The 55,873-nt window shown below is 66.1% G+C and carries 55 protein-coding genes and 1 riboswitch (2 of these 56 only partly in view); of the genes, 27 read left to right on the forward strand and 28 right to left on the reverse strand.

Features of this window, described 5'->3' with window-relative positions:
• A protein-coding gene (locus J2X98_RS07335) for a M3 family metallopeptidase (RefSeq protein ID WP_307306128.1) crosses the window boundary here: on the forward strand, positions 1-1,632 show its 3' portion. Its footprint begins 381 nt before the window's first position; 1,632 of the gene's 2,013 nt are visible here — the last part of the coding sequence; its start codon lies off the left edge, out of view; it ends in the stop codon at positions 1,630-1,632.
• A gap of 268 nt (positions 1,633-1,900) precedes the next feature.
• Here the strand turns inward: J2X98_RS07335 and pdxS are convergent, their stop codons facing one another.
• The 6 genes from pdxS to J2X98_RS07365 form a co-directional block, all read right to left on the reverse strand.
• Positions 1,901-2,827, reverse strand: a complete 927-nt coding sequence (gene pdxS / locus J2X98_RS07340) for a pyridoxal 5'-phosphate synthase lyase subunit PdxS (RefSeq protein ID WP_307306129.1) — start codon at positions 2,825-2,827, stop codon at positions 1,901-1,903.
• A 137-nt stretch (positions 2,828-2,964) separates the two neighbouring features.
• Positions 2,965-3,588 (reverse strand): phosphatidylinositol phosphate synthase, encoded by a 624-nt coding sequence (gene pgsA / locus J2X98_RS07345; protein WP_141941607.1) that lies wholly within the window; start codon positions 3,586-3,588, stop codon positions 2,965-2,967.
• Positions 3,578-4,165 (reverse strand): HIT family protein, encoded by a 588-nt coding sequence (locus J2X98_RS07350; RefSeq protein WP_141941609.1) that lies wholly within the window; start codon positions 4,163-4,165, stop codon positions 3,578-3,580. The genes pgsA and J2X98_RS07350 overlap by 11 nt, the downstream gene beginning before the upstream one ends.
• Positions 4,166-4,183: 18 nt before the next feature.
• Positions 4,184-6,193, reverse strand: a complete 2,010-nt coding sequence (gene thrS, locus J2X98_RS07355) for a threonine--tRNA ligase (protein ID WP_307306131.1) — start codon at positions 6,191-6,193, stop codon at positions 4,184-4,186.
• Positions 6,194-6,321: 128 nt separating this feature from the next.
• Entirely contained in the window at positions 6,322-9,810 is a 3,489-nt protein-coding gene (locus tag J2X98_RS07360) for a DNA polymerase III subunit alpha (protein ID WP_307306133.1), read from the reverse strand.
• A 12-nt stretch (positions 9,811-9,822) separates the two neighbouring features.
• Entirely contained in the window at positions 9,823-10,173 is a 351-nt protein-coding gene (locus J2X98_RS07365; protein ID WP_141941615.1) for a DUF6504 family protein, read from the reverse strand.
• Positions 10,174-10,303: 130 nt separating this feature from the next.
• Here J2X98_RS07365 and J2X98_RS07370 point away from each other — a divergent pair, with 130 nt between their 5' ends.
• The gene (locus tag J2X98_RS07370; protein WP_141941617.1) at positions 10,304-10,693 is read left to right on the forward strand and encodes a hypothetical protein; all 390 of its coding nucleotides are present in this window, start codon (positions 10,304-10,306) and stop codon (positions 10,691-10,693) included.
• Between the two features lie 19 nt (positions 10,694-10,712).
• Here J2X98_RS07370 and J2X98_RS07375 read toward each other — a convergent pair whose 3' ends face one another.
• Positions 10,713-11,036 (reverse strand): chorismate mutase, encoded by a 324-nt coding sequence (locus J2X98_RS07375; protein ID WP_141941618.1) that lies wholly within the window; start codon positions 11,034-11,036, stop codon positions 10,713-10,715.
• Positions 11,037-11,052: 16 nt separating this feature from the next.
• Between J2X98_RS07375 and J2X98_RS07380 the strand changes: the two genes are divergently transcribed.
• On the forward strand, positions 11,053-11,475 hold the full coding sequence (locus J2X98_RS07380) for a VOC family protein (RefSeq protein ID WP_141941620.1): 423 nt from the start codon (positions 11,053-11,055) through the stop codon (positions 11,473-11,475).
• A 154-nt stretch (positions 11,476-11,629) separates the two neighbouring features.
• Complete coding sequence (locus J2X98_RS07385; RefSeq protein WP_141941622.1) at positions 11,630-11,887, forward strand: mycoredoxin; 258 nt, start codon at positions 11,630-11,632, stop codon at positions 11,885-11,887.
• 38 nt (positions 11,888-11,925) lie between these two features.
• On the opposite strand, the gene J2X98_RS07390 is transcribed toward J2X98_RS07385, so the two are convergent.
• The 4 genes from J2X98_RS07390 to J2X98_RS07405 form a co-directional block, all read right to left on the reverse strand.
• On the reverse strand, positions 11,926-12,675 hold the full coding sequence (locus J2X98_RS07390; protein ID WP_141941624.1) for a lipoate--protein ligase family protein: 750 nt from the start codon (positions 12,673-12,675) through the stop codon (positions 11,926-11,928).
• Between the two features lie 109 nt (positions 12,676-12,784).
• Positions 12,785-14,494, reverse strand: coding sequence for an ABC1 kinase family protein (locus J2X98_RS07395; RefSeq protein ID WP_307306140.1), 1,710 nt, complete (start codon positions 14,492-14,494; stop codon positions 12,785-12,787).
• A 5-nt stretch (positions 14,495-14,499) separates the two neighbouring features.
• Positions 14,500-15,036: a PadR family transcriptional regulator gene (locus J2X98_RS07400; protein WP_307306142.1), complete on the reverse strand. Its 537-nt coding sequence runs from the start codon at positions 15,034-15,036 to the stop codon at positions 14,500-14,502.
• Between the two features lie 150 nt (positions 15,037-15,186).
• Positions 15,187-15,990 carry a thioesterase family protein gene (locus J2X98_RS07405; protein ID WP_307306144.1) on the reverse strand — a complete coding sequence of 268 codons (804 nt, stop codon included), beginning with the start codon at positions 15,988-15,990 and terminating at the stop codon, positions 15,187-15,189.
• Positions 15,991-16,147: 157 nt separating this feature from the next.
• Between J2X98_RS07405 and J2X98_RS07410 the strand changes: the two genes are divergently transcribed.
• The gene (locus J2X98_RS07410; protein ID WP_141941631.1) at positions 16,148-16,825 is read left to right on the forward strand and encodes an endonuclease/exonuclease/phosphatase family protein; all 678 of its coding nucleotides are present in this window, start codon (positions 16,148-16,150) and stop codon (positions 16,823-16,825) included.
• Here J2X98_RS07410 and J2X98_RS07415 read toward each other — a convergent pair.
• Both J2X98_RS07415 and J2X98_RS07420 read right to left on the reverse strand, forming a co-directional pair.
• Entirely contained in the window at positions 16,822-17,340 is a 519-nt protein-coding gene (locus tag J2X98_RS07415) for an NUDIX hydrolase (protein ID WP_307306147.1), read from the reverse strand. The genes J2X98_RS07410 and J2X98_RS07415 overlap by 4 nt on opposite strands.
• 32 nt (positions 17,341-17,372) lie before the next feature.
• Complete coding sequence (locus J2X98_RS07420) at positions 17,373-17,564, reverse strand: DUF1918 domain-containing protein (RefSeq protein WP_141946349.1); 192 nt, start codon at positions 17,562-17,564, stop codon at positions 17,373-17,375.
• Positions 17,565-17,637: 73 nt separating this feature from the next.
• Here J2X98_RS07420 and J2X98_RS07425 point away from each other — a divergent pair, with 73 nt between their 5' ends.
• Together J2X98_RS07425 and J2X98_RS07430 are read left to right on the forward strand one after the other, a co-directional pair.
• Positions 17,638-18,144, forward strand: a complete 507-nt coding sequence (locus J2X98_RS07425) for a metallophosphoesterase family protein (RefSeq protein WP_307306149.1) — start codon at positions 17,638-17,640, stop codon at positions 18,142-18,144.
• Positions 18,145-18,300: 156 nt separating this feature from the next.
• Positions 18,301-19,194 carry a glucose 1-dehydrogenase gene (locus tag J2X98_RS07430; RefSeq protein ID WP_307306151.1) on the forward strand — a complete coding sequence of 298 codons (894 nt, stop codon included), beginning with the start codon at positions 18,301-18,303 and terminating at the stop codon, positions 19,192-19,194.
• 37 nt (positions 19,195-19,231) lie between these two features.
• On the opposite strand, the gene J2X98_RS07435 is transcribed toward J2X98_RS07430, so the two are convergent.
• From J2X98_RS07435 to J2X98_RS07445, 3 genes are read right to left on the reverse strand one after another with little or no spacing between them, the layout of a single operon-like run.
• Positions 19,232-19,675: a DUF1810 domain-containing protein gene (locus tag J2X98_RS07435; RefSeq protein ID WP_141941638.1), complete on the reverse strand. Its 444-nt coding sequence runs from the start codon at positions 19,673-19,675 to the stop codon at positions 19,232-19,234.
• Positions 19,676-19,696: 21 nt separating this feature from the next.
• Positions 19,697-20,224 (reverse strand): DNA alkylation repair protein, encoded by a 528-nt coding sequence (locus J2X98_RS07440; protein WP_307306156.1) that lies wholly within the window; start codon positions 20,222-20,224, stop codon positions 19,697-19,699.
• Positions 20,221-20,580, reverse strand: coding sequence for a TraR/DksA family transcriptional regulator (locus tag J2X98_RS07445; RefSeq protein WP_307306158.1), 360 nt, complete (start codon positions 20,578-20,580; stop codon positions 20,221-20,223). The genes J2X98_RS07440 and J2X98_RS07445 overlap by 4 nt, the downstream gene beginning before the upstream one ends.
• 189 nt (positions 20,581-20,769) lie before the next feature.
• A riboswitch (cyclic di-AMP (ydaO/yuaA leader) is annotated at positions 20,770-20,936 on the forward strand.
• A 3-nt stretch (positions 20,937-20,939) separates the two neighbouring features.
• Here J2X98_RS07445 and J2X98_RS07450 point away from each other — a divergent pair.
• Positions 20,940-21,758, forward strand: a complete 819-nt coding sequence (locus tag J2X98_RS07450) for a C40 family peptidase (RefSeq protein ID WP_307306161.1) — start codon at positions 20,940-20,942, stop codon at positions 21,756-21,758.
• 140 nt (positions 21,759-21,898) lie between these two features.
• Here J2X98_RS07450 and J2X98_RS07455 read toward each other — a convergent pair whose 3' ends face one another.
• From J2X98_RS07455 to J2X98_RS07470, 4 genes are read right to left on the reverse strand one after another with little or no spacing between them, the layout of a single operon-like run.
• Complete coding sequence (locus J2X98_RS07455) at positions 21,899-23,368, reverse strand: protein adenylyltransferase SelO (RefSeq protein WP_307306163.1); 1,470 nt, start codon at positions 23,366-23,368, stop codon at positions 21,899-21,901.
• A complete protein-coding gene (locus J2X98_RS07460; RefSeq protein WP_307306165.1) occupies positions 23,352-24,299 on the reverse strand; it encodes a ribonuclease Z in 948 nt (315 codons plus the stop codon). The genes J2X98_RS07455 and J2X98_RS07460 overlap by 17 nt, the downstream gene beginning before the upstream one ends.
• A complete protein-coding gene (locus tag J2X98_RS07465) occupies positions 24,292-24,816 on the reverse strand; it encodes a mycothiol transferase (protein ID WP_141941650.1) in 525 nt (174 codons plus the stop codon). Before J2X98_RS07465 ends, J2X98_RS07460 begins: the two co-directional genes overlap by 8 nt.
• A gap of 57 nt (positions 24,817-24,873) precedes the next feature.
• The gene (locus J2X98_RS07470; protein ID WP_307306169.1) at positions 24,874-25,308 is read right to left on the reverse strand and encodes a hypothetical protein; all 435 of its coding nucleotides are present in this window, start codon (positions 25,306-25,308) and stop codon (positions 24,874-24,876) included.
• Positions 25,309-25,436: 128 nt separating this feature from the next.
• Here J2X98_RS07470 and J2X98_RS07475 point away from each other — a divergent pair, with 128 nt between their 5' ends.
• From J2X98_RS07475 to J2X98_RS07515, 9 genes are all read left to right on the forward strand, one after another.
• Complete coding sequence (locus tag J2X98_RS07475; RefSeq protein WP_307306171.1) at positions 25,437-26,582, forward strand: AI-2E family transporter; 1,146 nt, start codon at positions 25,437-25,439, stop codon at positions 26,580-26,582.
• A gap of 106 nt (positions 26,583-26,688) precedes the next feature.
• Positions 26,689-27,555 carry a universal stress protein gene (locus tag J2X98_RS07480; protein WP_141941652.1) on the forward strand — a complete coding sequence of 289 codons (867 nt, stop codon included), beginning with the start codon at positions 26,689-26,691 and terminating at the stop codon, positions 27,553-27,555.
• A 65-nt stretch (positions 27,556-27,620) separates the two neighbouring features.
• A complete protein-coding gene (locus J2X98_RS07485) occupies positions 27,621-29,282 on the forward strand; it encodes a DUF4389 domain-containing protein (RefSeq protein ID WP_307306173.1) in 1,662 nt (553 codons plus the stop codon).
• 75 nt (positions 29,283-29,357) lie between these two features.
• Positions 29,358-29,825, forward strand: a complete 468-nt coding sequence (locus J2X98_RS07490; RefSeq protein ID WP_141941655.1) for a universal stress protein — start codon at positions 29,358-29,360, stop codon at positions 29,823-29,825.
• Positions 29,826-29,873: 48 nt separating this feature from the next.
• Complete coding sequence (locus J2X98_RS07495) at positions 29,874-30,851, forward strand: polysaccharide deacetylase family protein (protein ID WP_307306180.1); 978 nt, start codon at positions 29,874-29,876, stop codon at positions 30,849-30,851.
• A 7-nt stretch (positions 30,852-30,858) separates the two neighbouring features.
• Complete coding sequence (locus J2X98_RS07500; protein ID WP_307306183.1) at positions 30,859-33,636, forward strand: cation-translocating P-type ATPase; 2,778 nt, start codon at positions 30,859-30,861, stop codon at positions 33,634-33,636.
• 62 nt (positions 33,637-33,698) lie between these two features.
• Positions 33,699-34,043, forward strand: coding sequence for an SHOCT domain-containing protein (locus tag J2X98_RS07505; protein ID WP_307306185.1), 345 nt, complete (start codon positions 33,699-33,701; stop codon positions 34,041-34,043).
• A 40-nt stretch (positions 34,044-34,083) separates the two neighbouring features.
• Positions 34,084-34,401 carry a DUF3040 domain-containing protein gene (locus J2X98_RS07510; RefSeq protein ID WP_141941659.1) on the forward strand — a complete coding sequence of 106 codons (318 nt, stop codon included), beginning with the start codon at positions 34,084-34,086 and terminating at the stop codon, positions 34,399-34,401.
• Complete coding sequence (locus J2X98_RS07515) at positions 34,398-34,928, forward strand: hemerythrin domain-containing protein (protein ID WP_307306189.1); 531 nt, start codon at positions 34,398-34,400, stop codon at positions 34,926-34,928. The genes J2X98_RS07510 and J2X98_RS07515 overlap by 4 nt, the downstream gene beginning before the upstream one ends.
• A gap of 97 nt (positions 34,929-35,025) precedes the next feature.
• On the opposite strand, the gene J2X98_RS07520 is transcribed toward J2X98_RS07515, so the two are convergent.
• Positions 35,026-35,505 (reverse strand): universal stress protein, encoded by a 480-nt coding sequence (locus J2X98_RS07520; RefSeq protein ID WP_307306192.1) that lies wholly within the window; start codon positions 35,503-35,505, stop codon positions 35,026-35,028.
• 277 nt (positions 35,506-35,782) lie between these two features.
• Here J2X98_RS07520 and J2X98_RS07525 point away from each other — a divergent pair, with 277 nt between their 5' ends.
• Complete coding sequence (locus J2X98_RS07525) at positions 35,783-36,463, forward strand: response regulator transcription factor (RefSeq protein ID WP_307306194.1); 681 nt, start codon at positions 35,783-35,785, stop codon at positions 36,461-36,463.
• 35 nt (positions 36,464-36,498) lie between these two features.
• On the opposite strand, the gene J2X98_RS07530 is transcribed toward J2X98_RS07525, so the two are convergent.
• Positions 36,499-38,199 (reverse strand): GAF domain-containing sensor histidine kinase, encoded by a 1,701-nt coding sequence (locus tag J2X98_RS07530; RefSeq protein ID WP_373460848.1) that lies wholly within the window; start codon positions 38,197-38,199, stop codon positions 36,499-36,501.
• A gap of 232 nt (positions 38,200-38,431) precedes the next feature.
• On the opposite strand from J2X98_RS07530, the gene J2X98_RS07535 reads away from it, so the two are divergent.
• The 4 genes from J2X98_RS07535 to J2X98_RS07550 all read left to right on the forward strand — a co-directional run bounded on the left by J2X98_RS07535 (position 38,432) and on the right by J2X98_RS07550 (position 42,806).
• Entirely contained in the window at positions 38,432-38,890 is a 459-nt protein-coding gene (locus J2X98_RS07535) for a pyridoxamine 5'-phosphate oxidase family protein (RefSeq protein ID WP_307306199.1), read from the forward strand.
• 69 nt (positions 38,891-38,959) lie between these two features.
• Positions 38,960-39,826 carry a universal stress protein gene (locus tag J2X98_RS07540; RefSeq protein WP_307306201.1) on the forward strand — a complete coding sequence of 289 codons (867 nt, stop codon included), beginning with the start codon at positions 38,960-38,962 and terminating at the stop codon, positions 39,824-39,826.
• Positions 39,827-39,850: 24 nt separating this feature from the next.
• Entirely contained in the window at positions 39,851-42,370 is a 2,520-nt protein-coding gene (locus J2X98_RS07545) for an HAD-IC family P-type ATPase (protein ID WP_307306203.1), read from the forward strand.
• Between the two features lie 13 nt (positions 42,371-42,383).
• A complete protein-coding gene (locus tag J2X98_RS07550) occupies positions 42,384-42,806 on the forward strand; it encodes an Hsp20/alpha crystallin family protein (protein ID WP_307306205.1) in 423 nt (140 codons plus the stop codon).
• Positions 42,807-42,889: 83 nt separating this feature from the next.
• Here the strand turns inward: J2X98_RS07550 and ppsA are convergent, their stop codons facing one another.
• The 4 genes from ppsA to J2X98_RS07570 all read right to left on the reverse strand — a co-directional run bounded on the left by ppsA (position 42,890) and on the right by J2X98_RS07570 (position 50,413).
• Positions 42,890-45,322, reverse strand: coding sequence for a phosphoenolpyruvate synthase (ppsA, locus tag J2X98_RS07555; protein ID WP_307306208.1), 2,433 nt, complete (start codon positions 45,320-45,322; stop codon positions 42,890-42,892).
• 75 nt (positions 45,323-45,397) lie between these two features.
• Entirely contained in the window at positions 45,398-47,953 is a 2,556-nt protein-coding gene (locus J2X98_RS07560; protein WP_307306212.1) for a cation-translocating P-type ATPase, read from the reverse strand.
• Positions 47,950-48,411, reverse strand: a complete 462-nt coding sequence (locus tag J2X98_RS07565; RefSeq protein WP_307306214.1) for a universal stress protein — start codon at positions 48,409-48,411, stop codon at positions 47,950-47,952. Before J2X98_RS07565 ends, J2X98_RS07560 begins: the two co-directional genes overlap by 4 nt.
• A gap of 46 nt (positions 48,412-48,457) precedes the next feature.
• A complete protein-coding gene (locus J2X98_RS07570) occupies positions 48,458-50,413 on the reverse strand; it encodes a heavy metal translocating P-type ATPase (protein ID WP_307306216.1) in 1,956 nt (651 codons plus the stop codon).
• Positions 50,414-50,612: 199 nt separating this feature from the next.
• Here J2X98_RS07570 and J2X98_RS07575 point away from each other — a divergent pair, with 199 nt between their 5' ends.
• Together J2X98_RS07575 and J2X98_RS07580 are read left to right on the forward strand one after the other, a co-directional pair.
• A complete protein-coding gene (locus tag J2X98_RS07575; RefSeq protein WP_141941690.1) occupies positions 50,613-51,065 on the forward strand; it encodes a flavodoxin family protein in 453 nt (150 codons plus the stop codon).
• 174 nt (positions 51,066-51,239) lie between these two features.
• Positions 51,240-51,707, forward strand: coding sequence for a GyrI-like domain-containing protein (locus J2X98_RS07580; protein ID WP_307306472.1), 468 nt, complete (start codon positions 51,240-51,242; stop codon positions 51,705-51,707).
• 42 nt (positions 51,708-51,749) lie between these two features.
• Here the strand turns inward: J2X98_RS07580 and J2X98_RS07585 are convergent, their stop codons facing one another.
• Entirely contained in the window at positions 51,750-52,103 is a 354-nt protein-coding gene (locus J2X98_RS07585; protein WP_307306219.1) for a hypothetical protein, read from the reverse strand.
• A 386-nt stretch (positions 52,104-52,489) separates the two neighbouring features.
• Between J2X98_RS07585 and J2X98_RS07590 the strand changes: the two genes are divergently transcribed.
• On the forward strand, positions 52,490-52,762 hold the full coding sequence (locus tag J2X98_RS07590) for a YegP family protein (RefSeq protein ID WP_141941698.1): 273 nt from the start codon (positions 52,490-52,492) through the stop codon (positions 52,760-52,762).
• Positions 52,763-52,783: 21 nt separating this feature from the next.
• Here the strand turns inward: J2X98_RS07590 and J2X98_RS07595 are convergent, their stop codons facing one another.
• On the reverse strand, positions 52,784-54,241 hold the full coding sequence (locus J2X98_RS07595; protein WP_307306225.1) for a DUF5129 domain-containing protein: 1,458 nt from the start codon (positions 54,239-54,241) through the stop codon (positions 52,784-52,786).
• 103 nt (positions 54,242-54,344) lie between these two features.
• Here J2X98_RS07595 and J2X98_RS07600 point away from each other — a divergent pair, with 103 nt between their 5' ends.
• The gene (locus J2X98_RS07600) at positions 54,345-55,196 is read left to right on the forward strand and encodes a universal stress protein (RefSeq protein WP_307306229.1); all 852 of its coding nucleotides are present in this window, start codon (positions 54,345-54,347) and stop codon (positions 55,194-55,196) included.
• Between the two features lie 164 nt (positions 55,197-55,360).
• Positions 55,361-55,873, forward strand: the 5' portion of a protein-coding gene (locus J2X98_RS07605) for an HNH endonuclease (RefSeq protein ID WP_141941708.1). It continues 357 nt past the right edge of the window; 513 of the gene's 870 nt are visible here — the first part of the coding sequence; the start codon lies at positions 55,361-55,363; its stop codon lies beyond the right edge, outside the window.

Below are 55,873 nucleotides of genomic sequence, written 5' to 3' on the forward strand. Positions count from 1 at the left end.
CGCCTTGTGGAGGAATACCTTAAGGAGTTCCGGCAGTCCGGAATCCAGCTGGATGCGCCGGGCCAGGGGCGGCTGCGTGCCATCAACACGCAACTGGCCCGGTTGGGCACGGAGTTCGGTCAGCGGGTGAAGGAAGGGATTAAGTCCGCGGCACTGCTGCTCGAGGATGAGCAGGACCTGGCGGGCCTGCCGGCTGACGAGGTGGCAGCCGCCGCTGAGGCTGCCCGGTCCGCCGGGCACGACGGCAAGTACCTGCTCACCCTGATCCAGCCGGGGAACCAGCCGGCACTGGCCGCGCTTGGGAACCGGGACGTCCGCCGTCGTCTGTTTGAAGCGTCCGTGGCAAGGGGCAGCGGCGGCGGCAGCCTCGATGTCCTGGATCTGGCCCGGGAGATGGCCGGACTTCGGGCGGAGAAGGCCCAGTTGTTGGGCTTCGACAACTACGCCGAACTTGTGGCGGACCGCCAGACGGCACCGGACTTCGAGGCGGTGCGGACCATGCTCAACCGGATTGCACCGGCTGCCCTCCGAAATGCCGACGCCGAGGCTGCGGCCCTGGCAGAGGTTGCCGGACACCCCCTGGAGCCGTGGGACTGGGCCTACTATTCGGCGAAGGTGCGGCGCCAGAAATACGACGTCGACGAACATGCTCTGCGCCCGTACTTTGAACTGGACCGGACCATCAGGGACGGCGTGTTCTTTGCCGCCACGTCCCTGTATGGAGTCACCTTCCACGAGCGGACCGACCTGCGTGCCTATCACCCGGATGTGCGCATCTGGGAGGTCCGGAATGGGGACGGCAGCGGCCTGGGCCTGTTCCTGGGCGATTACTATGCCCGTGAATCCAAACGCGGCGGGGCATGGATGAACTCGCTCGTGGACCAGTCGGCCCTGCTCGGCACCAAACCCGTGGTGATCAACACCTTGAACATCTCCAAACCGCCGGCAGGTGAACCCGCACTCCTGACCCTGGACGAAGTCCGCACCCTGTTCCACGAGTTCGGCCACGCCCTGCACGGCCTGTTCTCCGACGTGGCCTATCCGCGCTTTTCCGGCACCGCAGTGCCGCGGGATTTCGTGGAGTACCCGTCCCAGGTGAACGAAATGTGGCTCCTGTGGCCGGAAGTGTTGTCCAATTACGCGCGGCACTATGTCAGTGGCGAGCCGCTGGCGCAGGACATCGTGGACCGGCTTGACGCATCCGCGCTTTGGGGCGAAGGGTTCGCAACCACCGAGTACCTGGGAGCCGCCCTGCTCGACCTCGCTTGGCACACTCTGGAGCCGGACAACATTCCGGACGACGCCCTGGAGTTCGAAGCAAAGGCCCTCGCAGCGGCAGGCATCGCGCATCCGCTGATCCCGCCGCGTTACCGGACCGGCTACTTCCAGCACATTTTCGCCGGCGCCGGCTATGCGGCGGGGTACTACTCCTACATCTGGAGCGAGGTCCTCGACGCGGACACGGTGGAGTGGTTCAAGGAGCACGGCGGACTCACCAGAAGCAACGGCGAACGCTTCCGCCAGGAGCTCCTCAGCCGCGGCAACAGCCGGGACCCCCTGGAGTCCTTCCGGGCCCTGAGAGGCCGAGACGCGGACCTGGCCCCGCTGCTAAAGCGCCGAGGCCTCGAGTAACCTCCAATCGATTGCTGAGTAATTGTCGTTTAGCGCCCGGAATACGACAATTACGGAGCAATCGATTTAAAAGAACGATGCCGGTCCCCCACCAACAAATGGTGAGGAACCGGCGTCGTACTAAAAAGAAAAGCACGACGGTGGGTGCTGATCCGGCAGCGTGCGTAAAAGGGGCCCCGCCCCCAACCACCACCAAAAATGGCGGCAGCGGAAGGCGGGGAATAGCACGCCGAGGATCAGCGCCGCCAGGCGCCCCTTCAGATGCTGATTACCAGCCGCGCTCGGCGAGTCGGTGCGGCTGGGGGACCTCGTCGACGTTGATGCCCACCATGGCTTCGCCCAGCCCGCGGGAGGCCTTGGCGATGACGTCGGGGTCGTCGTAGAAGGTGGTGGCCTTGACGACGGCGGCGGCGCGCTGGGCAGGGTTGCCGGACTTGAAGATGCCTGAGCCGACGAACACGCCGTCGGCGCCGAGCTGCATCATCATGGCGGCGTCAGCGGGGGTGGCGATGCCGCCTGCGGTGAACAGCACCACGGGGAGCTTGCCGGCCGCGGCAACTTCCTTGACAAGTTCGTACGGGGCCTGCAGTTCCTTGGCGGCAACGTAGAGCTCGTCCTCGGGCAGGGAGGACAGCTTGGCGATCTCGGAGCGGATCTTGCGCATGTGCCCGGTGGCGTTGGAGACGTCGCCGGTGCCGGCCTCGCCCTTGGACCGGATCATGGCCGCGCCTTCGTTGATGCGGCGCAGGGCCTCACCGAGGTTGGTGGCACCGCAGACGAAGGGAACCTTGAAGTTCCACTTGTCGATGTGGTTGACGTAGTCGGCCGGGGTGAGGACCTCGGACTCGTCGATGTAGTCGACACCGAGGGACTGCAGGACCTGGGCCTCGACGAAGTGGCCGATGCGGGCCTTGGCCATGACCGGGATGGACACGGCGTCGATGATCTGGTCGATCATGTCGGGGTCGGACATGCGGGACACGCCGCCCTGGGCGCGGATGTCGGCCGGAACGCGCTCCAGCGCCATGACCGCCACGGCACCGGCGTCTTCGGCGATGCGGGCCTGCTCGACGTTGACGACGTCCATGATGACGCCGCCCTTGAGCATCTCGGCCATGCCGCGCTTCACGCGGCTGCTGCCCGTGACGCTGTTCGCGGACGAACCGGCCTCGTTGCTTACATCAGGTGTAGACACAAAAACCCCTATGGGTAGACAGATGATCTTCGCCGGGCATGCGGCGGCAGCTGCCGGACGTGCACGCACCGATTGCCGGGTCCGTTGACCGGGCACTTATATACTAGTCCCCTGTTGCCCGGGGAACTTAATCAGGCTTAATCAGCCGGGGTGGGTTCTGCCAGGGCCTGCCGGCGCACCGAGGCCACCCGCTGCGCGACGGTGACAAGGCTCGCGGCTGCCAGCAGAACCAGCGTCACCAGGAGCACCACCGGCGGGAGCCCAAGCCCCGTCAGGCCCGTCACCACCAGGACGGAGACCAGGCGTTCGGCCCGCTCCGCAATCCCGACATTGGCGGTGAATCCCAGCGACTCCGCTTTCGCCCTGGCGTACGAGACAACCATGCCGAGGACAAGGCAAAGAAGCGCGGAGACAGCGATGGGGGTGTTGCTGCCGCCGGTGAAGAACCAGACGGACACGCCCGCGAACAACGCGCCGTCGGCGATCCGGTCCAGCGTTGAGTCGAGGAAGTTTCCCCAGCGGCTCTTCACGTTCTGCATCCGGGCCATGATCCCGTCGAGGACATCCGAGAATATGAATGCGGTAATGAAGAGGGTGCCCCAGAAGAGCTGGCCCAGGGGGTAGAAGACGAGGGCTCCAGCAGCCACGCCGGCAGTGCCGAGGATGGTCACCGCATCCGGGGAGACGCCGATCTTCAGGAGCCAGCGGGCCAGCGGGGTAAACAGCGCGGTGAAGAAGCCGCGGGCATGCTTATTCAGCATCCGACTCCCCGGGCCACGCGTCGGACACCTGCTGCCGGACCTCGTCAAGGGTCTGGGTGATGGCCTTCGTCTGGGCGATGATGGGGAAGAAATTTCCGTCGCCGCCCCATCGTGGAACGATGTGCTGGTGCAGGTGGGCCGAAATGCCGGCGCCCCCCACCACCCCCTGGTTCATGCCAAGGTTGAACCCGCCTGGATTGGACACTTTGCGCAGGACGCGCATGGCGGTCTGGGTCAGGTCGGCAAACTCGGCTGTTTCCTCAACCGTGAGGTCTGTGTAATCCGGGATATGCCGGTACGGGCAAACCAGCAGGTGGCCCGGGTTGTACGGGAAGAGGTTCAGCACCACGTAGCAGGTCCTGCCACGGTGCACGATGAGCGCCTCTTCGTCGGTGCGGCTGGGGCCTACGCAGAAAGGGCAGTCGTTTTCGTTCTTGAACTGGTGCTGGCCGCCCTTGATGTAGGCCATGCGGTGCGGAGTCCACAGGCGCTGGAAGGCGTCCGGGACACCGGCGAGGGCAAAGTCGTCGGTAACGCCGTCATCGCCTGGATATCCTGCGCCTGTGTTCTCCTGCACTGTGCTGATTCCGTTCGGCTAGCTGGTCCGGTTGCGGACGGCGTCGGTGATCCGCTTGACTGCTTCCGCCACGGGCACGCCGTTGTCCTGGCTTCCGTCGCGGAACCGGAACGAAACGGCACCCGCCTCGGCGTCGTCCCCACCGGCGATCAGCACGAACGGGATCTTGTCCTTGCTGGCGGTGCGGATCTTCTTGGGGAACCGGTCCGAGGAAGTGTCCACCTCGGCGCGGATGCCGGCAGCTTTAAGCTGGTCGACGACGTCGAACATGTACTCGTTGAAGGCCTCCGCCACCGGGATCCCCACCACCTGCACGGGTGCCAGCCAGGCAGGGAATGCTCCGGCGTAGTGCTCGGTGAGGACGCCCATGAACCGCTCCACGGATCCAAACAGTGCACGGTGGATCATGACGGGCCGCTGGCGGCTGCCGTCGGCGGCCTGGAATTCCAGTTCGAAGCGTTCGGGCAGGTTGAAGTCCAGCTGGATGGTGGACATCTGCCAGGTGCGTCCGAGCGCATCCTTGGCCTGCACGGAAATCTTGGGCCCGTAGAACGCGGCTCCGCCCGGATCCGGCACCAGCTCCAGCCCGGACTCCTGTGCCACCTCGGCCAGGGTCCTGGTGGCCTCCTCCCAGGTGGCGTCGTCGCCCACGTACTTTTCCGGGTCCTTGGTGGACAGCTCCAGGTAGAAGTCGTTAAGCCCGTAGTCCTTGAGCAGGTCCAGGACGAAGGTCAGGGTTTTGGTGAGCTCGTCCTTCATCTGCTCGCGGGTGCAGTAGATGTGGGCGTCGTCCTGTGTCATCCCCCGGACGCGGGTGAGTCCGTGCACCACGCCGGACTTCTCGTAGCGGTAGACGGAACCGAATTCGAACAGCCGCAGGGGCAGTTCACGGTAGGACCGGCCGCGGGAACGGAAGATGAGGTTGTGCATGGGGCAGTTCATCGGCTTCAGGTAATAGTCCTGGCCGGGCTTGCGAACGGTGCCGTCATCATTGAGTTCGGCGTCCACGTGCATGGCGGGGAACATGCCGTCCTTGTACCAGTCCAGGTGCCCGGAGACCTCGTAGAGGTGCCCTTTGGTGATGTGCGGGGTGTAGACGAACTCGTAGCCGGCCTCGACGTGGCGCTGCCGGGAGTAGTCCTCCATCTCCTTGCGGATGATGCCGCCCTTGGGGTGGAAGACGGGCAGGCCGGAGCCCAGTTCATCCGGGAAGGAGAACAGGTCCAGTTCAGAGCCCAGCTTGCGGTGGTCGCGGCGCTCGGCCTCGGCGATCCGCTCCTGGTAGGCCTTCAAGGCGTCCTTGGTAGGCCAGGCGGTGCCGTAAATGCGCTGCAGCTGCTGGTTCTTCTGGTTGCCCAGCCAGTAGGCCGACGACGAGCGGGTCAGTGCGAAGGCGTTGGAGATGAGCTTGGTGTTGGGCAGGTGGGGGCCGCGGCAGAGGTCGCACCAAACGGTGATGCCTTCCTTGCGCTCCACGTTGTCGTAAATCGTGATGTCGCCGGCGCCGACCTCAACGTTGACGCCTTCCCCGGCCTCGGCGGCATCGTTCTTCTTCCCCAGGAGCTCAAGCTTGTAGGGCTCGTTCTTCATGGCTTCGCGGGCCTCATCCTCGCTGACCACGCGGCGGACAAACTTCTGGTTCTGGTTGATGATCTTTTGCATCATCTTTTCGAGGGTCTTGAGGTCCTCGGGAGTGAACGGCTCGGCGACGTCGAAGTCGAAGTAGAAGCCATCAGTGATGTAGGGGCCGATCCCAAGTTTGGCGTCCGGACGCAGCTGCTGCACGGCCTGGGCCATGACGTGGGCGGTGGAGTGGCGCAGGACGTTCAGGCCGTCCGGCGACTCAATGGTGACACCCTCCACTTCGGCGCCTTCGGGGAGTTCCTGGTCCAGGTCCTTCAGTTCGCCATTAACGCGGGCTACAACGACGTCACGGCGCTCAAAGAAGAGTTCCGCACCGGTGGTCCCGCTAGTCACCTTGGTCTCTTCGCCGTCGACGAGAAGGGTGATCTGCTGGGCATCTGACACGGGTGTCTCCTATTCAAAGTTGAGGCTTCATAGCTTGCGGCATACGGGGACCACAGCCAGCCACCGTCAATGCTATCGGTTCGGTTCAGGGCCGACCAACGCGGCACACGGGGTGTGCCGAACGGATGTCAGCCGTTGAAACCGGTGATGGCAAGGGCCCTGCTGATCCCATCCAGGGGATGCGGCACGTCCTCGACGGCGGCAGCGGACTCCGGGAAGGGCAGGGTCTCCGTCCGGCTCAGGTCCCACGCCATGCTTGCGCTCAGGCTGATGCCCCGGGGCCCGGTCCTCCGGGTAGTCCCGCGGATCAGCAGCAGCCGGGTCCCGAACAGGAGCGGACCGGCGGTTTCCTGCGCTTCGTGGAAGAAGACCGAATCCACGCAGCCGGTGCCGTCGTCGATACTGATGAAAACCACCCTCCTGCCGCCGCGCATGGGGGGTGTCTGGGTTGCCACCCGCACGCCTGCCACCAGCACTTCCGTGCCGTTGCGCAGGTTGAGGAGCTGATCCGCGGTGGTGACACCCAGTTTTTCCAGCAGAGGCCGGTGGCTTTCCATTAGGTGGGTACTGACGTCGACGGCCATGAGATCGAGTTCTGCCCTGACGTTTTCAACCAGCGTGGGGGCGGGCAGGCCGGGTTTGAGGTTGCGCAGTTCAATGTCCCCCAGGGGCAGGGAGAGTTGTCCGTCAACCACATCAGTACCTTTGCGGGGCCCGGTGGAAGACTGCAGCTGCTGCAGGTGGTGCACCAGGTCCGCCCGGTTGGCAGGGCCACCTGCTTCGCGGTGCAGGGAGTCGAAGGCACCCAGTTGGGCAAGGCGCCTGATGCTTGGCTTGCTGAGCCGCGAGCGCGCCCTGAGGTCTGCCAAAGAGTCATAAGGCTGTCCGGCAACGATCCGCTTCAATTCGGCAGCAGACAACCCGTAGATCCCGTTGAGGCTGAGCCGGATCCCCAGCTTTCCCGCGTCCTGTCCGGACGCTATCCGCTCAACCCGGTATTCGGCTTTGCTCCGGTTGATGTCCAGGGGAAGGATGGGGATGCCCAGCCGGCGGGCCTCAGCCACCAACAGCCGTTTTGGGTACATGCCGGGGTCGTGTTCCCACAAGCCGGCAAGGAAGGCTTCGGGGTGATGTGCCTTCAGCCATGCCGACTGGTAGGTGGGGACGGCGAAAGCGGCTCCATGGGCCTTGCAGAAGCCGAAACTGGCGAAGGACTTCAGTGTCCCCCACACCTTGTCCACCACGTCAGGGGAATATCCCCTCCCTTTGGCGTTCCTGCGGAAGTATTCCTCTACCTGCGCTTCACCGCTCTCGCTTCCCAACGACCGGCGGAATTCGTCTGCCTTGGCCAGCCCGCAGCCGGTCATGGTGTCCAGGGTTTTGAGGATCTGCTCGTGGAAGACCGTGACGCCATGGGTTTCCTGAAGCACCGGTTTGAGGTCCGGGTGGGGATAGACCTCAGGAGCGAACCCGTGCCGGTGTTCCAGGAAGGGCCGCACCATGTCCGATTTCATGGGGCCCGGGCGGAACAGCGAGATGTCGATGATGAGGTCGTTGAACTCCCTTGGCGCCATCTTGCCGATCAGTTCCCGCTGCCCGGGGGATTCTATCTGGAAGCAGCCAAGGGTGTGGGTGCTCCGGATCAGCTCATAGGTAGCTTCGTCGTCGAGGGGAACAGCATTGAGGTCAATCCTGCCATCGGCCGCTATGTAGTCGGGCCCGGAGCCGTCAGGGCCTTGCGGGTGGCCGCCTGCCGCCACCACTTCCTCTTTGCCGGGGTGTATCCGGATAATCTCCCGGACGGCGAACGCCATGGCACTTTGCATCCGGACGCCCAGCACATCGAGCTTGAGCATTCCCATGGGGTCCATGTCATGTTTATCGAACTGGCTCATGGGCAGTCCCAGGCCGCTTGGCTGGACCGGGGTACGGTCCAGGAGCGTGGCATCTCCCAGGATCACTCCGCAGGGGTGCATGGAAATATGCCTTGGGAGCCGGTCGAGGCGTTCGGTCAGGTCCACCAGGAGATCCAACTGCTGGTTCCCATCGGTGTCGCGCCGCTCAACCCGGCCCGCAAATTCCCGCAGCTCGGGTTTTTCCTGCAGCGCCTCACGGAACTTCCGCGCGGAAAACCGCCACAACTGCTTGGCAATCTCCCCCACTTCGTCGTCGTCCATGCCCAGCGCCAGGCCGGCGTCGCGCACTGCTCCCCGTGCCCGGTATCCGTTCTGCATGCTCATCAGGGTGACCCGCTCGGATCCAAAGCGTTCAAAAATCCGGCGGTAGACGTTGTGGCGCTCAGCGCTTTCGACGTCGATGTCAATATCGGGAAGGGTGGCGCGGTCGTTGGAGAGGAAGCGTTCAAAAATCAGGTCATGCTGGAGCGGGTTCACATGGCTGACCTCGATCAGGTAGTTGACCAGGCTGGAGGCCCCCGACCCCCTGGCAGCAGCCCTGACCCCCATATCCTGGATCATCCGGGAAACCTCAGCCACCGTCAGGAAGTAGGAAGAGAAGCCAAGGTTGTGGATGATCCCCAGCTCATGGTCCAGCCGGGCAAGTACTGCCTGTTCCGCCATACCGTTGACGCCAGGGAAACGCCTGCCGATTCCTGCCTGGCAGCGCTGGATAAGTTCGGCGTGGGGATCCTGGTTGATGCCGATGACGGATGCCTCCGGTACCACGGGCTGCTTCCAGCCCATGTCGTTGACGGGATCGATGCGGCAGAGGTCGGCGAGCGCCTCTGTCTGTGCCATCAGCTGCTTAAGGTCAGCGGCCCCATACCCTGCAGCGGAAATGATTTCCCTGCCCAGCCCCAGCATCTGTTCCCGGGTTTTCAGCCATCCCTGTCCGGTGGGCTGAAGGAGCGGCTCGCCCGCCAGTTCCGGCAGTGACTTCAGGGTCCGTGCAGAGTCAAGGACGTCGGCTGTGGGTGCTCCATCCGCCGCGCAGTACCGCACAGCGTTGGTGATGATGGCAGGTATGTGGTGTTCCTCGGCCAACCTGAGCATGCGGACAGCATGCGCAGTGCTGAATGGCGTCCCCGGTGCACTGAGCTGGGAGACGATTTCCGCCACCACCGTTCCTGCCGGCATTGCGTCCACCCATTGTTTGAACAGGGTGCGGGGACGCAGGTAGCGCCGTCCACCCATGGCCCGTCCCACATCTGAGTCAGGGCCCAGCAGGACGGTCAGCACCGGTTTAAGGGTTTGGGGGTCAAGGGTACGGGAAGCGAGTTCGGCGCGGGTGACCGCGGCAGGTACCGCTCCCCCTGCTTTCCCTGAGGTCCTGGCATGGGCATCGGACACCAGCCGGCAGAGCGCCCGGTACCCTGCGCCGTTGTTGTGGCCCCGGGCGAGGACCACTACCCTGCCGGAGACCTGCGTACGGTGATCGCCGTCGTCGTCAAATACTGCAAGGTCCACCCCAACGATGGGGTCGATGCCCGCAGCCATACAGGCTTTGAGGTGCTTAATGGTTCCGTAGAGGCCGTCCCTGTCTGTGCAGGCAAGGGCGGTAGCGCCGTCCGCGGCGGCTGCCATGGCAAGTTCCTCTGGCCAGGAGACGCCGTAGTGGGCACTGAACGCAGTGGAGACGTGAAGGTGGGTGAAACTCATACTGTTCCGCGTTCAAGCAGTTCTGTGGCGTAAACCGTCATGGATCCGCAGCAGGCGCCAGCGGCCGCTTCGGATATGGCGGGTCAGGTCAAGGGTGAGGGGTTCCACTCCGGCGGCGTCTTCCGGAGCTCCGGGGCGGGATGTCCTGCCGACAGGCAGGACCTGGACCCGCCAGATTTCGTGGTCCACCACACCTGCCCCGCTTCCCAGTGGTGCCCTGCTGTCCTCAGCCCACCACTGCCGGCGTTCGTACCAGCGCACGGGTTCTGCGCAGAGAGCGTAGGGCCTGCCAGCCCATGTCAAAGATTCAGGCTGACCGGAAGCGGAACACACCACGTCAACGGATTCGCTGAACATGCCCATGCACACCTCCCGGACGAGCTTCCTGTACTGGCATTCGAATATGTATTCGAATAAAGCCAGTCTACGCCGGGTGGGAAGTAAAAAATAGCCGGGGGTGGACGGGGCGTGCGGCAGGGAGCAGGATGATGGCATGAGTACCGATGACGCACTCCTGAAGCAGGCAAGCATCAAGACCCAGGACTCCACGCTGGTAGCCACATTCGATATCGATGGCGCCATTCCGGGATCCGGCGCCTACGTGGTGGGCCTGATGGGAGCCTCACCGGACTATTCCTTACAGCGCCGGCTGTGCATCGAGTTCATGAACGGGGAGGCCATCGCCTGCTACTCGTTCAACCGTGACCAGGGAATCGAGGAAGACTACGACCTGGCAGGAGTTTCCCATTCGGAAAACAGCATCACTGGAAGCTTTCCCCTGACAGCCTTGAACGGGCTCGGACAGAGCCATGTGCTGTCCGCATTCAGCGAGGCGGACGGACGGGAGTTCCAGCATGGAGTGCCGGTGGAGGAAGCCCTTTAGGGCCTCCTCCACCCATCTGCTAGCTGTTTTCTTTGTGGATCTTCAGTTCAAGTTCGATGAACGCTGAGATCATCGCCCGGTAGGTTGACTCCACAATGTCCGGGTCGATGTCCTTTTTTTCGGCCGCGGAGCGGACATGTTCGATGATGCGTTCCACCCGGCCAGGGGCCCGTACTTCAGCGTCATCACCCTTGAGCGTCCCGGCAATCCTGATCAGCCGTTCGCGGCGCGCGATGAGGGTGACAATCTGCTCGTCCACCTCGTCAACGGCAACCCGGACGGCAGCGAGCTGTTCCCTGTCGGCCCGGGCATCCCTATCGTTTCCTTGAATTGTCGCCATCATCTGACAGTATCGAAGCATGCAGCCCAGAGTCGACTTTATCTCCCTCGGTGTCCGCAGCGTCCAGGATTCCCGCGCCTTCTATGTCGATGGCCTTGGCTGGCCCGTCCACCGCGAAGTTACCGGGGAGGTGCTCTTCATCCAGGTGAACCATGGTCTGGTGCTTTCACTGTGGGACGCGCGCCAGATGCAGGCGGAGGCCCTCACCAACGCACCCGCCGGCGTTCCCTGCATCACCCTCAGCCATAACTGTCAAAGCCCTGCAGAGGTGGACACGGTCATGGAAGAGGCGGCGGCAGCAGGCGCTGCCATCATTGCGGAGCCGGTCACCCAGCCGTGGGGCGGCTACACGGGGTACTTCGCAGATCCCGACGGCTTCCGCTGGGAAGTGGCGTACAACCCCGCGTGGGCAGTGGACGACGCCGGCACGGTCACCGTGTGATGACCGGCCCCGCCGGGCGGGGCTGCTTGAACGGTGCTGCTTGGACAGGGCTGCCATACAGGCACCTCCGCGGCGCAACAACACCAGGGAATACCGAAAGCCGCGCTACCGTTGACCGTAAGGAAACCTTTCAAGCGACATTTAGGAGATCCCTGTGGACTTCACTCCCGAATCCGGCACCATCACCATGTTTTCCACCACCTGGTGCGGCTACTGCAACCGGCTGAAGAAGCAGCTGGATGCGCAGGGCATCGGGTACACCGAAATCAACATCGAAGAGGTTGACGGCACCGCCGAACTCGTGGAGCAGCTCAACGGCGGCAACCGCACCGTTCCCACGGTTCTCTTCCCGGACGGCACCGCGGCCACGAACCCGTCGGCTGCCGAGGTCAAGAGCCGCCTGGCCGCCTAGGCACTCCACCGGCGGCGCTGCCGCAGGACTGATGCGGGTCATGCCCCCAGGCTGCTGAACGAAGCAGTTTCCAGGGTGGCATGGCCCGCATACGTTTCCAGGAGGGCCTGCTCAACGGCCGCGACATCCACTCCGGGCACCAGGTCATCCGCGGCGCCGGCGGTGGCGGGGTCCCAGTCCAGGCCCAGGGCCGCATACGTGTCTGTGAGGACTTTGCGGATGGGGGCGGAATTTTCCACCACGATGACTGAGCTGAAGAGCCAGCCGCCGGACACCACCCGTTGGGCAGTTCCCACCAATTTCACCTGCCGCGAGCTGTCCGCCGGGTCGGTGCCGTGTACGCTGAATTCGCCGGGACAGTACTCCCCCGGAATTTCCCCCACCGCCGCCTGAACACCGACGCGCTGCAGGGCCCGCGCAAAGAGCTCCCCGAAGTAACCGAACCGCGCTTTGGACCCGGCAACGGCGTCCGCATCCGGTTCGACGTGGTCCACTACCAGGGTGCCCTGGTGGTAGGCCGCTGCGCGCCCCCCGGCCCTGCGGACCAGTGGTTCAAAGCCATTGTCCCGGCAGGCCTGCGCTGCCGCATCAAAGCCGGGCAGCCGGGTGTCCCGCTGTCCGAATGCCACGGTGGGGGCCGGGCGGTACAGCCGCAGGGTGGGGCCTACGCTTCCACTCCTTGCCCTGGCCAGCAGCTCGAGTCCGAACTCCAGGTCCCGGCCGGCGCCGAGCGACAGGTCCTGGCGGACCACGGTGAGCGTGCGGAGTCCGGTTCCCGTGTGGTGCATCGTGGTGAAACTCCCTTGGGCTCAGGCGTCGGCAAGTTCAGTGCCGGCAGGTTCGACGGTGGCGGCCGGAGAGGCCTCACCTAGGTTACGCCCGACGGCGGCAGCAGCCTTAACGCCGGCGCCCTACCCACAGCGCATGCAGTAAAGGGACTGCGGAGACAGCCATCAGCACATTGCCCAGCACCAGGTCATCGGCGCGCACGATGGCACCGGCGACCAGCAGGGAACCGAAGACAACGGCGGAAGCGGAGCGTCGTACGGCCTTTTCCACGCGGGCGGCCTGGCGCTCCAGCCGCGGGACGGCCACCTGCAGTGACCCCTCCTCCATACGGGCGGCAAGGGCGTCAAGCCTTCCCGGCAGGCGCAGGGCAACACCTGCAGCGTCGAGGGCCTGGCGCGCCACATCCTGCACCAGGTTGCCGCGTTCGTCGCGCAGCAATTGCGCCGCATACGGTTCCACCGAATCCCAAAGGTTGAACCGCTCGTCCAGGGCACTGCAAACGCCGGACGTCAGCGACATGGCCCGGATGATGAGCAGGAAGTTCTCGGGAAGCTGGAATGGCAGGGAGCGGACCACGTCACCGAACTCCACCGCAAAGTCGCGGAACTCCCGCGGGTCCACTTCGCGCAGTTCGGCGAAGCCCATGCCGCCAAAACGGGCAAAGAGCTGCGTCATGGCCCGCTCCAGCGCCGCACTGTCAGCCGACGGCATCAGCACGCCTACGTCATTGATGGCCGCCACGAGTCCCTTGCCGTCGCGGGCGGCTGCAGCAATCACCAGCTTCCGCAGGCCGCTGCGGGTGGAGGCGGTCACCTCGCCCATCATGCCGAAATCGATGAACGTCAGTTTCCAGGGCAGTTCCCCTGTTCCTGCCGTGGCCGGGGTGACGAAGATGTTCCCGGGGTGCGGGTCGGCATGGAAGAAGCCGTTGGTGAAGAGCTGGTCGAACATGATGGCCGCGAACGCGGGGGCAACCTGCGCAGGGTCGATGCCGGCGGCACGCAGTGCGTGGACGTCGGTGATCTTGATGGCCGTGACGTCTTCGAGGGTGAGTACCCGGCGCGTGGTTCGTTCCCAGACCACGGACGGTACCGCCACGCGCCCGTCGCCGGCGAAGTCCGCCGCGAAACGCTCTGCGTTGACGGCCTCCTGGAGGTAGTCGATTTCCGCAAGGCTGGTTTGGGCAAATTCCTCCACCAGCGCCGGCATGTCGGCGCGGCGGGACACGAGCCGGACGTGGCTGAGCCAGCCTGCGACCTTCCGGAGGGCAGCGAGGTCGACGTCGACGACGGCGCCGATGCCCGGCCGCTGAACCTTGACCACCACCGCCCCAAGTCCCGTGTCAGCGGCGTCCATTGGATTCAGGTGGGCCCGATGGGCCTGGCCCAGCGAAGCTGCCGCGATGGGCGTCTGGTCCACGGAGTCGAAGACGCGCGCCAGTGGAGTCCCAAGTTCCTGCGCCGCCAGTGCGGAGATCGCCGGAAAAGCCACCGGGGGGACCTCGTCCTGCAGCCCTTCGAGTTCCTTGGTGATCTCCGGCGGGAGGACATCGAGCCTCGAGGACAGGAACTGGCCCACCTTGATCATCAGGCCGCCAAGTTCCACCGCGAGGTCGTGGAACCTCTGGGCGAAACGCCGCATCCTCCGGGAGCGGGTCTGCGCGGCTATCCGGCCCAGTCCAATCCGGGGCAGGAACAGCTCGAACCACCAGGTGGTGGCGAGGTGCCAGGCTGCGAACCGCAGGATCCGCCGGTAGCGCCCACGGTGCTCCCGCACGGGGATCGGCCGCTCATTCCCCTCCTGGACGGTCGACGCCACCCGCTTCAGTCCTGGGCAAGGATGCCATACAGCCGGCGGCGGGCCTCGTCCAGCACCGCCACCGCCTGCCGCACCTGGTCCGGTGACCCGGTACGGCCAACCTGCGCCGCGGCCTGCGCCAGCTCCATTCCGGCCCTTGGGAGGGAAGCAGTGCCGGCCGTCGTAGTTTCCGGATCCCAAGGGGCAGCACCATGGTGGGCAGCCACCTCCTCGCGTCCGGCTTCGGTCAGCGAGTAGATCTTGCGGCCGTTGGATTCCTCGGCGCTGATGGTTCCTTCATCGGCGAGCAGCTGCAGCGTGGGATAGACGGAGCCCGCGCTTGGCTTCCAGCTGCCGCCGCTGCGCTTCTCGATCTCCCGGATGACCTGGTACCCGTGCATGGGCCGTTCAGCAAGCAGGGCCAGCACTGCGGCCCGGACCTCGCCTTTCCCGGCCCGGGTACCGGCCCGCTTCTCGAAGCGCGAACGCAGCTCTTCGACGGCCTGCCACATTCCTTCGAGGTTGCTTCCGCCAAAAGCACCTGCAGGGTGTGAAGCACGCATGATGAACTCCTTCGTCAATCGCGAACGATATACAACGATACTCAGCGATACAGGACGGCACCAGAGCCGGAAGGGGACCGGGAGACCTGCAGCAGGCGCGGTAACTGCCGGCGCGGCCGGCTGCCGCGAAGTGCAGGATTCCCCGAAGCCTCAGGTCCTGCGCAGGGTGAGGATCTGTTCCGCGCGGCCGAACGGACCCTGCCGGTCGTGCAGCACAGTCGAGGTGAGGCCGATCCCGTCGCTGCCGAACGACACTGCGTTGTCCAGTCCCAGCCACTCCCCCTGGGGGCGGCGGTACATGTGGACCTGGAGGTCCAGGTTGGGAAATGCGTAGCTGTCTTTGCCCGGAGGGACCCGCGCGGCGATGCCGTTGGCGGTGTCCACCAGGCCCATCAGGCGGGCAAAGTCGCCGCTGTCCGCGGTGCTGGTCAGCGGGTGTTCGGTGCGGAGCCACACTTTTCCCGCACCCGGCCGGTGCCCTTCGGCCACCCGCATCTCGAGGGACCGGATGTAGCCGCCGGGCCAGACGGCGGAACCGTCATAGGGCTTGCATTCGTCAGGGCCGGGTATCGCTGCGTCCTCGACGGCGGCAACCTCACTGGTGTCGCTCGTGAGCATGCGCCAGCCGGTGGCACGGATCGCCGTCCTCCCGCCCGCCACCAGCTCGGCCTGCACCAGTTCGATGGTGCGGCCGGCCCGCAGTGTGGCGGTGTCGATCCGGAAGTCGCCGCCGGGGATCAGGCCAAGGATTTCGTAGCTGATGCGGGCCATCCGCATGTCATCCCTGGGCTGGTGCCGTTCCAAAAGGTCTGCCAGGAGGCCGGATGCCGGAGCCATGTGCTGCTCGTGGACATTCCAGGCGCCCTGCGCGTGGATGGTGGACCGGAACCGGCCGCCACCCAGGTCCTGGTAGTAGAAGTTGCCCTCGGCGAGTTCGGGCAGGTCTGCGGTCAAAGCTGGCCCCTTACGGAAGTTCAGTGAATTGCCACTAACTCTATCCTTCGCGGTGGACGGCACGCCGGGACGGCACACGAAATGTTGGAGGGTGCGGGTGGCAATCGGACTAGAGTAAGGAACTGGTCCTGTCGGCAACCCTCAAAAGAGGTGTTTCATGCGCGTCATCAGCTACAACCTACGCAAGCACAAGGCCAGCGGCGAGCTTCTCGCCCTGGCCCGGAACCATGACATCGATGCGCTGTGCCTCCAGGAGGTGGATGCCAGCGACCTCCCGGAAACCCTGGGCCCGCTTCACCTGGCGGACGCCACCAAGGGCAACCGGCTGGGATTGGCCATCTACTACCGGACCAGCCGGTTCACGGCGCTGGACACGCAGTCCTTTGCCCTGAAGAAATCCATGCATGACCGGGTGCTGGCCCCGGCCCACGAGCGGCTTATCGGCACCAGGGTGGTGGACAATGAAACCCAGCATGAGCTGGTTATCGGTTCATTCCATGCCGCGCCGCTGACGGCCTCCAACTCGCTGCGGCGCAAGCAGATCCATGCAGCGCACGCAGAACTGCTCAGCATGGGCAGGGGCCTGATGACCCTCATGGTGGGCGACTTCAACTACCCGTTCTTCACCAAGAACCTCGATATGCACATGAAGAACTCCGGCTATGCCCTCTCCCTGAGCAACCGCCGCACCTATACGCGGTACAAGGTGTTCAAGGGCCACTTCGACTTCGCCACCTCGCTGGGCCTCGACATTGCGAGCGTGGAAACCCTGCCGCGCGGCAACTCAGACCACCTGCCCATCCTGGTGAGCGCCGAATACGGCGAGGGCTACTAGCGGGGCTCCGCCAGCCCGTCCAGCGCCACCAGCAGGTCCGGCCACGCTGCCGCGAAACCGGGATGCAGGTCCAGGGAATCCACCTCGGCAACCGGAACCCAGAGCAGGGCGATACTCTCGGGATCGCTGATGACGGGGTCGAAGGATTCCTGCACCTGAACCACCACCGTGGTGTAGGACCAGTAACCATGGTCCAGCACCGAGGTGAACAGCACCTCCACGCTCTCCGACGGGACGGCAGCCTCCTCCCGGGCTTCCCGGAGGGCGCCCTCAACCGCTTCCTCACCTTCGTGCAGCGCACCGCCGGGCAGGCCCCAGGTTCCGCCGTTATGGCTCCATACGGCGCGGTGCTGCAGGAGGACTCCCCTGGCCGGATCCCAGGCCAGGACGCCGGCCGCGCCAAACCTGCCCCAGAACCGGCCGCGCTCGCCTTCCACCCAGGCGTCGCCGGGATCGCGGGGGCCGGTCCGCTGCGGCGGAGTGGAAGACAGGCTGGAGGTAGGGAAATGGTCCATTGCCCCAGTTTGACAGGTGAAGCGGCGGGACGTCAGGTGCCCTGCCCGTGGTCGACGGCGAAATCACCGCCGGGATACATGACAGTTTCGTGGCCGTCGTCGAACCGGACAAGATAGGGCGGCCCACCACCCGGACCCCGCACCTCCAGGATCACCCCGTGCCGGTCTGCGGACCCCACATTCCTGCCGCGCACCACGATCCGGTCACCTTGGGCTGCCTCCATGGCAATCACCTCCACGCCCCAAGGGTACGGCTCGCGGACGCGCCGGAAAAGGGCCGCATGGCAGGATTCCGGTATGCCGTTGAACCTCCTGCTGCTCGCCGACACCCATGTACCCAAACGCGCCCGGGACCTGCCGGAACAGGTGTGGTCCGCCGTCGAAAAGGCCGACGTGGTCTTCCACGCCGGCGACTGGGTGGAGGCAGCGCTGCTGGACCAATTCGAACGCCGGAGCAAGCGGCTGCTGGCCGTCCATGGCAATAACGACGGCCCTGAATTACGCCGGCGCCTGCCCGAAACGGCAACCGTCACTCTGGCCGGAGTCCGCTTTGCGATGGTCCATGAGACCGGCCAGGCCAAGGGCCGCGAACTTCGGTGCGAAGCACTCTATCCCGATGCCGATGTGTTGGTGTTCGGCCATAGCCACATCCCCTGGGACACGGTCTCGCCGCGCGGCCTGCGCTTGCTGAACCCGGGTTCCCCCACGGACCGCCGCCGCCAGCCCTCCTGCACGTTCATGGAGGGTGTGGTAGACGCCGGCCGGTTGACTGACGTCAGGCTGGTGGGAGTCCGGCAGGGCTGACGCGCCAGTGCCCGCGGCCGCTTGGCAGGGCGGTATCCATTGCCTAGGCTGGGAACCGTAAGCATGCTTAGCTTCCAGCTGTGGCGTTTTGACCGCAGGATGCTTCAGTTCCGGGGCGACGAAGAAGCCCGAGTCCGCACGAACAGGAGGAGCACCATGACTGACCAGTACACCTTCCGCAATCCCGTAACTGCCTACGAAAAGATCTCCCCGCCCAAGCAGCACCAGCCCGAACCGGGCCTCGACGCGGGACTGCAACCCAAGGCCGACCTGGGCGAAGAAACCTACCGCGGCACCGGCCGGCTGGAAGGCCGCCGCGCCATTGTGACCGGCGCGGACTCCGGGATCGGCGCCGCAACGGCCATTGCCTTCGCCAGGGAAGGCGCCGACGTCGTGCTTTCCTACCTGCCGCAGGAAGAGGAGGACGCCTCGCGCATTGCCGGGCTCATCGAGGCGGCCGGCCGCAAGGCCGTCAAGGCGCCGGGCGACCTCAAGGACCCTGCGGCGTGCCGGGACCTGGTGGACACCGCTGTGGCCGTCCTGGGCGGGGTGGACATCCTGGTCAACAATGCCGGCAAGCAGGTAGCCCAGGAGGATCTGCAGGATATTACCGACGAGCAGTTCGACCACACCCTGAAGACAAATGTCTACGCCATGTTCTGGGTGACCAAGGCCGCCGTCCCGCACATGCCGGCTGGCTCGACCATAATCAACACGACGTCCATCCAGGCATACAACCCCTCGCCCACGCTGGTGGATTACGCCACCACCAAGGCCAGCATCAACAACTTCACGAAGGGCCTGGCCCAGCAGCTGGCGCCCAAGGGAATCCGGGTGAACGCAGTGGCTCCGGGGCCGATCTGGACACCGCTGCAGGTCAGCAGCGGGCAGCCAAAGGAGGAACTGCCGGAGTTTGGGCAGTCCACTCCCCTGGGCCGTGCAGGCCAGCCGGCCGAACTGGCACCCGCGTACGTCTTCCTGGCCTCGCCTGAGTCAAGCTACGTGGTGGGCGAGACGCTGAACGTCAACGGCGGCAGCCCCACGCCCTAGCAACACCCACGGGCCCGGCTGGCCCCGCCGGCAGGCGTCACCCGGCTTCCTGGCCGGCCAGGAGCTCGTCGGTGGAAGGGTCCGGCTCGCCGTCGAAGAACTGGGCCAGGACGGTCTTGAACACTGTTTCTCCGGGCGCGGCCCGGAGGAACAGTGTCATGGACGACCGCAGCTTCTTGGCGTCGATGCCGCCAAAAATCTCGTCGGCCGACTGTTCAGCGTGGTTGGCCAGGACCAGCGCGCATTCCAGGAGTCGCGGCCCCAGGACTTCATGGTCCAGGTAGGCGCGGGCCTCGGCCAGCGAGGAGATGGCGTATTTGCGGGAGGTGGCACTCTGCCCCAGCCCGGCGATCTGCGGAAAGATGAACCACATCCAGTGCCCGGACTTGCGGCCGACTTGAAGCTCCCCCAGCGCCTGCTCATAGGTTCCGCCGCTGTTTTGGGCGGCGACAAAACGTTCAAGGTCAAAGGGCTCATGCATAGGGATCTCCTGGGTTCATTGTTAAAGCGCCAAATCTTTTTCAAGGGCAGCGGCCGCTGCCTGCAGCTGGGGGTCGGGATCGCCGCGCCACCGGGCCAGGACAACGCCGGCCCGCTGGCGGTCCCGCTCCCCGAGCCCGGCCAGCAGCGGAGCCAGGACATCGGCAAGCAAGGGCTCCGTCAGGTCGGTTGCCTGGGCGGACCGAAGGAACCCTTCCAGCCGGGTCAAATCCGAATGCCGGAGCAGCCGCACCCTTGACTGCAGCAGCACCACGGCGGCCAGGCGCCGCTCGAACACGGGACGGGAGCCTGGTCGCGGCTGCCCCCACAGGGCGGAGGCCAGCATCACCGTTCCATCGTGGTCAAGGTCCTTGAACTTGCGCAGCGCGTCCCGAACCGTGCCGCGGACGGCCCCCACGGAAGATCCGTAGGAGGCCAGCACCCCGCCCAGCCGGGCTCCGACGTCGTCCGCCCGATACCAGGCGCCCTCGTTCCGAAGGGTCCGGTCAACAAACTCCGCCGCCGCGGAAACGACGTCCGCAGCGGTCATCGCCCGCGCCCTGAGGAGGCATGCCGGATGCAAAACGGAGTCCACGGCCGGGCCTCCAGCCTGCCTTCCGCGATGGGCTCCCCGCACTCGGCGCAGGTTCCGTAGGTGCCCGCGGCCAACCGGGCCAGGGCCGCCTCGATCTGGTCAAGGCCAGCTGAGCTTTGCTTCAGGAGCGCCGCGGCCTGCGACAACTCGAAGGCTATCGTGGCGCCTTCCGGATCGTGTTCGTCGTCCACATTGGAGTCCTGGCGGGCTGAATTAGCCGCCTCGATGTCGGCCCGCAGCGCCGGCAGCAGCGCCATCCGCCGCTCCCGCTCCTCCTCGAGCAGCGCGTGGAACCGGTCGAAATCTGGCATGGGGAAAGCCTAGCGCGTCCGTCAGTGCCGGTTCAGGCGTACACGCCATCCATACGATTGCTCAATCCGAGAGGAGAAACTCGTATGTTATCCAAATGTGACAATTACTCCGAGCGCGGGTTATGGTCTTTTGGTGTCCCTCTCAGACGGGACATTCCCGTCAGCATGCCGAGCCCTGCCGCTGACCATGGGATTCAACCGCTCCAGCTGGCAGGGACGGGGGAACCAAGTTTCCACGGCCACTTGCGGCCTTGGGGTTAAGTCGACAGCGCCTCCGTCCATCGCGGAGTCACTCCGGCCGGGTATCTCCAGCCCGAACCCGACAGCTCACCCCGCAGGCATGGGAGAGGCGATCAACCGTGTCAAAAAATTCCACTACCGCCCGTCACCGCGCGACTCCGGCCCGCTCCATTGCGCTCGAAGGCATCGCCGTGACAGCCAGGTCCCAGGCCCGCTCGCTGGGCCGTCCCGCACTCGCCGTTGCAGCAGCCTCCGGCATTGCCTTCGGCGTCGGCGCCCCGGCCCACGCCGGTGTGACCGGTCCGGACACCACTGAGAAGACCAATGTCCAGGCATACTCCGCGCCCGCTGCCCCCGCCGCGGCCACGGGCACCATCCACACTGTTGTTTCCGGAGACACCCTGGGTGCCATCGCGACGGCCTACGGCGTCAGCCTGAACGACGTCCTGTCCGCCAACGGACTGGGACTGTCCTCGATCATCTACCCGGGCGACCAGATCCGGATTCCCGGCGCCGGTTACACCGCCGCACCGGCTCCCGCCCCGGCAGCAGCTCCCGTCCAGGCTGCGGCAGCCACGGCCCCCGCGAACACCGGCATGAACATGTCCTACGCGTCCGCCACCACCGGAACCGGAACCGGCGCTGCCATCCTGGCGTCCGCTTACAGCCAGATCGGTGTGAACCAGGACTGCACCGCCATGGTGGAAAAGGCCCTGCGTTCGGTCGGCAAGAGCGTTGGCGACCTCGCCCCCACGCAGTTCTTCCAATACGGCACCGTGGTAGGCAGCCCGGCGCCCGGCGACTTGATCATCACCTCCGGCCACGTTGGTGTCTACGCTGGTGCCGGCCAGGTTGTCAGCGGCGGCGTCAACGGCTACACCACGCAGGTCCACCCCATCAGCTGGCTCAGCGGCTACTCCGTGGTCCGCGTAGCCTAACCTGCGGGCAGGCGGCCGCCTCCCAGGAGGTCCGGCCAGAGCAGGAGGGCGGCGTCCGGTGTATCCGGCCGCCGCCCTCCTGTCGTTTGCCATCCGGCCGCCACCTGCAGCCAGGCCTCAAGGCAGGTGCGCGGCGAACCTCAGGTTCCGCAGAACGTCATGTATTTGCCAAAGTCTTCCGGCGGCCCTTCCATGTAGTGTTCCAGCCCGGGCCGCTCGGTGAAGGGATTGCTGACGGCATCCAGCAGCTGCTGCAGGGGTGCCAGGTCTCCGGCAGTGGCGGCGGACAAAGCCTCCTCCACGAGATGGTTCCTGGGGATGTAAGCGGGGTTTACGCTGTCCATCAACCCGGCGTCGGGCCTGAGCTCCTGCCACCTTTGCGCCCACGCGTCGAAGGCTGCCAGGTCAAGCACCATGCCGCGGACCGGACGGAGATCGCCCCTTGCCGCGTTGCCAAGGTTCCGGAAGAAGCTGGTGTAGTCCACCGGGCCGTCCTGGAGGATGGCAATGGCGTCATCAATGAGTCCCGAGACGGCGTCCGGGTGGCCCTCCCTGGCGTGCTCCAGGCCCAGCTTCTTCCCCATGCCGCTGGACCACGCCTTGCTGTAGTGTCCGCGGAAACCGCCCAGTACCTCGACGGCCGGGGCCACCGCCTTTTCCTGGTCCTCGTCGATGAGCGGCAGCATTGCCTCGGCAAGCCTGGCAAGGTTCCATTCGGCCAGCACAGGCTGGTTGGCGTAGGCGTAGCGGCCGCTGACGTCGATGGAACTGTAGACGGCTGCGGGATTGAAGGTGTCCATGAAGGCGCAGGGGCCGTAGTCGATGGTCTCCCCGGAGATGGTCATGTTGTCCGTGTTCATGACGCCGTGGACGAATCCGGCCAGCATCCACTGTGCCACCAGTTCAGCCTGCGCTGAGACGACGGAACCGAACAATGCCAGGTAGGGATTTTCCGCGTGGGCGGCGCGCGGGTAGTGCCGGCTGATGGCGTGGTCGGCCAGCCTCTTCAGGAGGTCCAGGTTTTCCGTGGCCCGGGCGTACTGGAAGCTGCCCACGCGCAGGTGGCTGGCTGCGACCCGGGCCAGCACGGCGCCGGGCAGCATGCCCTCGCGCCGTACCTGGCGCCCGGTGGCCACGACGGCGAGCGAGCGGGTGGTGGGAATGTGCAGTGCGTGCATGGCCTCACTGACCAGGTACTCACGCAGCATGGGTCCGACGACGGCCCGGCCGTCCCCGGCGCGGGCGAAAGGCGTGCGCCCCGAACCTTTGAGATGGATGTCGAGGAGACGGCCGCTGCGGTCCGTGAGCTCACCCAGGAGGAGTGCGCGTCCGTCACCGAGCAGGGGCGAGTAACCGCCGAATTGGTGCCCGGCGTAGGCTTGCGCGACGGGGGTGGCACCGGGCGGTACATGGTTGCCGACCAGGAGCCGCACGCCCTCGGGACTGCGCAGGTATTCCGGGTCCAGGCCCAGGTCATGGGCGAGCGTCTCATTCAGGACCAGGAGCTCGGGGCCGGGCGCTTCCTCGGCCTGCCAGGGAACGGCCAGCTCCGTCAGTTCCCGGGCGAAGCGGCCGTCAAAAGCCACGGTGGATTCAGCTGCTGCCGTCATGCTTTAACCCTATCGCCGTCGCTGGTCGCGCAGACTCCCCAACTGGTTGCCGCCGCCGGGGAACGGGAATGCGGTCCAGGTCCTTGGCGGCAATGACCGTCGTGCCGGGGGCACGGGCCCTTGCCTGCCCTGCAAGAAAAGTGGCGTCGTCGCCGTACCGTGACGAGAAATGCGTGAGCACCAGGGTCCGCGACTTCCCGGACGCCGCGAGCTCCCCTGCCTGCCCGGCCGTAAGGTGCAGGTATTGCTGCGCCAGCCCGCCGTCGTCGTCGCTGAACGTTGACTCAGTGACCAGCAGGTCGGTGCCGTCTGCCAGTTCCTCTGCGCCCGGGCAGGGCGCGGTGTCCATGATGAAGCCAAAGCGCTGGCCCGGCCTGGGGATGCTCACGTCGGCCACGCTGACCGCACCCATCGTGCCCTGGCGCTGCAGCCGTCCAACGTCCCGCCCCTGGATTCCTGCCGCCTTGAGCCGGTCAGGCAGGAAGGTGCGGCCGTCCGGCTCGGTGAGCAGGTAGCCATATGTCTCGATCCGGTGTTTCAGGGGCCGGATCTCCAGGCCCTCGGCGACAGGCCCGCTCCCGGCATGCGGGTGCAGCCGGAGGTCGACGCCGGGCGCACTGACGGCTATGAGGGCCCGGACCACTTGGTCCCCGGTGGCCGGATAGTGCAGGTGGACGGGGTGTTCCACGCCATCCAGTGCCATCCGCGAGAGGACGCCGGGCAGGCCGAAACAGTGGTCCCCGTGCACGTGGGTAAGGCAGATCCGGGTGATGTCGCCGGCGGCCACCCCCGCGTGGATCATCTGGCGCTGGGTTCCCTCGCCGGGGTCGAACAGCAGCCCCTGGCCGTCCCAGCCCAGGAAGTAACCGTTGTGGTTCCGGGTCCGGGTGGGAACCTGGGACGCGGTGCCCAGGACCACGAGTTCACGCACCGCCGGCGCCCGCCGTTCCGGCGTGCAGCCCTTTGACGTAGGCGGCCTGGCCGAGATGCTGGAGGCAGTCCCCCAGAATGCTGACCAGCCGCACGCCAAGGGTGACCGGTGGATCCCAATGCCTGTCGATGACCCGGTCGAGGTCCGGATCATCCGTCCCCTCCAGGACCCCGGCGGTCTGCCGGTGGACCGCCTGGTAATACTCCAGCAGGAGTTCCGCGGGGGCGCGGACAGCGTCCACCTGGCGGCTCGAGTGCCCGTAACCGGTGTCACTGTCACCCAGGGGAAGGTCGAAGCGGGATTGGAACCCGCCGGCTTTCCATACCTGTTCCATCCCTGCAGCGGAGGCAACCTGGGCATCTTCCACCCGGGCCGTATGCCATATCAGCCACGCGATGGAGTTGCCGTTGCCGGCGGGGCGACGCTGCAGGTCCGCCTCGTTGAGCCCCTCCAGAGTATGCCGGACAAGCCCGGGGAGCCGGCCGAAGGCTTCCAGCAGCAGTTCCTTGGAGTGCATGTGCGTCCTCCCACGGCCTCCGCGGCCGCCTCGTGCCCGCGTCCCCTGACTGGGCCGCTAGTGTTCCAGATCGTCAGGCTCGAACTCGCTGAGCGGAGAGCCGCCGAAGTTTTCCTCGTCGTCGCTGGCATCCGCTCCCAGGCCTGCCGGCGCTTCACCAAAGTCGACGTCGGCCGCTGCTTCCCCCAGCGTGGGGGCGTCCGGCGGCACCTGTTCATCGCCTGAGCGGTAACGGGCCCGGACTGTTCCGTCCCGCAGCGTCTGGTCGCTCAGGAAATCCTCCTCTTCACCCGAAATGCCCTCGTCCTGCAGCAGCGGGTCTTCCTGCCAGTGGTCGGGGTTGTTCTCGGCAGCGCCGGGGTAGTTGTCAGGTTCGCCGGATACAGGGTCAAGTTCGAAGGAGGACGCGGCGCCCGGAGTTTCATCGAGAAGCACGTCGTTTTCCTGCACAACTTCGAGGTCATCGTCGGGAACGTTCTGTTCAGTCATCATGCTGCCTTTCTGGTTGACCGTAAGGCTGACAATAGTACGCATACTGACCAATGGGGATGGATGGGAATCACTGGGGTAAGAAAGGAAGGAAGCTGATTCGACGCTCACAGGCAACTAAGGAGAACACCATGGAACGAAACGCTGCACCGGACGGCCCCGCGGCGGAGCCGTCCGTGCCCCGGTCTGTCGCTGCCCGGATGTCCGGCCTCTGGCTGGACGGCCTGGGGCGGGCGAGCATCCGCGCGATCCAGACGCTCAGCGTGCTGGCGCTTGCCTGGGTAGTGGTGGTGGCAGCCACGCGGGTTCCGCTGGTCACCATCCCTGTCCTGGTCGCCCTGATCCTGGCCTCGGCAATGGCTCCCGCGGTCCGGTGGCTGTCGACGCACGGATGGCCGCGGGCGCTCGCCGTACTGTCGTCCTTCCTGGTGATCGTGGCCGTTGCCTCCGGCGTGGTGGGCGGCATCGTCGCCCTGGTAAGGCAGCAGGCTTCCGTCCTCGCCGCCCGGGCAGAAGCAGGGATCGCCCAGTTGCAGCAATTCATCACCACCGGACCCGTCGCCCTGACGAATGCCCAGATAGACGCCGCCCGCAGCGAGTTCCAGAAGTTCCTCGCCGGAGGTACTTTGGGTGCCGACGCCCTGACCGGGCTGCGGACTGCCGGTGAAATCGTTGCTGGATCCATCCTGACGGCAGTGATCCTTTTCTTCTTCCTCAAGGACGGCGAAAAGATCCGGTCCTTCCTGTTTGGTTTCCTGCCCGGGAGCCGCCAGGGCAAGGCCCACCTGGCCGCCGAACGCAGCATCGTGGTGCTGGGCGGCTACGTCCGCGGGACCCTCATCATTGCCGCCATTGACGCCGTGATCATCCTGGTGGGCCTCCTGATCCTGCAGGTCCCGCTTGCGGTCCCCCTGGCCGCAGTGGTCTTCCTGGGCGGGTTCATACCCATCATTGGTGCCACCTCTGCGGGGAGCCTCGCAGTGCTGGTGGCTCTTGTGGAGAACGGACCTGTTCCCGCGCTTATTGTCTTGGTGCTCCTGGTGGCCGCCAACCAGTTCGAGCACCACATCCTCCAACCGCTCTTCATGGGCAGGGTCCTGCGGATCCACGGGCTGGTCATCATCCTTGCCCTGGCGGCGGGGGCAACGCTGGCCGGCGTCATCGGGGCGCTGCTGGCGGTCCCCCTGGCCGCCGTCGGGTGGACCATCTTCAAGACCATTGCCGAAAAGGACACGCCCGGCCCGGAGCCCATCGCACCGGCAATGCCCGGGGAATAGAGCCTGAACAGCGCTTCTGTGACCTTTGGCCCTACAGTCCCCTAGTCCCGGGGGCCACTCTTGAAAGGCAGGAAGCCAGTTCCCCAAACGAGCAGGAAGTGCGGCCATGACATCCCGGAAACCCATCGCTGTTGGCACCGACGACTCAGCACCGAGCCAGGCCGCCGTCCTCTGGGCAGCCCGCCGCGCACACCGCGCGGGGCTGCCGCTGGTGATCCTCCACGTGGTGGACAACCGGTGGGTTTCTGAACCGTACCCCTGGTTCGGAACCCTCCAGCAGGCCGGTGAAGAACTCCTCAAGACCGCCGCCGGCCGCCTCGAAGGGACCGTGCCCATCACGCCTGACACAGAACTGCTGACCGGCAGTGTGGGAGGGTCGCTGGCAAAATACTCCAAGAAGACCTCGATGATGGTCATTGGCTCCGGCAGCGGGCACTTCGGGGGTACCCTCGCCGACCGTGCGCTCCAGGTGGCCACGGCTGCCAAGGTGCCGGTCGCCGTCGTTGGCACCCAGGACCTGGAAGGCCGGACCGGGGTTGTGGTGGGCGTTGACGGGTCCGCCGAGGCCACGCAAGCCGTCGCCTTCGCGGCCGCTGAAGCGGACCGGGAAGGCGATGAACTCACCGTTGTCTACGCCGTGAATGCCCCGAATCCCATAGTCGACGCCGGCCTGACACCTGGCGCCCTCGCGGAGGCCATCGTGGACGAGGAACGGGTGGTGCTCTCCGAGACTGTCGCCGGGCTCAAGGAAGACTACCCGGACCTGACCGTGCACCAGCGGCTTGAAACCGAACGAGGCGCGGTGGACGCGCTCGTCCAGGCTGCTGCCGGGGCGCGGTTGCTGGTGGTGGGCAGCCGCGGCAGGGGGGCCTTCAAGCGCCTGCTGCTCGGTTCCACTGCACACGGGGTCCTGAGGCACCTTCCCTGCCCCACCGTCATCACGCGGACTGACGAAGCACTCAACACCATCTAGGCCGGTCCGCCTGCCGTTCCCGTTGCCACGCCTTTGCGAACTCCGCCGCGGAAGGTCAGGACGCCATGAAGAAACCCGCCGCCATCATCATGCTGATCCTCGGGATCCTCATCACGCTTCCCGGGCTGGCCGCTTTGGCGGGCGGTGCCGTGGCATCCGCGGTGGGGTCGGTCCAGGGTGACGGTTACCTGACCTCCGGCACGTCACGCTTCTCCGTCAACTCCTTTGCCCTGACGTCGCCGCGGGCCGGCGCCATGGGCGAGGACGTCCCGGGAAGGGTCCCGTTCGATATCGGCACCCTCAGGCTGCGGGTTGCGCCGGTGGTGCCGGACAAACCAGTGTTCGTCGGCATCGGCCGGCAGTCCGACGTCGAACAGTACCTGTCCGGCGTGCACCACTCGGAATTGCTCAATATCCGGCAGCGGCCTTTCCGCGCTGACTACCGCGACGTGCCGGGCGGCAACCCGCCGGGGCCACCGGCCGGCCAGGGCTTCTGGACGGCATCCGTCTCAGGTACCGGGGAACAGGAGCTTACCTGGAGTATCACCCCCGGCGCGTGGGAAGTGGTGGTCATGAACGCAGACGCTTCTCCCGGCATTGACGTCCAGGCGCAGGCAGGCTTCCGTTCCGACCTCATCCGCCCTGCAGCAATTGCCCTGCTGGTGGGCGGGGCCATTGCCCTGGTGGTTGGCATACCGCTCATCATTGTCGGCGCGGCAGGACTGGGCAGGCACACACAGCCTCCCGTTGGGGGACCGCCAACGGGAGGCCCAACCTATCCGGGCGCAACGTATCCTGATCCGGCGTATCCGGCTCCGGCGTATCCGGCTCCGGCGTATCCGGCTCCGGGACATCAGCAGCGAGCACCGGCAGGCGGGTGGGACCAGTCGGAGTCAACGCCCGGGACCGCGCCCATCCCGCCGCCCCAGCCCTTTATCCCTGTCCCCGGCGGCCCTGCACCGTACCCTGCGAGGCTTTTCGGTGAGCTCGACCCAGGACTCTCACGGTGGATGTGGCTGGTCAAATGGTTCCTGGCGATACCGCATTTCATCCTCCTGTTCTTCCTTTGGTTCGCGTTCGTCATCACAACCATCGTGGCCGGGTTCGCCGTCCTGTTTACGGGCCGGTATCCAAGGGCGCTCTTTGACTTCAACGTAGGCGTGATGCGGTGGAACTGGCGGGTGGCGTTCTACGCGTACGCTGCCGTGGGCACCGACCTGTACCCGCCCTTCACCCTCAAACGCACCGCCTACCCCGCAGATTTTGATGTGGACTATCCGGAGCGGCTCTCCCGCGGCCTGGTCCTGGTGAAATGGTGGCTGCTGTCCATTCCACACCTTCTGCTGATCGCAGCGTTTACCAACACCACGTGGAGGTGGCGCGCGGACACGAACGTCGACGGAACAACCTATGTCCAGGACGCCGGGCCGTCCCTGCTGGGACTCCTGGTCCTGATCGCGGCAGTCATCCTGCTGTTCACCGGCCGCTACCAGCGGCCGCTGTTCGACTTCATCCTTGGCATCGACCGCTGGATCTACCGGGTGCTGGTGTATACAGCGCTGATGCGGGATGAGTATCCGCCGTTCCGGCTCGACCAGGGGCCGGCCGAACCCGTGTGGCCGGCGGAGGCCGCTCCCCCGGCGGCTCCCCCGGCGGCTGCCCGGCCCGCAAGTGCCCCGCCCACAGGGTCACCGCCGGGCGGCACCCCTCCCGCAGGTGCCCCGTGACCTTCGGCCCTAGCCCGGCTGCGGGCACCCGGGCATGATGGGCCCTGACAGCGCGGTCCTACCGAGGGAGCAGACATGAGCATCGCCGGGGCACCAATAGCCAGGATCGTGGTGGGCGTGGACGGATCCGAAGCATCGGTGGAGGCACTCCGCCAGGCCCAACGGCTTGCCACTCCGCTGGGGGCCAAGGTGCAGGCGGTTGCCTGCTGGGAGTACCCGCAGATGTACAGCGGCTACGTCATGATGGGCATCGAGGGCTTCGAAGAAGGTGCCAGGAAGGTCCTGGAAGAGGCCGTCGCGCAGGCTTTCGGAGCCGAGACGCCGGCCAACGTCACCTCCACGCTCATCCGCAGCCATCCCCGTGAGGCCCTGATCGACGCCAGCCGCGAGGCAGACATGATCGTGGTGGGGCGCCGCGGGCACGGTGGATTCGGTGGCCTGCTCCTGGGCTCGGTGAGCTCCGCCATCGTCGCGCACGCCCACTGCCCCGTCCTGGTGGTGCACACCCCCGAGGACGGTTTCGAACCGGCCAGGGGTTCCTAAGCGGCCCCAGGCGGCAAGAGCTACCGATGTCCGGGGCAGGTGAGCACGGTGCCGGCCAGTGATGGACGACGGCGGGCGGCAGCCCTCGCGCTCGCTGGCGCCCTGGTGGTGGTCGCCGTTGCCCTCGCCCTGCTGCTTCCGGGACGGACTGCCGGTCCGCCGTCGGGCGCGCCGTCTCCATCCGCCGTTTCACCCTCAGCACGGGGCGGCCAGACCACCACTCCCAGCCCCGGTGCTTCCGTGCCGGTGCAGGTTACGGACACTCCCGAAGCAGGGGAAACCCCCGTCCAGCCCCCGGTTACGGTGCCGCCCCTTACGGAACCGGAGCCCACAGATATTCCGCCCCAGCCGCCGGCGCCGGGCACTCCCCCGCAACCGGCACCGTTTCCGGAATCCCTCCGCGGCCAGGACCTGACCGCCATTCCGGCGGCCGGCCGCGTGGTTGCACTGACCTTTGATGCCGGCGCGAATGCGGCAGGACTGCCAAAAATCCTCTCCACCCTCTCCGCCAAAGGCGTCACGGGAACTTTCTTCCTGACGGGCAACTGGGTCGCCAACAACCAGGCGGCCGTAGCACAGATCGCCGCAGCGGGGCACCGCGTGGCCAACCACTCCATGACCCACCCCGGATTCACAGGCTTGAGCAACGACCAGATCGCCCAACAGGTGCGCGGTGCGGAGCAGGCCATCCTTGCGGCCGGCGCCGATCCCAGGCCGCTGTTCCGCTTCCCGTTCGGTGAGCGGGATGCCCGGACCATCGCCGCAGTGAACAGCCTTGGCTACGTGGCTGTCCGGTGGACCGTGGACACACTCGGCTGGAAAGGCACCAGTGGAGGGATCAGCGCCCAGGTAGTAGCCGACCGCGTCCGCGCGGGGTTACAGCCGGGGGAAATTGTCCTCATGCACATCGGTTCCAACCCGGATGACGGGACCACCCTTGACGCGGATGCCCTCCCCCAGGTGATCGACAACATCCGGACTGCGGGATATGGATTCACTACCCTCGATGCCCTGCTGGCGCGGTGAGCCAACCGTGGCGAAAACCAGGCCCACACGGAACCGCCAGGCGAAAACCAGGCGGGCGGACAATGCCGGTGACACCGCGCACCACGGGTTGCCAATCCACGAAGTAGTGCTCCTGCTTGGAACCGACGCTGCCCGGGGCCTTGGCCCGGACGAAGTGGCGCGGAGAAGGCCCCAGTTCGGCGCCAACGAGCTCCCCCGCGCGCACGGACCCGGCATTGCCCGCAAGCTGGGGCGCCAGTTCAACAACCCCCTGGTGTATGTCCTGCTGGCCGCCGGAATGGTTACCGTTTTCCTGGGCGAGTTCCTGGACTCCGCCGTCATCCTGGCAGTGGTCCTGGTCAACACACTGATCGGTTTCATCCAGGAGGTACGGGCGGAAGCTGCGCTGGATGCCCTCCATTCACTGGTCCGCACGCGGGCCGCGGTCATGCGCGGCGGTGAGCGGAAGCAGGTTCCCTCCGAAGACCTGGTCCCCGGCGACCTCGTCCTGCTTGGGGCCGGCGACAAGGTCCCCGCCGACCTCCGCCTGGTTCGCCTGTCCGCGCTCCGGGTGGACGAATCGGCGCTGACCGGAGAGTCGGACCCCGTGTCCAAGGACGAAGTAGTGCTGCCCCGGCTCACAGCCGTGGCCGACCGCAGGAACATGCTCTACAGCGGAACCCTGGTAACAGCCGGCAGCGGTGCAGGCATCGTCGTGGCCATCGGCGGGGAAACCGAACTTGGCGAAATCCACCGGCTCATGGGCACCGTGCAGCCTGCGGCCACGCCACTGACCCTGAAACTCGCGCGGTTCAGTAGCACGCTCACCGTGGCCATCCTGGCCCTCGCTGCCGTGGCCTTCCTTGCCGGCGTGGCACGCGGCGAACAGCCGGGACAAATGTTCACGGCCGCCGTCGCCCTGGCAGTTGGAGCCATCCCCGAAGGACTGCCCGCCGCGGTGACGGTGACGCTTGCAATCGGCGTCCGACGCATGGCGCGGCGCCGGGCCGTGGTGCGCCGCCTTCCGGTAGTGGAAACACTGGGCAGCACCACAGTGATCTGCTCGGACAAGACGGGCACTTTCACCGAGAACCAAATGACAGTCCGTTCGGTGTGGACCCCCTCCGGAACATACGACGTAACAGGATCCGGGTACGGGCCGGAAGGACACATCCGGCCCGCAGCAGGCGGCGAACGGCAAGCGGACACCGCCACCCCGACCCGCGAAATCGAGGACGAGGCCCTCCGCGTGTGCCTGCTTGGCGGCGCGGCCTGCAACGACTCAGCCGTCCGCCGGGAGGGATCCTCCTGGCAGGTGCGGGGCGACCCTACGGAAGCTGCAATGCTGGTGGCTGCGGGGAAGGGCGGCATCATCGTGTCGGATTTCCTGGCCGCCAACCCACGCGGAGCAGAACTGCCGTTTACCTCGGAGCGGCAGTTCATGGCAACCCTGCATGCTTCGACGCATCCGTCCGGCGGCGGCACTGTGTTCGCCAAAGGGGCCGTGGAACGGGTCCTGGATCTTTGTCGCGGTGAAATGGGCGCGGACGGTGACACGAGGCCACTCCGCAGGCATGTTGTGCTCAATGCCGCACACGCTTTTGCGGACAGCGGGCTGCGGGTCCTTGCCACTGCCACCATGTCCCTTCCCGTGGCGGGCGGCTCCCTCGCCGCCGCGGAGTTGCGGGGCCGGATGACCTTTACGGGACTTCAGGCCATGCAGGACCCGCCCAGGCAAGCGGCCGCAGCCTCCGTTCAGGCGTGCCAACAGGCCGGGGTTGCCGTCAAAATGATCACGGGAGACCATGTGCGGACCGCTGTGACCGTGGCTGCAGCGGTGGGGCTGGCCGCTGACAGCGCCGCCGGGACGGCCCTCACCGGCGAGGAGTTGGACGCCATCCCGGCCGGCGAGTTCCCGGATGCGGTGGAGCGGGCCACGGTTTTTGCCCGTGTTTCACCGGAGCAGAAGCTGCGCCTCATCAGGGCCCTGCAGGCCCGTGGGCACGTGGCCGCCATGACCGGGGACGGTGTGAACGATGCGCCGGCCCTTCGGCAGGCGAACGTAGGCATTTCCATGGGACGCACCGGGACTGAGGTGGCCAAGGAGGCCTCGGACATTGTCCTGACCGATGATGACTTTGCCACCATCGAGGCAGCCGTCGAGGAAGGCCGCAATGTCTTTGACAACCTGACCAAGTTCATCGTTTGGACGCTGCCCACCAATATGGCGGAGGGACTGGTGATCCTCGTTGCCATCGTGCTGGGTGCCGCGCTGCCCATCCTGCCCACCCAGATCCTCTGGATCAACATGACCACAGCGGTGGCGCTCGGCCTGATGCTGGCCTTCGAACCAAAGGAACCCGGCCTGATGTCGCGGCCACCGCGGGCACCGGGCCGCCCCCTCCTGACCTGGGCCCTCACCGTCCGGATCCTGCTCGTATCGGCCCTCCTGGTCGCCGGCACCTGGTGGCTCTTCGACCACGAACTCAACAATGGAGCAACAGTGGCAGAGGCGCGCACCTCGTCCGTGAACCTCTTCGTAGCCGTGGAAGTCTTCTACCTCTTCAGCTGCCGGTCGCTGGTCCGGCCCGCATGGCGGACAGGACCCTTCGGCAACCGCTGGCTCCTGGCAGGGGTGTTGGTGCAGGGGGCCGGGCAACTGGCCCTTACCTATACACCCCTGATGAACGATCTCTTCCATACAGCCCCCATCGGTCCAGACGCATGGCTGCGGATTTTTGGACTGGCACTGGCCGCGTCGCTGGTTGTTGGTGTGGACAAGCGTTTGCGGCGGCAGGGCTTCTGAGGACCGCGGGCCGCAGCGGCCGCACATTCCGGGTATCCCCGCGGGCCCGGAATCCGGGACCAATGACTCTCGCGGCGGCACTCGCCGCATCCAATACTGAAAGGGAAAGCAGACGGCTGGCGTCCGCCTTCATTGGACCGGAGGTCGCAAAAGTGTACGGCTGGAATGACGGCATGGGCCTGTGGGGCTATGTCCTGATGAGCATCAGCATGGTGTTGGTCTGGGGCGCGATCATCACCGGTATCGTGCTGCTGGCCCGTTCCCTGCGTGCGCCTTCCCCGCACCCCGCGCCCCCGCCGCCGCGGGTGGCAGAGGACGTGCTGGCTGAGCGTTTCGCCCGCGGCGAGATCGACACCGCCGAATACCAGAACAGGCTGGCCGTCCTGCGCGGCCACCCGGGCACCTGACGCCGTGGCTCCCGCAGGCAACGGACAATGGGGTGCAGCTGTGCCACTCTCTGAATTCGAGAAACGCGAACTCGAACTGATCGGCCACGGCCTGGAGGACGAAGACCCCAGGCTCGCCTCCCTCCTGAGCCGCGACGCCTTCAGGATTTCGCTCCGGAGCCGGGTCAGGCGCGGACTCGTACTCTTCGCCACGGGCGTCTGTGTCCTGCTCCTTGGCCTGGCAGCCCGGGCGCCTTACCTGGGCATCGCCGGGTTCGCGGTCATGAACGGAGGAGGCTACTGGGCGGTCAAGGACCTCCGCTGGTCCCTGCGGCACATGAACCGGCACGCCACCCAACTGGAAGGCAACACCGAATGAACGCGCCAGGCGGGGCCGGCAAGGACGCCGGAGCCGAGTTGCAGGCGCTGCAGGCGGTTGAAACCCACCATGCCGACATGCTGCGGCAACTGAACGTGCTGGTGGGACTGTTGACAGAGGCCGTGGAGGCGCAGGACGCCGGCAGCGAGGAAAAGACGCACGCTGCCCTGCTCGATTGGTGTGACACCCACCTTGTGCCGCACGCCCTTGCCGAGGAAGGTTCCCTCTACAGCGGTCCGCACGCCATGCCCGGGGCAAAACTGCTGGTGGACGGCATGCTGGCGGAGCACCGGGTGATCGTCGACCTCGTGGAGGAGCTCAGGACGGCCGGCGGTGTCCCCGCCGCCGTTGCCGCGGGGGCCATCCAGCGCATCTTTGCACTGCACCTGGACAAGGAGAACCGCCTGCTGATGCCGTTCGTCGTCGAATCCAAGGATTTGTCCCTCGCCCAGGCTGTGGAAGGGCTCCACGAACTCGTGGGGGAAGGCGCGTCCGGCCACCATGGGCAGGACCGCGAAGGGCGCTAGAAGGCAACGGCAGCAGTACGGCGCCGGGCGACCGGGTTGGCGGGGCCCGTTGCTGATGACGGGGTCTCGTTCCTGGAGACTTGCCGGGGTTGATGGATCAGGGTGCGACCGCTGCGCCCACCTGGGCGCCCTGGTCCGGGGCTTCGTCGTCCGCCTCGGGTGCATGCACCACCAGCACCGGACAATGCGCGCGGCTGACGCATGCTGAACTCACCGAACCGGGGACGAAACTCCCGTGGCCCCTCCTGCCCACGATGAGCAGGGACGCGTTGCGGCTGGCGTCAATCAGTACGGGACCGGGTTTCCCCCTGACCAGCCGGGGATGAACAAAGGACGGTAGTTCCCCAAAGGCGTCCGCCAGCGCCTGCTGGAGCACCTGCTCTGCCGCATACTTGAAACCCTCGATTCCCACGGCCAGGTACACCCCGTAACCTGCCGGGACGTCCCAGCAGGCCCAGGCTTCAACTGTCGCGGAGAGTGGCTCCGCCATCACCCGGGCAACCCGGAGCGCGGAGATGGAGGAATCAGACCCGTCCACACCGACGATGATCCTGGGGTGCCGTTTGGGGGCGTTCATGCCGGGCTCCAATCTCTGCATCGTCGCTGCGTTCCCACATGCGGCCGTCGGACCCACCTTGGACCAGAACCTCTTTCCGCGCATAGGGCCGAAGGTCATCCCGGATCAAGGCAATTGCGAAGCGGACAACCAGCGCGCGTCCCCCTCGGCGCGCCGGCACGCGGACTTTGGTCCCTTCCCGCGCACGCCTCCCCGGGGAACAATGGGGGCAGGCCCTCCCGGGCTGGCCCCGCACCATGCGGGGTCCTTTTAATCCTGAAGACAGTGGGAGCGTTCGGTGCACAAGCATGAAGCAGGGACTGGAGAACCAACAGGATCTTCGGGACCGGTCCGCGTATTCATCCTCGACGACCATGAGCTGGTCCGCCAAGGGTTGAAGGACCTGCTGGAAGGCGAAGGTTTCCTTGTGGTGGGCGAAAGCGGGTCCGCTGCCGAAGCCACCAGGCGCATCCCGGCCCTGCACCCCGACATCGCCATCCTCGACGGGCGGCTTCCTGACGGCACGGGTATTGAGGTGTGCCGGGACGTACGCTCCCTCGATCCCCGCCTTCGCTGCCTGATCCTCACGAGCTACGACGACGAGCAGGCACTCCGCGGCGCAGTGCTTGCCGGTGCCTCCGGATACATCCTGAAACAAATCAGGAGCGATGACCTCCTGGCCGGGATCCGAAGGGCGGCCGCAGGCGAATCCCTGTTCGACCCCGGGGTCGAACAGCAGATCATCACCGGACTCTCCACGGCCCCAACGGACCCCCGGCTGGAAGGGCTGAGCGCGCAGGAGAAGAAGGTCCTGACCCTGATCGGCCAGGGGCTGACCAACCGCCAGATCGGCGATGAACTGTTCCTCGCCGAAAAAACGGTGAAGAACTACGTTTCATCCATCCTGGCCAAACTGGGCTTCGAGCGGCGGACCCAGGCCGCCGTCTATGTCACCAAGAGTTCAACGGATACTGCCTGACCACCCGGGAAACCGCAGGGAGCCCGGCCGGGAATTCAGGTGAGCGGTGCGGACCAGGCCACGGTGGTACCCCTGCCGGGCACGCTGTCGATGGTGCAGCTGCCTTTCAGAATTTCAGCTCGGTGGCGCATGTTGGCGAGGCCGCTTACCCGGCCAGGCTCGCTGAAGCCCCTGCCATTGTCGCTGATAAGGAGCTGCACCCGGTCCCCGCGCTGGCCGCCGTCCGCGCCTACGGCAACAGTGACGTCGATCTCGTCCGCGCCCGAGTGCCGCAGCGCGTTGCTGAGCCCCTCCGACAGCACTGACAACAGGTGGACCGCAACGTCCTCGCTGATCGAATCCACGGGGCCGTCCATGGATACCCTGGGGGTCAGGGCGTAACTGCGCGAGTTTTCGCGGACCACGCGCAGCATCCGGCCCGTTAGCGGTTCGTGTTCCTCATCTGCCGAGCGGAGCGAGTAGATCGTGTCCCGCAGCTCGCGGATGGTCTCGTCGAGCTCTCCGGTCACGGCGGCGATGCGCTCGTAGGCCACCGGGTCCAGGGTGTAACGGCGCAGGCTTTGAATGCTCAGTCCGGCAGCAAAAAGGCGCTGGATAACCAGGTCATGGAGGTCGCGGGCGATCCGTTCCCGATCGGTGAAGAGCAGGTTCTGTTCGCGCAGCGCATTCACGCGCGCCAGGTCCAGTGCAAGGCCGATCCGGCTCCCGAAAATGGCACTCGACTCCGCCTCGGATTGGGTGAACATGGCAGTGCCATGGGGGCGCGCCAGCAGCAGGACCCCGTTGTGGACGCTGCCGTGCCCCAGGGAGCACACGAGGACCGAGCCGAGCTTGCCTGCCACCTCATCTTCGAAGACCTGCCGCGGGTCCTTGGCCACAAGGGACCCCCCGCGCTCAACGACGCCGGACACGGCAGTTGACACCATCAGCTCCTGACCCGCCTGGAGCCCCTGCACTCCCAGGCAGGAACGGCAGCGGAGCACACCGTCGCTGCCCGGCACAGCCACCGCAGCGAGGGCCGAATCCGACACCTTCAGAGCCGTTTCCGCGACAATATCCAGGTTGTCCGCCCCACCGGGATGGGGCGTCATGATCAACCTGCTGCTCAGCTCCATCCCGGCCTCGAGCCACTTCTGCCGCCGGCTGCTGTCCTCAAACAGGCGGGCGTTCTGGATCGCTACTCCTGCTGCCGCTGCCAGGGCCACGGCAAGGTCCTCGTCTTCGGCGGTAAAGTCCTCCCCACCTTGTTTCTCTGTCAGGTAGAGGTTTCCAAAGACCTCGTCCCTGACACGGACCGGCACGCCCAGGAAGGTCCGCATAGGCGGGTGGTTCGGGGGAAAACCGGAGGCTATGGGGTGCTGCCCAAGGTCGTGGAGGCGCAGCGGCTTTGGCTCGCGGATCAACAGGCCCAGTACACCATGCCCCGTGGGGAGGTCGCCGATGGAACGGATGCCCGCCTCGCCAATTCCTACGGTGATGAAGTGGCTCAGTTTCCGGTCTTCGCCGATGACCCCCAGTGCACCGTAGCCTGCGCCCACCAGTACGCAGGCGGACCGTACAAGACGGTCCAGGACGGCTTCAAGGCTCAAGTCCTCGGCAAGTGCCACTACCGCGGCCAGCAAGCCGTTGATCCGTTCCTGCGTATCCAGAGGCTCGTCCCCACTGGGGGTGAATCCGCCCACAGTGTCTTCCACCCCGTCCGTTGCCGGGGAGCGCCAGGGCCGCCCAGTGTTCACGTTCCACCTCCTGCGGCAGGAACCTGCGGCGCTGCGGATTCCTGGCACGGTCAAAATCCCGAAACGGAAGTGCCGGCCTCCGCCCCCACATCCACCTTCACCAGAGCATGAAGGCGCTTTGCGTCTGAGTCTAGGAGTGCCAGGGCCAAAATGCTCCTTAATACTTCCGGGATAGGGGGCTGCGGGACCTTCTTCCCTATCCTCTGGCGGCTGGCGGCCCTAGGCTACGGCCATGAACAGTGCAGCGGCAGAACCGGAAATCAAGGAACTCGGGGTCCACGATTGCTGGCGGTACCTTCGGTCAACGTCCCTTTGCAGGATCGCGTTCAGCGACGGGGAATCCGTTGAGAACTATCCGGTGAATTTCGTCGCTACCAACGGCACACTGCTGATCCGGACCGGTGAAGGAACCAAGCTCGCCGCCCTTTCCGAGCGGAAGACGGTGGCCGTAGAGGCAGACGGAATGAACCAGTACGGGACCATTGCCTGGAGCGTCATCCTTAAGGGGCATGCCGTAGTTGTCACCGATGCCGAGGAAACCCAGGACGCCATGGACGCGGGCTTGTCCCCGTGGCAGCCCGGCCAGAAGAACGTCCTGATCAGGATCACGCCCGGGGAGATCAGTGGCCGCCGCTTCGTCATCGCCGCGCCAACCCACTGGTGGCCACCGCGGGAGCCCTCCGCCGACTAAGCGGGGGCCGGGCAGGCCGACCGCGCCAGAACCGAAACCTTCACCCCCAGCCACAAAGGATGGTCCCCCATGGCACCTGCCAAGCCAATCGCCGTCGGCATTTCCGACACGCCGGCGTCCCATGCCGCCCTGCTGTGGGCGGCAGCCCGGGCCAACAGGCTCAAGCTTCCCCTCGCCGTCGTCAACGTTGTGGACGATCGCTGGATGGCAGCGGAGGTGCTTCCCTACCTTGAAGTGCTGCGCGAATCGGGCCTGGGCCTGCTGAAGGAGGCCGGCGAAAAGGCCACGGCCGCGGAACCCGGACTGCAGGTCACCCTCCAACTGCTCGAAGGAGGCATTGGGGCAGCCCTGGGCGACTATTCCAAAAATGCTTCGATGCTTGTCCTGGGCACCAGCGGCCGCTCGCGCGGCGCCTTGACGGACCGGGCACTTCAGGCGGCCGCCACGGCTGAGTGCCCGGTAGCCGTCATCGGAGAGGGCCAGGAGCACGGCCGCGGCATCGTGGTAGGCGTGGATGGATCACGGGAAGCTACTCAGGCAGTGGCTTTTGCGGCTGCCGAAGCTGACGCGCTTGGAGAGGAACTGACAGTCCTTTACGCCTTCACCGGCCCCAACCGCTGGATCGCGGCCGGCCTGCCGCAGAGCAGTTTTGCCACCCACGTGGTGGAGGAGGAACGGATCGTACTGTCCGAAACGGAGGCGGGCCTTCGGCAGGACTATCCCGATCTTGTGGTTCACGCCGTGATGGAGACGGTCCTGGAGCCGGCGGATGCCCTGCTCCGTGCTGCCGCGGACGCGCGGCTGCTTGTCCTGGGCAGCCGTGGCAAGGGTGGCTTCGAAAGGTTCTTCCTTGGCTCCACGGCTCACGCGGTCCTGACGCAGCCGCCCTGCCCCACGGTGATCACCCGCCTGAACAAACAGCAGCACAGCGACTGACGGGGCCAACAGCCAGACCGCGCCATGACCATAGCCGGGGACAACGGGGCACCGGTCCCGGGCCTGGACGTGAACCATGTCCGGGACGGCCTCTCCACCGCCGAGGTGCGTGAGCGTGCGGATGCCGGCCGTGTCAACAGCGTGCCAACGGCAACCAGCAGGAGCATCGGTGAGATTGTCAGGGCAAACGTCTTCAACCTTTTCAACAGCGTGGTGGGCGGGTGCTTCATCCTGCTGCTGGTCCTCGGCCAGTGGCGGGATGCGCTCTTCGGGTTGTCCGCAATCAGCAATTCGCTGATTGGCATCATCCAGGAATACCGGGCCAAGCGATCGCTGGATCAACTGGCCATTCTCCAGGCTGCCAGCAACACTGTGATCCGGAACGGAGCCCGGGAGACCGTTTCCTCTGACGAACTGGTGCCGGACGACCTTGTGGTGCTCAATGCGGGAGACCAGGTCACGGCAGACCTGCTGCTCCTGGATGGCGGCCCGCTCGAGGTGGACGAGTCCCTGCTGACCGGTGAATCCGAGCCCGTCCCCAAACAGACCGGCGCCATTTTGCTGTCCGGGTCCCTCATCCTTGCAGGCCACGGCCGGGCCACCGTAAGCCGGGTGGGGCCTGAAACGTTCGCTTACCGCCTGGCGGCCGAAGCCCGGCGCTTTTCCCTGGTCACGTCCGAGATCCGCAGGGGCCTGGAAAAGGTTTTCACGGTCATAACGTGGCTGCTTCTTCCCACCGCCCTGCTGCTCACGAATGCGCAGATGCAGGACCAGGGCGGCTGGGCCGGTGCCATGGGATCAGGACGGTGGATTCCGGCGGTGGTGGGAGCAGTTGCGGGCATCATGGCCATGATCCCCTTGGGGCTGCTGCTGATGACCAGCGTGGCTTTTGCCGTAGGGGGGCTACGTCTTGCCGGCCAAAAAGTCCTGATCCAGGAACTTGCCGCGGTGGAAGTGCTGGCACGGGTCGATGTCCTCTGCCTGGACAAGACCGGCACGTTGTCCTCAGGAACCGTGGTCTTCGACGCCCTCCACGACACCGGGAGGGCACCGGTGGCCGGGTGGCGTCACGCGCTGGAATGGTTTGGTACCAATCCGGATGCCAGCAGCACGGCGGCAGCAATCGGGGCCGCCTTTGCGGTGCAGGCTCCGCTGCACGAGCAGGGCTCCGTGGCGTTCTCGTCCGCGCAAAAATGGAGCTCGGTAACCTTTGGGGCGGAATCCGCCGCCCCGGGGACCTGGATCATGGGAGCACCGGACGCCGTGCTCGGCGCGCCCGGCTGCGCCGACGCACACGGGAAAGCCGCGGCCCTTGCCGCCAGCGGCCGCCGGACCCTGGCACTGGCCCATCTGCCGGGTCCGCTGCCGCCGGACGCCGCAGAGGCGGGCATGCCGCCGGGCCTGGTGCCGGTGACCCTGCTGACCTTCCGGGAATCGATCCGCAAGGATGCCGCCGCCACGCTCGACTACTTCCGGGAGCAGGGGGTAAGCGTGAAGATCATCTCGGGCGATGATCCCCGGACTGTAGCCGCACTGGCGCGCGGCGTGGGCTTTGGCCCCGGGAGGGCCTATGACGCGCGGACCCTTCCCGGCGATCCGCACCAACTGGAGGAAACGGTGGAGTCCCACAGCCTCTTTGGAAGCGTGACGCCGTCCCAGAAACGTGACCTGGTCCTGGCCCTGAAGCGGCGCGGACACACCGTGGCAATGACCGGGGACGGGGTGAATGACGTCCTGGCACTGAAGGAGGCGGACCTGGGCATCGCCATGGACTCGGCCTCCCCCGCCACCAAGGCCGTGGCCCGCATGGTCCTCCTGGACGGGCGGTTCGAGCGGTTGCCTGCAGTGGTGGACGAAGGACGCCGGGCCATCAGCAACATCGAGCGCGTCTCCCTGGTCTTCCTCAGCAAGACCGTATACGCCACCGTCATCTCCGTCGTGACCGGCGTCCTGTTGCTGGCCTTTCCGTTCCTGCCGCGGCAGCTGTCCGCCCTGGACGGCCTGACCATCGGCCTGCCGGCGTTCTTCCTGGCCCTGCAACCCGGGGGGCAGAGGTATGCGCCGGGCTTCCTCCGGCGTTCACTTGCCTTTGCCGTGCCGGCGGGTATCTGCACCGCCCTGTGCGTCCTGGTGGTCAGCGGCTACGCACAGACCTGGGGCGGACACACCCCGGACTCGGCGCAGTCCGCGGCCACCCTCACCCTGGGCCTGGTGGCGGCGTGGGTCCTGGTGGTGGCATCCCGCCCCCTTAACCTGACCAAGGGACTGATTCTTGCCGGCATGTATGCGGGGCTTGCCCTGCTGTTCACCGTTCCGTTGGCGCAGGACTTCTTCCGGGTGGACTGGCCGCCCACCGGCCTGCTGGTCCTGACCGTTGTGGTTTCTGCCGCAGGATGCCTGGCGGTGGAACTGGCCGGCCGTTATGCCCGCCGTCCTCCCCGGAGTGCCGCGCGAAAGGGGCTGGGACCTTTGACTCTGGAAGCTGCGCCGCCCGAAGCGGATGGTGGAACTGCCGGGCAACGCGATGGTCCGGCTTCCACATGAGCAGGAGGCAGGAATGACTGACCTGATGAGATGGTTCGACACGCGCCGTTCCCCCATCGATGTCATCGAACGGCTTTTCGAAGGCGATATGGGCAGCTCGGCCATAAAGGTCGAGGAAATGGTGGATGGCAACACGCTGGTGGTGCGGGCAGAGCTGCCCGGGATAGATCCCGAGAAGGATGTCGATGTGACAGTCACCGACGGCGTGCTGTCCATCAAGGCGGAGCGCCAGGAAAAGAAGGAACAAAAGGACAAGGACAGCTACCGGTCCGAGTTCCGTTACGGCTCCTTCATGCGCCGGATTCCGCTCCCCGGCGGGGTGCAGCAGGGCGACATCACCGCCTCCTACAAGGACGGCCTCCTTGAAGTCCGGGCTCCGATGCCGGACCAGGGGCAGCCATCCGGTGGTTCCAAGATCCCCATCACGAGGGGCTGAGGACCGGGACGGTACGACGCCGGTGCCTGGCTCCGTGGGGAACTACCCCTTGGAGCCAGGCACTTTTTCGTGGGCGCGCCTGGCTAACTCCCCTGGCGCCCCGAAACCGAAGCTGCTTTTGCCTCCGCTGCAGCTATCACCGGCAGCGTCCGGATGTAGGTATCGGGGTTCAGGGACACGGAATCGATCCCCTGGCTGACCAGGAACTCGGCGAGGTCCGGATGGTTGCTGGGCCCCTGGCCGCAGATCCCGATTTTGATGCCGGCAGCATGGGCCTTGCTGATGGCCTGGGCAATCATGGACATCACGGCAGGGTCCCGCTCATCGAACAATCCCGCCAGTTCCTCCGAGTCACGGTCCACCCCGAGCACCAGTTGGGTGAGGTCGTTGGAGCCGATGGAGAAACCGTCAAAGCGCTTGGCGAACTCCTCCGCCAGGACGACGTTGGACGGGATCTCGCACATCATGTAGAGCTGCAGCCCGTCGGCGCCGCGGACCAGTCCCTGCTCCTCCATTGCCTGGATGACCTGGTCCGCTTCCCCCACGGTGCGGCAGAAGGGAACCATGACAATGACGTTTCCGAACCCTGCCTTCTCCCGCACGCGTTTGAGGGCCTTGCACTCCAGGGCAAACGCTTCCCGGTAGTGGCTGCTGTAGTAGCGGGAGGCGCCGCGGAAGCCGATCATGGGATTTTCCTCGGGACGTTCAAAGAACCTGCCGCCCACCAGGTGGCTGTATTCGTTGCTCTTGAAATCGCTGAGCCGGACGATCACCGGTTTGGGGTGGAAGGGGGCGGCGATCTTGGCGATCCCTGTCGCCAGCATGTCCACGAAGTACTCCTGCGGATCGTCGTAGCCGCTGGTGAGCTGCCTGATGAGATCCGCCTCCTGCGGGTCTGCCACCTTTTCCGGATGGACCAGTGCCATGGGGTGGACGCGGATCAGGCTGTTGATGATGAACTCCATCCGGGCCAGTCCCACCCCGGCTGCGGGCAGCCGCCACCATTTGAACGCCGCAGCCGGACTGGCGATGTTGATCATCACATCGGTGCGGGTGTCGGGAAGGCCAGCCATGTCCACTTCCTCCACTGAGTACTCGAGCAGTCCTTCGTAGACACGCCCCTCCTCCCCTTCCGCGCAGGACAAGGTGACCGGGACGCCGTCGGCCAATATCTCCGTTGCGTTGCGCGTTCCCACGACGGCGGGCACGCCAAGCTCTCGGCTGACGATCGCGGCGTGGCTGGTGGTCCCGCCGTGGTCGGTGATGATGCCGGCGGCGCGCTTCATCACCGGCACCCAGTCGGGGTCGGTCATCCGGGTAACCAGCACTGAACCGTCAACGAAGGACTCGATGTCCTTCGCGTCGCGGATAACGCACGCCGCGCCCTTGGCGATGGCATCACCGATCGCAGCCCCCGTTGCCAGGACCGGGCCGGGATGCAGGAGATGGTAGGTCCGGAAGGTGGACGTACTTCTGCGCGCCTGGACCGTTTCCGGCCGCGCCTGCACCATGAAGAGGTCACCTGTCACCCCGTCCTTTGCCCACTCCATGTCCATCGGCCGGCCGTAATGCCTTTCGACGGCGGCGGCCCACCGGGCCAGGAGGACAATTTCCGGGTCGCTCAGTACCAGCGAGCGCCGCTCCCGTGCGCTGGTATCAACGGTCCGGGTCCGTGCATCACCGCCCTGGCTGTATACCATCTTGCGCTCCTTGGCACCCACGGCCCGTTCGATCACCGGGCTGAAGTTCGGGTCCGCCAGCAGCGGCTTGAACACCTGGTATTTGTCCGGGTTGATGGTCCCCTGGACCACCGTCTCCCCCAGCCCCCAGGCGGCGCTGATGACCACAACGTCGGGAAAGCCGGACTCGGTGTCAATCGAAAACATCACCCCGGAGGCGCCGAGGTCGGACCGGACCATCCTCTGGACGCCCACGGACAGGGCGACGTCCAGGTGGTCGTAGCCCTTCATCTCCCGGTAGCTGATGGCACGGTCGGTAAACAACGATGCGTAGCAGCGCCTGCAGGCATCAAGGACGCCGCGTTCGCCGGCCACGTTCAGGAAGGTTTCCTGCTGGCCGGCGAAGCTGGCGTCCGGCAGGTCCTCTGCAGTGGCGCTGCTGCGGACGGCCACCGGCATCTGGGCCTGCCCCGTCCGGCCGCACAGGTCACGGTAATGCTCCTGGATATCGGCGGCGATGGCGTCAGGAAAGCTCGCTTGCAGGAACAGCTCCCGGATTGCGGCCCCCGTCTGGCGCAGTGTCGCCCTTCCGGCTCGTTGGTCCTCCATGTACGCCTTGATCCGGGGCTCCAGGTCGTTGGCAGCGAGGAAAGCGCGGTAGGCGGCGGCGGTGGTCGCGAACCCTTCCGGCACTCTCACACCCGCAGATTGCAGTGCACGGCTCAGCTCCCCCAGGGAGGCGTTCTTCCCGCCCACCGACGGGATGTCCGTGATCCCGGTGTCTTCGAACCACTTGACGTTGGCATTGGTCAGGGAAGTTTCTGCGGCGGCACTCATGGCTCGATTCTGGTCTCCGGCGGGATGTGCCAGCAGAGTCTTTGGTCCCGGCGCCCGGCTGCGCTGCCGCTCCCGTCATGCGCGGCGCAGCCGGGCGCGGACGGCTTTGTGGATCCAGTCTGCCAACAGGACGGCGGGGGCTGCGAGGAGGGCCAGCAGGAGGCCCAGTGGGGTTGGCGGGGCCTGGCCCAGCAGGGTGGCGAGGTAGGGCACGTACAGGCATACCGTGAGGACGGCCAGTTCGCCCAGCACGGCCCACACCAGGAGCCTGTTGGTCCCCCAGCCAAGTTTCCAGGGCGGCACTGTGGCGCTTCGGCAGGCAAAGGCGTTGGCGAGCTGGCCCAGGACGACGGCGGTGAAGGCGGCTCCGGAGGCGGCCATCAGCAGCCCTGCCGCCGGAAGCTGCCCCCGGGCCCAGCCGCCGCCGGCCAGAACAGCGGAGAACACGGCCATCTCCGTGGCAGCCTCCACGGGGCCCAGGATGCAGAAAACCCGGATGATGAGCTGCCGGTCCATCAGGTGCCGGCGCTCGGGTGGCCGGGCGAGGACTCGGCGGCCCGGCGGTTCAGCGCCAAGTGCCAGCGCCGGCAGCAGGTCCGTACCGATGTCCAGGGCAAGGATCTGGAGGACACCCAGGGCAAGCGGGAACCGGCCGCCGGAGAGCGCCCAAATGACGAAGGGGGTCAGCTCCGCCACGTTGTCGGTGAGGTGGTAGGTCAGGAAGCGGTGGATGTTGGCGTACGTGGCCCTGCCCTGTTCGATGGCGGAGACGATGGTGCCGAAATGGTCGTCCAGGAGGACCAGGTCCGCGGCTTCGCGGGCAACGTCGGTTCCGCTTCGGCCCATGGCCACGCCGATGTCTGCCTCGCGAAGGGCCGGCCCGTCGTTGACGCCGTCACCGGTCATGGCCACCACGTGCCCCCTGGTCTGGAGCGCCTTGGCGACACGGAGCTTCTGCTCCGGCGAAACCCTGCTGACCACCACCCCGTCACGGTCCAGCAGTGCACCGAGCATCTGCTCATCCTCTGGCAGGTCCGCGCCTTCCAGCACGTATTCGGGGGCTCCAATCAGCCCTATCTGCCGCGCAATGGCGGCCGCCGTGGCCGGGTGGTCGCCGGTGATCATGGCGACTTTCACTCCCGCTTTTCGCGCAGCACGGATCACGTTTCCCACATCCGGCCGGGGCGGGTCCTGCAGTCCGATCAGGCCCAACAGCTCCAGTCCTGTTTCGAGTTCAGCCGCGGTGCCGGCGAGCCAGGCTTCCGGATTCCCCCTTAGCCGTCGCCTGGCCACGGCAATGACGCGCAGGCCGTGCGCGGCCATCTCCTCCACCTGTTCCTTGAGCGGTCCGGGCACGGATTCACAGACCGGCAGCACCGTCTCGGGGGCGCCTTTGCAGAACAGGTCCGGCCCCACAAGGGCGGATTCGCGGCGCCGTACCGGATCGAACGGCAGGCGCCGCAATGGAACAGAAACCGACTCCGATCCTGTCAGCCGCCGGGCCAGGGCGTCGATGGCCGCTTCCATCGGGTCACCCTGGGCGCGCCACTGCCCCTTGTGCAGTTCAGCCCTGCCCTGCGAAGCCGTCCGCGCTGCGAGCGCCACCTGGACGGCCCGTTCCACACCGTTTCCCCGGACATCAGCGGTGGGCGCATACCCCTCGCCGGTGATGCTCACTGTCCCATCGGAGGTGAAGACCTCGACGGCGTTCATCCGGTTCTGCGTCAGCGTTCCTGTTTTGTCGGTGCAGATGAAAGTGGTCGAGCCCAGGGTTTCCACGGCCTCCAGGTTGCGGACCAGTCCATTCCGGGTCGCCATTCGCTGGGCTCCCATGGCCAGGGACAGCGTGACGGTAGGCAGGAGTCCTTCCGGGACCAGTGCGACGGCAACGCCGATGGAAAACAGGAATGAGTCGCGCCACTGGAAGCCCACCAGCAGTGATGCCAGGAAGAAGACCGCGGCGATGCCCAGGGCCATCCCCGCCGTGACCCTGACGATCCGGCGCAGTTCCAGTGCGAGCGGGGTGGGGGGCGAAACGGCCCCGCTGGTTAGGGCCGCAATGCCTGCCAGCCTGGTCCTCGCCCCCGTGGCGGTAACAGCGGCTTCTGCATAGCCGTTGACAAAGAAGGTGCCACCCCACGCCAGGTCCCCCGCGTTTTTGGTCACAGGGTCGCTTTCGCCCGTCAGCATCGACTCATCCACCGCGCAGGCCGACGCGGAAACAAGGACCACGTCCGCTGGTACGCGGTCACCGGCGGCCAAGAGCACCAGGTCATCAACCACCAGCTCGCTGGCATGGACTTTTCGAACCGTTCCGTCCCGCCGGACCGCCACATCGGCGGGCAGCAGCCCCCGCAGCCTGGCGGCAGCGTGCTGGGCGCGTTCCTGCTGGATGTGGGCGAAGACCCCGTTGACGATGATGACGACGACGATCGCCACACCAAGTTGCGGCATGTCAGCGATGAAGGCCAGCGCGGCGGCGCACCACAGCATGAGGGCGAAGAAGTGCGTCATCTCCCCCCAGAGCTTCCGCCACTGCGGGACGGGTTTCTCCACGGGAAGCTGATTGGGGCCTGCCTGCTTCAGCAGCTGTGCAGCACGCTCGGAGCTCAGGCCCTCCACAGTCCTCACACGGCGTCCGCCTCCTGGCCCACCAGGACCACCGGACAGATGGAGTGGGCGGCGCAGGCCTTGCTGACGGAGCCGATGGAGGACTTGAGCAGTCCGCCTTCGCCGTGCCTGCCCACCACCAAGGCCTGGGCGCGGCGGCTTTCCTCCACCAGCACCTTCGCCGGCGGCCCGAACTTGATGGTCACGTCGATGTTCTCCGGGCGTTCCCCGGAGAAGGCGCGGCCCAGCGCATCATCGACAAGGCGCCCGGCAGCATCCTCCAGCCTTGCAGTGAACTGCCGGTCCGCTCCTTCAAGGCGCGACATCACCAGGTAGTCCGGCATCCCGACGCATGAGATGACTTCGAGCCGGGTGCCCAGGCGGGATGCGAGCATGCCCGCGTAGCGGAGGGCTGCGGACGAGTACTCTGAGCCGTCAACTCCCACGATGACAGGTTTGGCCCCTGTGTCTGCATTCATGGAGACCACGATCCCGCCAGGCGCCCGCCACGGGAAGGGCCAAAAGTCATGCCGGCGGCAGCCCCCGGGACTTTAGTTTCGGGTCGGCGCCATGCAGGGCACGCAGGCCGTTCAGGATTGTTGCCAGGTCCACCAGCTCCTGCAGGAGGGCTCCGGCCACGGCTGGAATGTACCCGGTCATGGCGATGGCCATCAGGACGACGCTCAGCCCTATGCCGGTCCAAATGCTCACCAGCGCTACGGCCATGGTCCGCTTTCCGATGGCCACTGCCTGGGCCACCTTGGACAGGTCATCAAGCATGATCACGACGTCGGCAGATTCGCTTGCCGCCGTGGCCCCTTTGGCCCCCATCGCAATCCCCACGTCTGCCGCTGCCAGGACAGGAGCATCGTTGACACCGTCACCCACCATGAGGACCGGCCGTTCCCGAATCGCGGCCACTGTGTTGACCTTGTCCTCGGGAAGGCATTCAGCCTGGACATGGTCGATGCCGGATTCTTCGGCGATGTGCGCGGCTGTGGCGCTCGCATCCCCGGTCAGCAGCATGGTGTTGTGCACGCCAAGGCGTCGCAGGCTGGCGAGGGTGTCCACGGCATTGCCGCGCAATGGATCCTTCATGATCAGGGCGCCTGCGTACCGGCCGTCTACCGCGACGTGGACGGCCAGCTGACCGCTGTGGACTGCTGCTTCCCTGAATCCGCTGGAGGAGCTTCGGACCAGACCGGCCTTTCCCACCACCACCTGCCGGCCCCCGCAGACAGCCTCCACACCGTGGGTTGCGCTCTCGGTGGCCTGCTGCACCGGCAGAAGATCTAGGTTGGCTGCCGCAGCGGCTTCGATCACCGAGGCTGCCAGAACATGTGACGAGTACTGCTCCGCCGAGGCAGCCAGCTGCAGGACCTTCCGGCTGCCCAGCGTTTCGCCCTGGCCGGGGGCCAGACGGATCTCGTCCAGGACGGGGCGGCCGGAGGTGAGCGTTCCGGTCTTGTCGAAGACCGCTGACTGTGCCTTCGCAAGCTGCTCAAGGGTCCTGGTGTTCTTGATAATGATGCCCTTGTGTGCTGCCTGGCTGGTACCCGCCAGGAACGCCACCGGGGCGGCGATCAGGAGCGGGCAGGGCGTGGCCACCACCAGCACCTCGGCGAAGCGGAGCGCCTCGCCGGACAGGAACCAGGCCATAACGGCCATGGCCAGCGCCAGGGCGGTAAAGGGAACAGCGTAGCGGTCAGCAAGCCGGACCACCGGCGCCCGGCTGTTGGATGCCTCCTCGACCAGCGCAATGATGCGGCTGTACTGTGAGTCCGCGGCGGAAGCGGCTGCCCGCAGCCGGATGGCCGCCACGCCGTTTACCGCGCCGCTGAGCAGCTGTTGGCCCCTGGTGCGCTCGACGGGAAGGCTCTCTCCCGTCAGCGACGATTCGTCCAGGCTCGCTGAGTCCGAGAGGAGTTCGCCATCCACGGGTACCAGCTCGGAGGGGCGGACCACCAGCACGTCCCCTGGAACAACGTCACCGATGGGCGTTTCCTCGAGTACTCCGCTGGCTCCTTCACGGTGCGCGAAGCGCGGGGCCCGGTCCAGCAGGGACCGGAGTTCACGGGCAGCACGGCCCTGGGCAAAGTTCTCCAGCGCTTCCCCGCCGGTGAGCATCAGGATGACCACCAGGGCAGCCAGGTACTCACCCACGGCAACGGTGCTCGCTATCGCCATCAGGGCCAGCAGGTCGATACCCCAGCGTCCTTCCCGCAGGGCGCGCAGCATCCCCGCCGCACGGACCACCACGATCACGGCGGCGTAGGCCGAGGCGAGGACGCGCGCTTCCTCGCCCAGGCCGGATTGCAGCAGCACCAGCGCAGCCACCAGCATCAGACACGTCAGGGCGACAACGGGATACCGCCTGACGAAGTTCCGGCCCTTTTCGAGGGGCGACGCAGCGGGCCCCTGGCCATCAGAATTGCCGGGGCTTCCGCTCGCAGCCGCGGGCGGAGCGGGTTGCCTCCTCATTCAGCCCCACATCCAGGGGGATGGTGACGGTCGTGGCGCATGGATCCGAACCTACCCGGGTCCTGGCAGCCGGGCTAGGGCATTTGGCCCCGCCTTGTGCCAGCCGCCGGCCAAGGATGACTTTTGGCCCTGCCCCCGCGGCCGGATCCGGGACCAAGGTTGAGGCATCAAAACATTCGCAGACAAACCGGAGCCCCTCATGAAAGCCGTCATCCTTTATGACACCGCGTATGGGAACACCAGAACCATCGCCGAAGCCGTGGCGGCCAATCTCGGGCGAAGCGCGGCCGCTGTTCCAGTTGACGGTTTTGATGCTGCCGCGCTGCACCCGGGGGACCTGCTCGTCGTCGGGAGCCCCATCAACGGCTGGAAGCCAACCGCCAGGATCAGTGAAACGCTGGCTGGCCTAGCCCGCCACGGGCTCTCCGGAGTGAAAGCCGCCGCCTTCGACACAAGGGTAAAGCTGTTCATTCATGGTGATGCCGCGAAAAAGATGACCAGAGCCCTCGCGGACGCGGGCGCCAGCATCGTGGGCGGCCCCATGGCTTTCTATGTCAAAGGCAGCGAAGGCCCGCTGATCGATGGGGAGAAAGAGCGGGCGGCAGCGTGGGCCGCCGACCTTGCGGCGTCGCTGGACATCCGGAAGGCATGAGCAAGCTGCCTCCGGGTGCACCACCTGGAGCTCACGGAAACTTCACAGCTCGACGCCGAGGTGCGGGGCTGGCTCGATGCTGGAAGCGTACGACGCCGCCGCCTGATCAACCTGCGTTCCTTCCAGGGTCCTATGGCCCTGTCAGCCGCCAGGCAGCACGTCCACGCTGGTGCCATGACTGAAAATGACCAGCCCCAAAAGATCCATATCACCGAACAACCAGTCGCTGTGGTCCGTGAACGGGTTCCCATGGATGCGCTGACGGGTTTCTTCGGCCGGGCCTTTGGTGCCGTCATGGCGGCGGTCCAGACGCAAGGCGCCAGCCCTGCCGGTCCGCCGTTCGCGCGCTACCACGGAATGCCGGGCGAAACCGTTGACGTCGAGGCGGGGTTTCCCGTCGCGGGAAACTTCCACGGTACCGGCGACGTGGCCAGCGGCACACTTCCCGACACGGATGCCTTCGAAGCCGTCCACGTGGGGCCGTACGACACTTTGGGCACCACATACGACGCCATCCGGGAACGCATGGCGGTCGAAGGGGCGGCGCCTGCCGACAGCATGTGGGAGTACTACCTGACCGACCCCGAACAGCAGCCGGATCCTGCTACATGGCAGACCCGGGTTGTCTGGCCCGTCGCTTAACGGGGGTCCCGGGTGACCGGGGTCCGGGGCCTGGGCCCGGTGCTATGACGTCCTGCGGCGGCTAAACGTGAGTTCCCAAGGCTGCGTGCCTTGGCTTGTCTCCTGCCATCCGTCGCGGGCAATTTCCTGCCGCAACTGCTTGAGGCTGGCCTCCAGGCCAGGAGCCCAGGCCTCTTGCGGAGGGGTCCGGTCCAGGGGTGGCCCGGGGAAGGTGTCGCTGGCGTAAAGCCGCGTGCCGTCCTCCGTCCTCCCCACGAACTGCAGCTGCGTCCGCCCGTATTGGGACCCGAGGGTGTAGAAGATGCGGGCCCACCATTTCCGCGATGCGGCATCCTCGAGCTCAATCCGGAGCCGTTCCTCCGCGCCGTGGCTTGGCTGCCGGGCAGTTGTGGACATTTCTTCCTCCCGGCGGACCGCAAACATCTTCCAACGTGGCATTCTGCCAAGGACCGGGACCGCGGGCCAGGGCCTTTGGTCACCGGCTGCCTGACGCCGGCGCCAGCCCGCACAAACCTCGGGACTGGCAACGACGGCGAAGGCCCTGTTGTCCATTGATCCGCCTGCGCCGGCCGGACGCCTGACGCCCGGTCGAACTCATGGGCCGGCGGCGATCAGGGACTTTGGTCCCTAAAAGCGGGGCGGCGTGGTTTGAGAGGGTGGTGGGGCCGGAAGATGCACCGTGGCTGGGGTTGTGCGTCCCGGATTGCTGGACGGGAAGTCGGCCAGCCCGCCGCCGACAATGAAGTCGGCGGCGGCAGGATCGCGAAGGAGAGAACAGGCATATGGCAGGTACGTTCGAACTGTTTATTGATGAAGAATCCAAGATCCGGTTCCGGCTGGTCATGCCGGATGGGCATGTCCTGGCGGTTTCCGGGCAGTTCACTGATAAGCAGGCAGCGGCCGCAGCCATAGCCGAGGTACGGGAATGTGCCGGGACGGGACTGATCCGTGACGTTGCCCCGCCGCCTCCCGGAATTATCCTGGCTCCGGCACCCCACCCGCGGTATGCAGTGCGCCGGGCCTCCCGCCGTCTGGGGGCCCTTGGGGCGGCCTGACACTGCGCAGCCGGGGAGGGGCTAAAAGCCCGAGGAACTGCCGGAGCCGGAGAAGCTTCCACCGCTGCTGCCGTATCCGGTGGTGCTGCCACCGCCTCTGGCTGAGTTGACGCTGCTCACTCCGGTGTTAAAACCGGAGCTGAACGTGGCTACCGTGAAAAACTGGTACGACGGATACACGGTGCCCAGGATGCTCGGTTCGTAGGTCCTTCCCCTGCGGTGGTCCAGTCCCTCATGGGCGGTATCCATCTGTTCGCGCATCAGGCGTGCCTCGCGCTCATTCCTGGCAAACCCCTGAATCACGGTTTCAGCGTGGTTCTCCAGCAATCCTGAGAGCCGGGTCCGTGCCTCGTAGAGCCGGTCCAGGGCCTTTTCCGGTGTGATCCGGCCGTCGGCAAGTTCCGCCGTCCACTGTTCTATCTCCCGCAGGCTCCCGTCCCGGAAGGACCGCAGGGCCGTGGCCGTGGCGGAATCCCCTTGCCCGTGGCGTTTGGCCAGGAGCTGTTCCAGTCCGGCCAGGTCCTTCCGGAAGGGGGCGAGTTGACGGTCCCAGGCGGTTGGCCACGTGGCGGCGCGGTTAAGCAGCGCGTTGCTGTCCGCGATGACGTCATCCAGCGCGTCAAGTTCGGCGGCACTGTCCGCAAACTGCCGGGCAAGCCTGAGGTTCTTCCGGCTGCTCAATGATCGTTTGCCAAGTGCATGCACCTGGTTGGACAGCTCGGTGGCAGCGGCATACCGGCTGAGGAAGGTCCTGTGCTTCTCCAGGACCTGGCTGCCGTAGCGGGATTCTTCAGGGATGGTGGCGGCATTGAGTTCCGTCACGTCCAGGTCCATGCTGACATTGGAATAGCTTCGGTCCCCGCGTTCGATCTGTTTGCGGCAGGCCGCCCGGGTCACCGCGCGCACAACAAGCCACGCGGCCGCCGCCAGGACAACGAGTCCGAAGGAAACCCACGCTGTGATCAGGAACGCTGCCGACCTGTACCACGGCTGGTTGATCAGCTCCGCCGCGCGGCGGATTCCGGCCACCGTGCCGTCGGTCCACTGTGCATCCCGGAACAGTTCCTTGGACGCATCCTGGATGTCGCTGCGCTGCTCCAGCGACACCTTCCGGTCCTCGCCCATGTACGTCCCCACATGCCGGCCAACCGGGTCAAGCGCGAAAATGAACAGCCCGTCCGCCCATTTCTGACCGTCTGCGCTGATCCACTCCGGATGCCGGGACCGCGCGAACTTCAGGACCTCTTCATTCAGGTTGTCCTCCGCCGTTCCGTTGTAGGTGAAGACGGCAACCTTGGTGGGTTCGTAGAACTGTATGCGTTCGACGGCGGGCAGCAGGGTTTTTTGGTCGAGCACCCCGGCCGTGTCCTCCACCACAACAGCGACGGGTGCCACGGCCGCGCCTGGCGCCGCCAACCCCAGGAGAAGGGCCGCGACGGCAAGCATCATTGCGGCGATCCGGCTGACCACGCTGCCCATGTCCCTCCCCAATACTTAGAATCAGGATGGAACCAGGGAGCGGGGCCGCCAAAGGGCCGAAGGTCCCGCTGGTGAAGCCCGGCCCTAGCGGGAGCGCAGTCGTATGAGGCAGGACCCAGGTGCCATCGTAGTCGGCTACGACGGCTCGGATGAGGCTGCAGCCGCCGTTCGCTGGGCGGCGCGGCATGCGCGTGCCACTGGCTCGGCCCTGAATGTGGTGCATTGTTCCCTGTGGCCGCTGCTGACCAGGCATCTCGGTCCGGTTCCGGGCGTGTCGAACAGCGGCCTGGAACAGTCGGCCCGGTCCGTCCTTGAGGAAGGGGTGGCGCATGCGGCCACGGAAGCAGAGGGCCTTCAGATCAAAAGCACCCTGCTCCACGGCTTGCCCGCGAAGCTGCTGGTTGAAATTTCCGCCGGGGAAAAGCTGCTGGTGGTGGGAAGCCGCGGCCTGGGCGGCTTCCTTGGGCTCCTGGTAGGCTCCGTGAGCCTGGAACTTGCAGCTGCTGCTGCCTGCCCTGTAGCCGTGATCCGGCAGGACCTCTACCCGGACGGCCCCGTCGTCGCCGCCGTCGACGCGGAAGGTTCGCCCACGGTGCTGGAAGACGCCTGCGGGTTGGCTTCGGCGCTGAAGGCGCCCCTCACGGTGGTCCACGTCCGGCACCTCCCTCCCGGCTACTCCCGGCGCGGCCCGCACGAAGCAGGGACGGAGGCCCGGAAGGTCCTTGAAGCCGCCCTTAACCAGGCCCGTGCCAGGGCGCCCGGGCTTCGCGTTGACGGCAGGGTACTGACAAACACGTCCATCCCGCGTGCCATCCTGGAAGCCTCGAAGGAAGCGCGGATGGTGGTGGTGGGTTCCCAAGGCAGCGGCGTCCTCAAGGAGACCATCGGTTCCACTGCGCACGCCGTTCTGCACCACGCCCAGGGACCTGTGCTCGTCTCCCGCAGGGGCAGCTGATCCCGGAGCGGAATGGTGGGTCCACCAGGAACCCGCATTCGTGGACGGTGATGACAACGTAGGCAAGAATGAAACGACGCATGAAGTCACTGCCAAGGAGGTTGGACCATGGGCGCCACGCCGCCTGAACACCGGTTTGTCCACTCTCCACGGAACGCTGCTCAATGACTGCGGTAATTCTTGGCTGCGATACAAACGCCCTGCTCCGCTGGGGCTACCCTGCCGCCGTCGGGCACGTTGCCTTACACGGCGGGATACTGAAGCGCTGGCCCCTCTACTCCTGCCCCGATGTGGAGGAGGGGACCGAAGCCTGGCTCCTGGTGCACGGCAGCAATGACGCGGGCAGCGGCCTGATGGGCCACGGGTTGGTGATGTCGCAGCCCTGCCGGGTTGACCCGGGCGGCGATCACGAAGCCGCCGGCTGGTTCGTCGCCGTCGCCTTCGACGCCCTGCTCCCGCTGGGCGAACAAATACGTGCCGGCACCGTTGGCAACGTTATCCCTAAGGACCTCTGGGCCCAGGCGGCCGGGCCCGCCCTGGTGACCTTGCCGCCGTCGTACGTACCTGTCCTGCGCCGGCTCTGGCGCGAGCTGGGACCGACCACGGCGGATCCGGCCGAGGTGGTTGGCGGAAGCCTTCCACCTGCGGCAGTCAGCAATATCCAGGTGAACCGGTAT

This window comes from Pseudarthrobacter enclensis, from assembly GCF_030811655.1.
GTDB lineage: Bacteria > Actinomycetota > Actinomycetes > Actinomycetales > Micrococcaceae > Arthrobacter > Arthrobacter enclensis_A.

Excerpts from the sequence above, each read along its gene's own strand:
- J2X98_RS07390 (WP_141941624.1), bottom strand. The coding sequence starts at position 12,675 with ATGCACCACACGGGAACCGGACTCCGCACGCTCACCGTGGTCCGCCAG.
- J2X98_RS07505 (WP_307306185.1), top strand. The coding sequence starts at position 33,699 with ATGACTCTCGCGGCGGCACTCGCCGCATCCAATACTGAAAGGGAAAGC.
- ppsA (WP_307306208.1), bottom strand. The coding sequence starts at position 45,322 with ATGAGTGCCGCCGCAGAAACTTCCCTGACCAATGCCAACGTCAAGTGG.
- J2X98_RS07400 (WP_307306142.1), bottom strand. The coding sequence starts at position 15,036 with ATGCGTGCTTCACACCCTGCAGGTGCTTTTGGCGGAAGCAACCTCGAA.
- J2X98_RS07490 (WP_141941655.1), top strand. The coding sequence starts at position 29,358 with ATGAGCATCGCCGGGGCACCAATAGCCAGGATCGTGGTGGGCGTGGAC.
- J2X98_RS07585 (WP_307306219.1), bottom strand. The coding sequence starts at position 52,103 with ATGTCCACAACTGCCCGGCAGCCAAGCCACGGCGCGGAGGAACGGCTC.
- J2X98_RS07375 (WP_141941618.1), bottom strand. The coding sequence starts at position 11,036 with ATGATGGCGACAATTCAAGGAAACGATAGGGATGCCCGGGCCGACAGG.
- J2X98_RS07545 (WP_307306203.1), top strand. The coding sequence starts at position 39,851 with ATGACCATAGCCGGGGACAACGGGGCACCGGTCCCGGGCCTGGACGTG.
- J2X98_RS07365 (WP_141941615.1), bottom strand. The coding sequence starts at position 10,173 with ATGGGCATGTTCAGCGAATCCGTTGACGTGGTGTGTTCCGCTTCCGGT.
- J2X98_RS07520 (WP_307306192.1), bottom strand. The coding sequence starts at position 35,505 with ATGAACGCCCCCAAACGGCACCCCAGGATCATCGTCGGTGTGGACGGG.
- J2X98_RS07435 (WP_141941638.1), bottom strand. The coding sequence starts at position 19,675 with ATGCATGAGCCCTTTGACCTTGAACGTTTTGTCGCCGCCCAAAACAGC.
- J2X98_RS07540 (WP_307306201.1), top strand. The coding sequence starts at position 38,960 with ATGGCACCTGCCAAGCCAATCGCCGTCGGCATTTCCGACACGCCGGCG.
- J2X98_RS07535 (WP_307306199.1), top strand. The coding sequence starts at position 38,432 with ATGAACAGTGCAGCGGCAGAACCGGAAATCAAGGAACTCGGGGTCCAC.
- J2X98_RS07465 (WP_141941650.1), bottom strand. The coding sequence starts at position 24,816 with ATGCACTCCAAGGAACTGCTGCTGGAAGCCTTCGGCCGGCTCCCCGGG.
- J2X98_RS07380 (WP_141941620.1), top strand. The coding sequence starts at position 11,053 with ATGCAGCCCAGAGTCGACTTTATCTCCCTCGGTGTCCGCAGCGTCCAG.
- J2X98_RS07600 (WP_307306229.1), top strand. The coding sequence starts at position 54,345 with ATGAGGCAGGACCCAGGTGCCATCGTAGTCGGCTACGACGGCTCGGAT.
- J2X98_RS07570 (WP_307306216.1), bottom strand. The coding sequence starts at position 50,413 with ATGAGGAGGCAACCCGCTCCGCCCGCGGCTGCGAGCGGAAGCCCCGGC.
- J2X98_RS07455 (WP_307306163.1), bottom strand. The coding sequence starts at position 23,368 with ATGACGGCAGCAGCTGAATCCACCGTGGCTTTTGACGGCCGCTTCGCC.
- J2X98_RS07550 (WP_307306205.1), top strand. The coding sequence starts at position 42,384 with ATGACTGACCTGATGAGATGGTTCGACACGCGCCGTTCCCCCATCGAT.
- J2X98_RS07430 (WP_307306151.1), top strand. The coding sequence starts at position 18,301 with ATGACTGACCAGTACACCTTCCGCAATCCCGTAACTGCCTACGAAAAG.
- J2X98_RS07420 (WP_141946349.1), bottom strand. The coding sequence starts at position 17,564 with ATGGAGGCAGCCCAAGGTGACCGGATCGTGGTGCGCGGCAGGAATGTG.
- J2X98_RS07565 (WP_307306214.1), bottom strand. The coding sequence starts at position 48,411 with ATGAATGCAGACACAGGGGCCAAACCTGTCATCGTGGGAGTTGACGGC.
- J2X98_RS07595 (WP_307306225.1), bottom strand. The coding sequence starts at position 54,241 with ATGGGCAGCGTGGTCAGCCGGATCGCCGCAATGATGCTTGCCGTCGCG.
- J2X98_RS07360 (WP_307306133.1), bottom strand. The coding sequence starts at position 9,810 with ATGAGTTTCACCCACCTTCACGTCTCCACTGCGTTCAGTGCCCACTAC.
- pgsA (WP_141941607.1), bottom strand. The coding sequence starts at position 3,588 with ATGCTGAATAAGCATGCCCGCGGCTTCTTCACCGCGCTGTTTACCCCG.
- J2X98_RS07580 (WP_307306472.1), top strand. The coding sequence starts at position 51,240 with ATGACTGAAAATGACCAGCCCCAAAAGATCCATATCACCGAACAACCA.
- J2X98_RS07515 (WP_307306189.1), top strand. The coding sequence starts at position 34,398 with ATGAACGCGCCAGGCGGGGCCGGCAAGGACGCCGGAGCCGAGTTGCAG.
- J2X98_RS07590 (WP_141941698.1), top strand. The coding sequence starts at position 52,490 with ATGGCAGGTACGTTCGAACTGTTTATTGATGAAGAATCCAAGATCCGG.
- J2X98_RS07575 (WP_141941690.1), top strand. The coding sequence starts at position 50,613 with ATGAAAGCCGTCATCCTTTATGACACCGCGTATGGGAACACCAGAACC.
- J2X98_RS07485 (WP_307306173.1), top strand. The coding sequence starts at position 27,621 with ATGAAGAAACCCGCCGCCATCATCATGCTGATCCTCGGGATCCTCATC.
- J2X98_RS07410 (WP_141941631.1), top strand. The coding sequence starts at position 16,148 with ATGCGCGTCATCAGCTACAACCTACGCAAGCACAAGGCCAGCGGCGAG.
- J2X98_RS07475 (WP_307306171.1), top strand. The coding sequence starts at position 25,437 with ATGGAACGAAACGCTGCACCGGACGGCCCCGCGGCGGAGCCGTCCGTG.
- J2X98_RS07415 (WP_307306147.1), bottom strand. The coding sequence starts at position 17,340 with ATGGACCATTTCCCTACCTCCAGCCTGTCTTCCACTCCGCCGCAGCGG.
- J2X98_RS07445 (WP_307306158.1), bottom strand. The coding sequence starts at position 20,580 with ATGCCAGATTTCGACCGGTTCCACGCGCTGCTCGAGGAGGAGCGGGAG.
- J2X98_RS07470 (WP_307306169.1), bottom strand. The coding sequence starts at position 25,308 with ATGATGACTGAACAGAACGTTCCCGACGATGACCTCGAAGTTGTGCAG.
- J2X98_RS07440 (WP_307306156.1), bottom strand. The coding sequence starts at position 20,224 with ATGACCGCTGCGGACGTCGTTTCCGCGGCGGCGGAGTTTGTTGACCGG.
- J2X98_RS07425 (WP_307306149.1), top strand. The coding sequence starts at position 17,638 with ATGCCGTTGAACCTCCTGCTGCTCGCCGACACCCATGTACCCAAACGC.
- J2X98_RS07480 (WP_141941652.1), top strand. The coding sequence starts at position 26,689 with ATGACATCCCGGAAACCCATCGCTGTTGGCACCGACGACTCAGCACCG.
- J2X98_RS07370 (WP_141941617.1), top strand. The coding sequence starts at position 10,304 with ATGAGTACCGATGACGCACTCCTGAAGCAGGCAAGCATCAAGACCCAG.